General features: G+C 73.5%; 44 protein-coding genes and 2 tRNA genes (1 of these 46 running past the window's edge). 40 read left to right on the plus strand and 6 right to left on the minus strand.

Annotated elements, in window-relative coordinates:
- From IE106_RS17685 to galE, 6 genes are all read left to right on the plus strand, one after another.
- On the plus strand, positions 1-3,518 hold a 3,518-nt coding region (locus IE106_RS17685), incomplete at its 5' end, for an Rne/Rng family ribonuclease (RefSeq protein WP_189535118.1).
- 337 nt (positions 3,519-3,855) lie between these two features.
- Positions 3,856-4,974, plus strand: a complete 1,119-nt coding sequence (locus tag IE106_RS17690) for a DegT/DnrJ/EryC1/StrS family aminotransferase (RefSeq protein WP_189535121.1) — start codon at positions 3,856-3,858, stop codon at positions 4,972-4,974.
- Positions 4,971-5,987 (plus strand): Gfo/Idh/MocA family protein, encoded by a 1,017-nt coding sequence (locus IE106_RS17695; protein WP_189535123.1) that lies wholly within the window; start codon positions 4,971-4,973, stop codon positions 5,985-5,987. The genes IE106_RS17690 and IE106_RS17695 overlap by 4 nt, the downstream gene beginning before the upstream one ends.
- 12 nt (positions 5,988-5,999) lie before the next feature.
- A complete protein-coding gene (locus tag IE106_RS17700; protein ID WP_189535125.1) occupies positions 6,000-7,628 on the plus strand; it encodes a glycosyltransferase family 2 protein in 1,629 nt (542 codons plus the stop codon).
- The gene (locus IE106_RS17705; RefSeq protein ID WP_189535127.1) at positions 7,625-8,908 is read left to right on the plus strand and encodes a nucleotide sugar dehydrogenase; all 1,284 of its coding nucleotides are present in this window, start codon (positions 7,625-7,627) and stop codon (positions 8,906-8,908) included. Before IE106_RS17700 ends, IE106_RS17705 begins: the two co-directional genes overlap by 4 nt.
- 94 nt (positions 8,909-9,002) lie before the next feature.
- Complete coding sequence (gene galE / locus IE106_RS17710; protein WP_189535129.1) at positions 9,003-9,974, plus strand: UDP-glucose 4-epimerase GalE; 972 nt, start codon at positions 9,003-9,005, stop codon at positions 9,972-9,974.
- Between the two features lie 58 nt (positions 9,975-10,032).
- Here the strand turns inward: galE and IE106_RS17715 are convergent, their stop codons facing one another.
- Positions 10,033-11,178 carry a DUF8189 domain-containing protein gene (locus IE106_RS17715; protein WP_189535131.1) on the minus strand — a complete coding sequence of 382 codons (1,146 nt, stop codon included), beginning with the start codon at positions 11,176-11,178 and terminating at the stop codon, positions 10,033-10,035.
- Between the two features lie 188 nt (positions 11,179-11,366).
- Here IE106_RS17715 and wecB point away from each other — a divergent pair, with 188 nt between their 5' ends.
- From wecB to IE106_RS17735, 4 genes are all read left to right on the plus strand, one after another.
- Positions 11,367-12,473, plus strand: a complete 1,107-nt coding sequence (wecB, locus tag IE106_RS17720) for a non-hydrolyzing UDP-N-acetylglucosamine 2-epimerase (protein WP_189535133.1) — start codon at positions 11,367-11,369, stop codon at positions 12,471-12,473.
- Between the two features lie 152 nt (positions 12,474-12,625).
- Positions 12,626-13,831: a glycosyltransferase family 4 protein gene (locus tag IE106_RS17725; protein ID WP_229840567.1), complete on the plus strand. Its 1,206-nt coding sequence runs from the start codon at positions 12,626-12,628 to the stop codon at positions 13,829-13,831.
- 9 nt (positions 13,832-13,840) lie between these two features.
- Positions 13,841-14,419 (plus strand): hypothetical protein, encoded by a 579-nt coding sequence (locus IE106_RS17730; RefSeq protein WP_189535135.1) that lies wholly within the window; start codon positions 13,841-13,843, stop codon positions 14,417-14,419.
- An 18-nt stretch (positions 14,420-14,437) separates the two neighbouring features.
- Complete coding sequence (locus tag IE106_RS17735; protein ID WP_189535137.1) at positions 14,438-15,877, plus strand: glycosyltransferase; 1,440 nt, start codon at positions 14,438-14,440, stop codon at positions 15,875-15,877.
- Between the two features lie 117 nt (positions 15,878-15,994).
- Here the strand turns inward: IE106_RS17735 and IE106_RS17740 are convergent, their stop codons facing one another.
- Both IE106_RS17740 and IE106_RS17745 read right to left on the minus strand, forming a co-directional pair.
- Positions 15,995-18,178, minus strand: a complete 2,184-nt coding sequence (locus tag IE106_RS17740) for a glycosyltransferase family 4 protein (RefSeq protein ID WP_189535139.1) — start codon at positions 18,176-18,178, stop codon at positions 15,995-15,997.
- A gap of 204 nt (positions 18,179-18,382) precedes the next feature.
- Positions 18,383-18,985, minus strand: a complete 603-nt coding sequence (locus tag IE106_RS17745; RefSeq protein ID WP_189535141.1) for an acyltransferase — start codon at positions 18,983-18,985, stop codon at positions 18,383-18,385.
- Between the two features lie 917 nt (positions 18,986-19,902).
- Between IE106_RS17745 and rplU the strand changes: the two genes are divergently transcribed.
- The 11 genes from rplU (at position 19,903) to IE106_RS17800 (ending at position 33,920) form a co-directional block, all read left to right on the plus strand.
- A complete protein-coding gene (gene rplU / locus IE106_RS17750; RefSeq protein WP_189535143.1) occupies positions 19,903-20,223 on the plus strand; it encodes a 50S ribosomal protein L21 in 321 nt (106 codons plus the stop codon).
- A gap of 14 nt (positions 20,224-20,237) precedes the next feature.
- Positions 20,238-20,492, plus strand: coding sequence for a 50S ribosomal protein L27 (gene rpmA, locus IE106_RS17755; RefSeq protein WP_010476314.1), 255 nt, complete (start codon positions 20,238-20,240; stop codon positions 20,490-20,492).
- 134 nt (positions 20,493-20,626) lie between these two features.
- Positions 20,627-22,063: a GTPase ObgE gene (obgE, locus tag IE106_RS17760; protein ID WP_189535145.1), complete on the plus strand. Its 1,437-nt coding sequence runs from the start codon at positions 20,627-20,629 to the stop codon at positions 22,061-22,063.
- A 242-nt stretch (positions 22,064-22,305) separates the two neighbouring features.
- On the plus strand, positions 22,306-24,471 hold the full coding sequence (locus IE106_RS17765; protein WP_189535147.1) for a glycosyltransferase family 4 protein: 2,166 nt from the start codon (positions 22,306-22,308) through the stop codon (positions 24,469-24,471).
- Between the two features lie 278 nt (positions 24,472-24,749).
- Positions 24,750-26,261, plus strand: coding sequence for a bifunctional cytidylyltransferase/SDR family oxidoreductase (locus tag IE106_RS17770; RefSeq protein ID WP_189535149.1), 1,512 nt, complete (start codon positions 24,750-24,752; stop codon positions 26,259-26,261).
- Positions 26,262-26,397: 136 nt separating this feature from the next.
- Positions 26,398-28,545, plus strand: a complete 2,148-nt coding sequence (locus IE106_RS17775) for a hypothetical protein (protein ID WP_189535151.1) — start codon at positions 26,398-26,400, stop codon at positions 28,543-28,545.
- A gap of 200 nt (positions 28,546-28,745) precedes the next feature.
- Positions 28,746-29,861 carry a glutamate 5-kinase gene (proB, locus tag IE106_RS17780; protein WP_189535873.1) on the plus strand — a complete coding sequence of 372 codons (1,116 nt, stop codon included), beginning with the start codon at positions 28,746-28,748 and terminating at the stop codon, positions 29,859-29,861.
- A gap of 122 nt (positions 29,862-29,983) precedes the next feature.
- Positions 29,984-30,499, plus strand: coding sequence for a DUF8830 family protein (locus tag IE106_RS17785; protein WP_189535153.1), 516 nt, complete (start codon positions 29,984-29,986; stop codon positions 30,497-30,499).
- Between the two features lie 167 nt (positions 30,500-30,666).
- Entirely contained in the window at positions 30,667-31,968 is a 1,302-nt protein-coding gene (locus tag IE106_RS17790) for a glutamate-5-semialdehyde dehydrogenase (protein WP_189535155.1), read from the plus strand.
- Between the two features lie 87 nt (positions 31,969-32,055).
- On the plus strand, positions 32,056-32,604 hold the full coding sequence (locus IE106_RS17795) for an SCO2584 family spore wall biosynthesis protein (protein ID WP_189535157.1): 549 nt from the start codon (positions 32,056-32,058) through the stop codon (positions 32,602-32,604).
- 98 nt (positions 32,605-32,702) lie between these two features.
- Positions 32,703-33,920 carry an SCO2583 family membrane protein gene (locus IE106_RS17800; protein WP_189535159.1) on the plus strand — a complete coding sequence of 406 codons (1,218 nt, stop codon included), beginning with the start codon at positions 32,703-32,705 and terminating at the stop codon, positions 33,918-33,920.
- Between the two features lie 178 nt (positions 33,921-34,098).
- Here IE106_RS17800 and IE106_RS17805 read toward each other — a convergent pair whose 3' ends face one another.
- Entirely contained in the window at positions 34,099-35,178 is a 1,080-nt protein-coding gene (locus IE106_RS17805) for a M48 family metallopeptidase (RefSeq protein ID WP_189535162.1), read from the minus strand.
- A 214-nt stretch (positions 35,179-35,392) separates the two neighbouring features.
- On the opposite strand from IE106_RS17805, the gene IE106_RS17810 reads away from it, so the two are divergent.
- The 8 genes from IE106_RS17810 (at position 35,393) to IE106_RS17845 (ending at position 40,040) form a co-directional block, all read left to right on the plus strand.
- Positions 35,393-35,557: a hypothetical protein gene (locus tag IE106_RS17810; protein ID WP_189535164.1), complete on the plus strand. Its 165-nt coding sequence runs from the start codon at positions 35,393-35,395 to the stop codon at positions 35,555-35,557.
- A 53-nt stretch (positions 35,558-35,610) separates the two neighbouring features.
- Positions 35,611-36,231: a nicotinate-nucleotide adenylyltransferase gene (gene nadD, locus IE106_RS17815; protein ID WP_189535165.1), complete on the plus strand. Its 621-nt coding sequence runs from the start codon at positions 35,611-35,613 to the stop codon at positions 36,229-36,231.
- Positions 36,232-36,250: 19 nt separating this feature from the next.
- Positions 36,251-38,107 carry an LCP family protein gene (locus tag IE106_RS17820; protein WP_189535167.1) on the plus strand — a complete coding sequence of 619 codons (1,857 nt, stop codon included), beginning with the start codon at positions 36,251-36,253 and terminating at the stop codon, positions 38,105-38,107.
- 69 nt (positions 38,108-38,176) lie between these two features.
- Positions 38,177-38,644, plus strand: a complete 468-nt coding sequence (rsfS, locus tag IE106_RS17825) for a ribosome silencing factor (protein WP_373295964.1) — start codon at positions 38,177-38,179, stop codon at positions 38,642-38,644.
- On the plus strand, positions 38,641-39,294 hold the full coding sequence (locus IE106_RS17830; protein ID WP_189535875.1) for a histidine phosphatase family protein: 654 nt from the start codon (positions 38,641-38,643) through the stop codon (positions 39,292-39,294). The genes rsfS and IE106_RS17830 overlap by 4 nt, the downstream gene beginning before the upstream one ends.
- A 73-nt stretch (positions 39,295-39,367) precedes the next feature.
- Positions 39,368-39,440 (plus strand) — tRNA-Ala (locus IE106_RS17835).
- Between the two features lie 198 nt (positions 39,441-39,638).
- A complete protein-coding gene (locus IE106_RS17840) occupies positions 39,639-39,803 on the plus strand; it encodes a hypothetical protein (protein ID WP_189535171.1) in 165 nt (54 codons plus the stop codon).
- 3 nt (positions 39,804-39,806) lie between these two features.
- Positions 39,807-40,040, plus strand: coding sequence for a hypothetical protein (locus IE106_RS17845; protein WP_189535173.1), 234 nt, complete (start codon positions 39,807-39,809; stop codon positions 40,038-40,040).
- On the opposite strand, the gene IE106_RS17850 is transcribed toward IE106_RS17845, so the two are convergent.
- Positions 40,019-41,302 carry a glycosyltransferase 87 family protein gene (locus IE106_RS17850; RefSeq protein WP_189535175.1) on the minus strand — a complete coding sequence of 428 codons (1,284 nt, stop codon included), beginning with the start codon at positions 41,300-41,302 and terminating at the stop codon, positions 40,019-40,021. The two genes, IE106_RS17845 and IE106_RS17850, sit on opposite strands and share 22 nt — an antisense overlap.
- Before the next feature lie 143 nt (positions 41,303-41,445).
- Between IE106_RS17850 and IE106_RS17855 the strand changes: the two genes are divergently transcribed.
- The 8 genes from IE106_RS17855 to holA all read left to right on the plus strand — a co-directional run bounded on the left by IE106_RS17855 (position 41,446) and on the right by holA (position 52,169).
- Positions 41,446-41,518: transfer RNA gene (locus tag IE106_RS17855), tRNA-Ala, on the plus strand.
- A gap of 516 nt (positions 41,519-42,034) precedes the next feature.
- Positions 42,035-44,902, plus strand: coding sequence for a leucine--tRNA ligase (gene leuS / locus IE106_RS17860; protein WP_189535177.1), 2,868 nt, complete (start codon positions 42,035-42,037; stop codon positions 44,900-44,902).
- Between the two features lie 132 nt (positions 44,903-45,034).
- Positions 45,035-45,883 carry a hypothetical protein gene (locus IE106_RS17865; RefSeq protein WP_189535179.1) on the plus strand — a complete coding sequence of 283 codons (849 nt, stop codon included), beginning with the start codon at positions 45,035-45,037 and terminating at the stop codon, positions 45,881-45,883.
- Between the two features lie 66 nt (positions 45,884-45,949).
- The gene (locus IE106_RS17870) at positions 45,950-46,795 is read left to right on the plus strand and encodes a DegV family protein (protein WP_189535181.1); all 846 of its coding nucleotides are present in this window, start codon (positions 45,950-45,952) and stop codon (positions 46,793-46,795) included.
- Positions 46,796-46,906: 111 nt separating this feature from the next.
- Positions 46,907-48,058, plus strand: a complete 1,152-nt coding sequence (locus IE106_RS30985; RefSeq protein ID WP_189535183.1) for a ComEA family DNA-binding protein — start codon at positions 46,907-46,909, stop codon at positions 48,056-48,058.
- 47 nt (positions 48,059-48,105) lie between these two features.
- The gene (locus IE106_RS17880) at positions 48,106-50,625 is read left to right on the plus strand and encodes a ComEC/Rec2 family competence protein (protein ID WP_229840572.1); all 2,520 of its coding nucleotides are present in this window, start codon (positions 48,106-48,108) and stop codon (positions 50,623-50,625) included.
- A gap of 74 nt (positions 50,626-50,699) precedes the next feature.
- Positions 50,700-50,972, plus strand: coding sequence for a hypothetical protein (locus tag IE106_RS17885; RefSeq protein ID WP_189535185.1), 273 nt, complete (start codon positions 50,700-50,702; stop codon positions 50,970-50,972).
- Between the two features lie 213 nt (positions 50,973-51,185).
- Complete coding sequence (holA, locus tag IE106_RS17890; protein WP_189535187.1) at positions 51,186-52,169, plus strand: DNA polymerase III subunit delta; 984 nt, start codon at positions 51,186-51,188, stop codon at positions 52,167-52,169.
- Between the two features lie 691 nt (positions 52,170-52,860).
- On the opposite strand, the gene rpsT is transcribed toward holA, so the two are convergent.
- On the minus strand, positions 52,861-53,127 hold the full coding sequence (gene rpsT / locus IE106_RS17895; protein WP_189535189.1) for a 30S ribosomal protein S20: 267 nt from the start codon (positions 53,125-53,127) through the stop codon (positions 52,861-52,863).
- Positions 53,128-53,345: 218 nt separating this feature from the next.
- Between rpsT and lepA the strand changes: the two genes are divergently transcribed.
- From lepA to hemW, 3 genes are all read left to right on the plus strand, one after another.
- Positions 53,346-55,214 (plus strand): translation elongation factor 4, encoded by a 1,869-nt coding sequence (gene lepA / locus IE106_RS17900; RefSeq protein WP_189535191.1) that lies wholly within the window; start codon positions 53,346-53,348, stop codon positions 55,212-55,214.
- Between the two features lie 299 nt (positions 55,215-55,513).
- Positions 55,514-57,403 carry an AMP-dependent synthetase/ligase gene (locus tag IE106_RS17905; protein WP_189535193.1) on the plus strand — a complete coding sequence of 630 codons (1,890 nt, stop codon included), beginning with the start codon at positions 55,514-55,516 and terminating at the stop codon, positions 57,401-57,403.
- Between the two features lie 168 nt (positions 57,404-57,571).
- Positions 57,572-57,671, plus strand: the beginning of a protein-coding gene (gene hemW / locus IE106_RS17910) for a radical SAM family heme chaperone HemW (RefSeq protein WP_189535195.1). 1,133 nt of this gene lie beyond the right edge of the window; only the first 100 of its 1,233 coding nucleotides appear in the window; its start codon is at positions 57,572-57,574; its stop codon lies beyond the right edge, outside the window.

Genomic DNA, 57,671 nt, shown 5'->3' on the forward strand with positions numbered 1-57,671 from the left:
TGGAGGAGCCGGCCGCTCCGGCCCGTACGCGTCGTCGTGCGACCCGGAAGGCGACCGCGCCCGTCGTGGAGGAGCCGCAGGTCGCGGAGGTCGTGGAGAGCGCCGCGGTGTCCGTGGAGCCGCAGGGTGCCGAGGCGCCCGTGGTGGAGGAGCCGGCCGCTCCGGCCCGTACGCGTCGCCGCGCCACCCGCAAGGCCACCGCGCCGGTCACGCGCCCGGAGCCCGAGGCCGCCGAGGAGGCCGAGGGCGAGACGGGCGAGAGCCTGCCCGCCGCCACCGTCGCGCAGATCACCGCCGAGGGGCCCGGCCAGGTCGCCGCCGCCGAGCAGGCCGCCTCCCGGGGCCGTACGCGTCGCCGCGTGACCTCCCCGCAGTTCACCGCCGAGCCCGCGCAGGGCCCCGAGCGCGGCCGTCGCCCGTCGCGTCCCGCCGTGCCGGTGTTCCAGGCCCCGGTCTTCACCGAGCCGATGTTCCAGACCCCGGAGACCGCCGCCGCGGCCGCCGCGGCCGAGGCCGCGGAAGCCTCCGCCGAGGTGGAGGAGGAGACGGCCGAGCCCGTCGTCGAGCCCGTCGTCGAGCGCGCCGAGGCCGGTGGCCGCCGTCGCCGTCGCCGCCGCGGTGAGGCCGCCGAGGCCGCGCGCCCCGCCGAGCCCGCCCCCGTCGCGCCCGCCCCCGTCGAGGAGGCCCCCGTCGAGGAGGCCGAGGTCGAGGAGGAGGCCGAGGAGGTCGAGGAGGAGGTCGAGGAGGCCGCCGCCGAGGGCGAGGAGCAGGACGACTTCGACGAGCGCCCGTCGCGCCGCCGCCGCCGGGGCGGTCGCCGCCGCCGTCGCGGTGAGTCCGCCGACGCGGACGACCACGACGAGACCGCCGAGGGCGACGAGGACGGCGAGGACGGCGAGGAGGGCGAGGACGAGTCCGAGGACGACGCCACCCCGTCCGCCGCCGGTACGAGCAGCTCGCGCCGCCGTCGCCGTCGCCGCCGCCGCAGCGGTGAGCCCGCCGCGGAGGCCGAGGCCGCCGCCGAGGAGGACGGCGTCCGCACGGTCGTCAAGGTCCGTGAGCCGCGTCCCAAGGCCGAGCCGTCCGACGAGGTGCAGTCCATCAAGGGCTCCACGCGCCTGGAGGCGAAGAAGCAGCGCCGCCGCGAAGGCCGTGAGCAGGGCCGCCGCCGCGTCCCGATCATCACCGAGGCCGAGTTCCTCGCCCGTCGCGAGGCCGTCGAGCGCGTCATGGTCGTCCGCCAGAACGGCGACCGCACGCAGATCGGCGTCCTCGAGGACAACGTGCTCGTCGAGCACTACGTCAACAAGGAGCAGGCGACCTCGTACGTCGGCAACGTCTACCTGGGCAAGGTCCAGAACGTGCTGCCGTCCATGGAGGCCGCGTTCGTCGACATCGGCAAGGGCCGCAACGCCGTCCTGTACGCCGGCGAGGTCAACTTCGAGGCGCTCGGCATGGCCAACGGGCCGCGCCGCATCGAGACCGCCCTCAAGTCCGGCCAGTCCGTCCTCGTCCAGGTGACGAAGGACCCCATCGGCCACAAGGGCGCCCGCCTCACCAGCCAGGTCTCCCTGCCCGGCCGGTACCTCGTGTACGTGCCCGAGGGCTCGATGACCGGCATCAGCCGCAAGCTGCCCGACACCGAGCGGGCCCGGCTGAAGACCATCCTCAAGAAGATCGTCCCCGAGGACGCGGGCGTCATCGTGCGCACCGCGGCCGAGGGCGCCAGCGAGGACGAGCTGCGCCGCGACGTCGAGCGGCTCCAGGCGCAGTGGGAGGAGATCCAGCAGAAGGCGAAGGGCGGCAACGCCCCGACCCTCCTGTACGGCGAGCCGGACATGACCGTCCGCGTCGTCCGCGACATCTTCAACGAGGACTTCTCGAAGGTCATCGTCAGCGGCGACGAGGCGTGGGAGACCATCCACGGCTACGTGTCGCACGTCGCGCCCGACCTGGCGGACCGGCTGCAGCGCTGGACCTCCGAGGTCGACGTCTTCGCGACGTACCGGATCGACGAGCAGCTGATGAAGGCGCTCGACCGGAAGGTGTGGCTGCCGTCCGGCGGCTCGCTGGTGATCGACAAGACCGAAGCGATGATCGTGGTCGACGTCAACACCGGCAAGTTCACCGGCCAGGGCGGCAACCTGGAGGAGACCGTCACCAGGAACAACCTGGAGGCGGCCGAGGAGATCGTCCGGCAGCTGCGCCTGCGCGACCTGGGCGGCATCGTCGTCATCGACTTCATCGACATGGTGCTGGAGTCCAACCGGGACCTGGTGCTGCGGCGCCTGCTGGAGTGCCTGGGCCGGGACCGCACGAAGCACCAGGTCGCCGAGGTGACGTCGCTGGGCCTGGTCCAGATGACCCGCAAGCGGGTCGGCCAGGGCCTCCTGGAGTCGTTCTCCGAGACCTGCGTCCACTGCAACGGCCGCGGTGTCATCGTCCACATGGAGCAGCCCGGCACCTCGGGCGGCGGTGGCGGCAAGCGGGCCCGCAAGCGCGGCCGCGGCGCCGAGCAGCCGCACGAGCACGTCGAGTCGGTCGAGGCCGCCGAGGCGCCCGCCGCCGTCGAGGCCCCGGAGGTCGAGGCGCCCGCCCCGGTCGCCGAGCCGGAGCCGGCGTTCGCCCCGGACGAGGAGCTGTACTCCAGCGCCGCCGAGGCCGAGGCCGCCGCGTCCCGTGGCCGTAGCCGCCGCCGGGCGAGCCGCAGGGCGTCCGCCCCGGCCGGTACGCCGCGCGCCGCGGAGACCGCGCCGGTCGTGGAGGCCCCGGTGACCCCGGTCGCCGAGCCCGCGACGGTGACGGAGCCGGAGGCGGCCGCCCCGGTCGCCGAGCCGGAGCCGGTCGCCGCCACGCCGGAGGCCGCCCCCGAGGCGCCCGCCGCCGAGGCCGCGCCCCAGGGCCGTACCCGCCGCCGCGCCACCCGCAAGGCGACCGCGCCGGCCGGTTCCCCGAAGGAGGCCGCCGAGGCCGCCGTCGTCGTGGCGCCCGCCGCCGAGGCGCCGGCCACCCCGGCCGCCGCCGAGGAGCCGGTGGTCGAGACGCCGGTGGCCGAGGAGCCGGCCGTCCGGGAGCCGGTGGCCGAGGAGCCGGCCGCCGAGGCGCCCGCGCCCGTGGCGGCCCCGCCGCGGGCACGCCGCCGGGTGGTCCGCAAGGTCACCGCTCCCGCCGGTTCGCCGTCGGGTGCCGAGGAGGCGGCGATCGTCGTCGTGAGCAGCCCGTCGGCCGCCGGTTCGCCGTCCGCTCCGGCGGAGTCCGCCGAGACGGGCGCCGAGGCGGAGCCGGAGGCCCCGGCCGCCGAGAAGCCCGCCCGGAAGACCGCCAAGAAGGCGACGGCCAAGAAGGCCGCCACCAAGAAGACGGCGGCCAAGAAGACCGCGGCGAAGAAGACGACCGCCAAGAAGGCCACGGCCACCAAGGCGGCGTCGAAGACGGCGAAGACGGCCAAGTCGGCGAAGAAGACCGCCGCCGCCGAGCAGGCGTCCGCGCCTTCCGTGACGGCGGTCACGGAGAGCTGAACGCTCGGTGAAGCATGGCCGAAATGATCTGTGTCCCGCCTCGCATTCCCGCGGGGCGGGGCACGGATTTTGTTTCAGAATCGATGCTTCCGGCCGTTAACGGGCCGGAAATTGGCAGAGACATTCCTGATAATGTGACGCCGGTCGATGCCGTCCGCCGTTCCCCACCGGAGCGTACGGGCGGTGTGCGACTCGGTCCCGGGCCGGACCCGTCCCGGCCGTCATCGGTAGGGCGTCGGCATCGCGCCGGAGGGGTAGACGCGCGCTCTCGACGAGACGTACGCACACCCCGGACCTCTGCCACATAGAGCTCTTGCGGTGTTCAAGGAGGACGTCCATGCCGAGCGTGAACGAGCAGCCCATCCCCGCTGCCCGCCCGGTCATCGGTGAAGAAGAGATCGAAGCCGCCGTACGCGTACTGCGCAGCGGCCGCGTCGTGCAGGGCCCGGAGGTGGCGGCTTTCGAGGAGAGCTTCGCCGACCTGGTCGAGGGCCGCCACTGCGTCGCCGTCAACTCCGGCACCTCGGCGCTGCACCTTCTTCTGATGGCCCTGAACATCGGCCCGGGTGACGAGGTCATCGTGCCGTCGTTCTCCTTCGCCGCGTCCGCCAACGCGATCCGGCTGGTCGGCGCCGACGCCGTCTTCGTCGACATCGACCCGGACACCTTCTGCGTGGACCCGGCCGCCGTCGAGGCCGCCATCACCCCGCGCACGGTCGCGGTCATGCCGGTGCACCTGTACGGCCACCCGGCCGCGATGGACCAGATCACGGCCATCGCCGACAAGCACAAGCTGGCCGTCGTCGAGGACGCCTGCCAGGCGCACGCCGCCGCCCTGAACGGCACCCCGGTCGGCGCGTTCGGCGCCGGCGGCACGTTCAGCTTCTACCCGACCAAGAACATGCACTCCCTCGAGGGCGGCATGATCACGGTCGGCGACGCGGAGATCGCCCGCACCCTGCGCCTGCTGCGCAACCAGGGCATGGAGCAGCGGTACGCCAACGAGATCGTCGGCGCCAACATGCGCATGACCGACGTCGCCGCCGCCGTGGGCCGCGTCCAGCTGGCGAAGCTGAACGGCTGGACCGAGCAGCGCATCGCCAACGCCGCGTACCTCTCCGAGCACATCTCCGCGCCGAACGTGGTGACCCCGGTCGTCGCCGAGGGCGCGCGCCACATCTACCACCAGTACACGGTCCGCGTCCTCGGTGACCGCGACGCCGCCATGGCCAAGCTCACCGAGGCCGGCATCGGCAACGCCGTGTACTACCCGACGCCGATCCACCGCCTGAAGCCGTACTGGGAGCCGGACCAGAAGGCCGGCCGCCACTGGGACCTGCCGGAGACGGAGAAGGCGGCCGCCGAGGTCGTCTCCCTGCCCGTCCACCCGTCGCTGTCCCGCGACGACCTGGAGCGGATCGTCACGGCCGTGAACGCGCTGGGGGAGGGCCTGTGACCGCGTCCACCGCAACGCTCCGGGCCGGCCTCGTCGGCCTCGGCTCCATGGGCCGCCACCACGCCCGCGTCCTCGCGGGCCTGGACGGCGTCCAGCTCGTCGGCGTCGTCGACCCGATGGGCGACAAGAACGGCTGGGCGCAGGGCGCCCCCGTCCTGTCCACCGTCGAGGAGCTGCTCGCCCTCGGCGTGGACTACGCCGTCGTCGCCTGCCCGACCGCCCTCCACGAGGAGGTCGGCCTGAAGCTGGCCGAGGCCGGCGTGTGCGCGCTCGTCGAGAAGCCCGTCGCGGACACCGTCGACGGCGCCCGCCGCCTCGTCGAGGCGTTCGAGTCGCGCGGCCTCGTCGCCGGCGTCGGCCACATCGAGCGGTGCAACCCGGCGCTGCGCTCCCTGCGCACCCGCCTGGAGGCCGGCGAGCTGGGCGACGTCTACCAGGTCGTCACGCGCCGCCAGGGCCCCTTCCCGCACCGCATCGCGGACGTCGGCGTCGTCAAGGACCTGGCGACCCACGACATCGACCTCACCGGCTGGGTCACCGGCCAGACGTACACGTCGATCGCCGCGCACACGGTGTCCAAGTCGGGCCGCCCGCACGAGGACATGGTGTCGGCGGTCGGCCAGCTCTCCGACGGGACGATGGTCAGCCACCTGGTCAACTGGCTGAGCCCGCTCAAGGAGCGCTTCACGTCCGTCACCGGTGAGCGCGGCTGCTTCATCGCCGACACCCTCACCGCCGACCTGACGTTCCACTCCAACGCCGCCGTCGCCACCGAGTGGGAGGCCCTGCGCGCCTTCCGCGGCGTCGCCGAGGGCGACATGATCCGGTACGCGATCCCGAAGCGCGAGCCGCTGCTCGTGGAGCACGAGCTGTTCCGCGACGCGGTCCTCGGCAAGTCCGACGACATCTGCACGCTGCGGCAGGGTCTGCGGACCGTGGAGGTCGCCGCGGCCGTCCTGGAGTCCGCCGCGACCGGCGACACCGTCCGTCTCGACGGCGCCGCAAAGGGGTAGGGGTAATCTCCCTTGACCAGACCTGATGTCACCGTCGTCGTGGCGGTCTACAACACGATGCCGTACCTGACGGAGTGTCTGAACTCGCTCGTCAAGCAGAGCATCGGCAAGGACCGCCTGGAGATCGTGGCCGTCGACGACGGCTCGACCGACGACAGCGGCCGGGAACTCGACCGCTTCGCGGAGCGGTACCCCGGCGTCGTGAAGGTCATCCACCAGGCCAACTCCGGCGGCCCGGCTGCGCCCAGCAACCGGGCCCTGGAGGTGGCCACCGGCCGTTACGTGTACTTCGTGGGCTCCGACGACCACCTCGGCCGGGAGGCCCTGGAGCGCATGGTGAAGTACGCCGACGCGCACGGCTCCGACGTCGTCGTCGGCAAGATGGTCGGCACCAACGGCCGGTACGTCCACCAGGCGCTCTTCCAGCGCAACGCCCCCGACGTCAGCCTGTACGACTCGGCGCTGCCGTTCACGCTGGCCAACACCAAGCTGTTCCGGCGGGACTTCGTCGAGCAGCACAAGCTGCGCTTCCCCGAGGACATGCCGGTCGGCTCCGACCAGCCGTTCACCATCGAGGCGTGCGTCCGCGCGGCGAGGGTCTCCGTCCTCGCCGACTACACCTGCTACTACGCGGTGAAGCGCGGCGACGCGTCCAACATCACCTACCGCGCCGACCACCTCGCCCGGCTGCGCTGCACCGCGCAGATCATGGAGCACGCGGCGGGGCTCATCGAGGCCGGGCCGAAGCGCGACGCGGTCTTCAAGCGCCACTTCACGTGGGAGCTCGCCAAGCTCGTCCAGGACGACTTCCCCTCCCTGGACCGCGCCACCCGGGACGAGGTGTGCGCCGGCATCGCCGAACTGGCCGACGCGTACTTCACCGACGCGCTGCGCGACTCCATGGACGTCAGGCGGCGGGTGCGGATCGCCCTCGCCCAGCGCGGCGCCGTCGACCTGCTGGTCCGCGCCATCGAGGACGAGGCGGAGCACGGCGCCCCGCCGATGCTGCTGGAGGACGGCCGCGCCTACCTGCGCTACCCCGGCTTCCGCGACCCCGCCCTCGGCCTGCCCGACCGGCTCTTCGAGGTGGTCGGCGAGTCCGTGCCCAAGCAGCTCGCGGACGGCACCGGCCTGGTCTCGGCCGCGTGGGAGCAGGACGGCGACGACATGGCCGTCTCCCTCGCCGTCCGCGTCCCCGTCACCGGTGAGACCGGCACCGCGACCGTGCGCCTCGCCGGCAGGGCCATGCCGAAGAGCGCCGACAAGCCCGGCGGCCGCCGCGTCCCCGTCGGCACCGCGCTGCCCGCCCTCGTGGGCGAGACGGGCCAGGAGGCGGCGGCGGACGGCACCGGGACGGTGCTGCTGGCCCGCATCCCGCTCCGGCCGACCCGGGCCAAGCTCGGCGTCCGCGCCTACCTGGATGTGGCAGGCTCGACGTACGAGATCCCCGTCAAGACCCAGGGGGTGCCGCTGCCCCTGGCCCGGCGCTGGCGCGAGAAGGTCCCGTACCGGATCTCCGCCACCGCCAACGCCAAGGGGCGGCTGGTCATCACCACGGCCCCGCTGTGGGAGCCCCCGCCCGGCGCCAGCCTGCGACTGCGCCGCGTCCTGTCCCGTGTGAAGAGGAAACTGACCCGATGAACATCTGTGTAGTCGCGCTCGGCAAGATCGGTCTGCCGCTCGCCGTGCAGTTCGCCGACAAGGGCCACAAGGTCATCGGCGCCGACGTCAACGAGAAGGTCGTGGAGCTGGTCAACGCCGGCACCGAGCCCTTCCCCGGCGAGCACGACCTGGACGTCAAGCTGAAGAAGGCCGTCGACGCCGGCCTGCTCACCGCCACCACGGACACCGCCGCCGCCGTCGCGCAGTCCGAGGCCGTCGTCGTGGTCGTCCCGCTGTTCGTGGACGCCGAGGGCACCCCCGACTTCGGCTGGATGGACTCCGCCACCCGGGCCATCGCCCAGGGCCTCAAGCCGGGCACCCTCGTCTCGTACGAGACGACCCTCCCCGTCGGCACCACCCGCACCCGCTGGGCGCCGATGCTCCAGGAGGGCTCCGGCCTCACCGCCGGCAAGGACTTCCACCTGGTCTTCTCCCCGGAGCGCGTCCTCACCGGCCGCGTCTTCGCCGACCTGCGCCGCTACCCGAAGCTCGTCGGCGGCATCGACGAGGCGTCCACCCGGCGCGGCGTCGAGTTCTACGAGCAGGTCCTCGACTTCGACGAGCGCCCCGACCTCTCCCAGCCGAACGGCGTGTGGGACCTGGGCACCGCCGAGGCGTCCGAGCTGGCCAAGCTCGCCGAGACCACCTACCGCGACGTCAACATCGGCCTGGCGAACCAGTTCGCCCGCTTCGCCGACAAGAACGACATCGACGTCAAGAAGGTCATCGAGGCCTGCAACTCCCAGCCCTACAGCCACATCCACCAGCCCGGCATCGCCGTCGGTGGCCACTGCATCCCGATCTACCCGCGGATGTACCTGTGGAACGACCCGGAGGCGACCGTCGTCCGCTCCGCGCGCGAGGCGAACGCCGCGATGCCGGAGTACGCCGTCGACCTGCTGGCCGCCGCCTACGGCGACCTGAAGGACGTGGGCGTGCTCGTGCTGGGCGCCGCCTACCGCGGCGGCGTCAAGGAGACCGCCTTCTCCGGCGTCTTCGGGGTCGTCGAGGCGCTCACGGCGCGCGGCGCCGTCCCGTACGTCTCCGACCCGATGTACACGGACGAGGAGCTGGCCGCCCACGGCCTCACCCCGCACCGGGGCGAGAAGGTCACCGCGGCGATCCTCCAGGCCGACCACGCCGAGTACCGTGAGCTGGCGGCCTCGGACCTGCCGGACGTGAAGGTCCTCGTCGACGGCCGCCGCACCACCGACCCGGCCCGCTGGGAGGGTGTCCGCCGCGTCGTCATCGGCGGCTGACCCATCCGCTCCGACAGCGCTCCGAGCCGCTGAGATCCAAGGCCCTGTCCCGCCCCTCCCGGCGGGGCAGGGCCGCACTGCTGGAGGTTCCACGATGACCTGGATGATCACCGGAGGCGCCGGCTTCATCGGCTCGCACGTGGTGCGGGCGATGGTCGCGGCGGGCGAGCCCGTCGTCGTCGTCGACGACCTGACGTCGGGACGCACCGACCGGCTGCCCGCCGGGGTCCCGCTGGAGGGCGGCACGGTCCTCGACCGGGACTTCCTCGACCGCGTCCTGCGCGAGCACGCCGTCACCGGCATCGTGCACGTCGCGGCGAAGAAGCAGGTCGCCGAGTCGGTGGCGGACCCGCTCCTCTACTACCGGCAGAACGTGGAGGGCGTGCGCGTCCTCCTCGACGCCGCCGTCGCCGCCGGGGTGGGCCGGTTCCTGTTCTCCTCCTCGGCCGCCGTGTACGGCATGCCCGACGTGGACCTGGTCACCGAGCGGACCCCCTGCGCGCCGATCAACCCGTACGGCGAGACGAAGCTCGTGGGGGAGTGGATGACCGGCGCGGTCGGCCGGTCCCACGGCATGGCGACCGCCGCGCTGCGCTACTTCAACGTGGCCGGCGCGGCCACCCCCGAGCTGGCCGACGACGGCGCGTACAACCTGGTGCCGATGGTCTTCGAACGGCTCGCGGCCGGGCGGGCGCCGCTGGTCTTCGGCGACGACTACGCCACGCCGGACGGGACGTGCGTGCGCGACTACATCCACGTCGAGGACATCGCCTCCGCGCACCTCGCCGCGGCGCGCCGGCTCGTCGAGGACCCGCGGGCGGAGCTGGTGCTCAACGTGGGCCGGGGCGAGGGCGTGTCCGTCAGGGAGATGATCCGCGTCATCCAGGAGGTCACCGGCCTCACCGACGTCGCCCCCGAGGTCGCCCCTCGGCGCCCGGGCGACCCGGCGCGGGTGGTCGCCTCCGCGGACCTGATCCGCGGGGAACTGGGCTGGACGGCCCGCCACGGCATCCGCGAGATGGTCGAGTCGGCCTGGCGCGGCTGGTCCCTGCGCCACCCCGCCTGACCCGCGGCCGGGCACGGGCGTGCGCCCCTCCCCCGGGGGAGGGGCGCACGCGCCGGGTTCAGGAGACGGCCCGCTCCCAGGCGCCCAGGGCCAGGCCCGACTCGGGCTTCTGACGGGCCACCCAGAGCGCGCCGTCCGCACCGACCACGGCCATCACGACCCGCCCGGCCCCGTCCAGCGCCAGCGACGGGGCCCCCGGGGACGGGCTCCCGGTGAGCGTCCAGGTGGCCCCGGCCTTCTCGTCCCCCGTCGGGTACGCGGCGAGCGCCGGCCGCCCCGTCGCCTCGTCCCGGTGCGCCAGCACCGTGCAGTCGTGGCCGTCCACGACGGTGCGCAGCACCGCCACCGGCCCCGTGCCGGTCCCGTCGCCGAGCCCCGCCCCCTCCGGCAGGGACGGTCGCCAGGCCCGTACCGTACGGTCCCCGGCGTCGTGCCAGAAGTGCGTCAGCCCCGCCTCCGGGTCCGTCTCCACGGCGGTCGGGGAGTCGGGCGCCGCCCGCAGCGGCACGTCGTCGGCGCGCTCGAAGCGGACACCGGGCTTCTCCCGCTCCCACCGCAGCAGCCCCTCCGCCGTGGGCGCCAGCACCTCCACGCGGCCGTCGCCGGTGATCGCCGCGGACACCGTGCCCCGCACGCCGCTGCCCTTCAGGTCGGCCCAGGCGTTCCAGGCGCCCGTCTTGGCCTGGCTGCGGGCGCACACGCCGCCGCCCGCGTTGCGGACGAACACGTTGAGGGAGCCGTCGGAGTCCACCACGGCGGACGGAAGCCCGATCTGCCCGGCGAGCGACGGGTCGTTCGGGTAGGGCGTGCCGAGCGGCCGCCAGTCCCGTACGGCGCGGCCCGTCTGGTACTGCAGGGCGTACACGACGTCCGTGCCGGTCTGCCCGTCCGCGAGCCGCTCGCGCCGCAGCCCCACCAGGTGGACGTACCCGTCCTCGCCCTGGGCGACGGCCAGGTACGGCAGCATGCCGGGAGCCGGGATGAGGTCGGGCCCCGTCCAGTCGGGGCCGCCGGGGCGGGTCTCCGTCCAGCGCAGCACGCCGCCGTCGCCGGGGGCGTACGCGGTGAGCCGGCCGTCCTTGCCGCGGACCAGCCAGCCGGTGGTCGCCGGCACCGACGGGTCCAGGACCGGGAGGGGCGCTTCCTCGGCCGGCACGGGCCGGTTGGCCCGGCGTTTGGCTTTCCGCACGAACAAGACCGCCATGGCTGACGTCGACCTTTCCCCTGTACCTGTACCGCGAGCGAGGGATCCTCTTCCGCAGGCGCGCGCGACCCTAGCATCTCGCATCCGCCCGCTCCGGGCCGCCGCCGAGGCCCGGTAACGGAGCACCGGGCGCCCGGGCATACGATGGCGGTGCCCCTCATCGACCTGACCCAGAAGAAGAGTGCGCAGTGAAAGTCATCAGCATCGTCGGCGCCCGTCCCCAACTGGTGAAGCTCGCGCCCATCGCGGCCGCGTTCGCAGAGACGGAGCACGAGCACTTCATTGTGCACACCGGGCAGCACTATGACGCCGACCTCTCCGACGTCTTCTTCCAGGGCCTCGGCATCCCCGACCCGGACGTCCACCTCGGCGTCGGCTCCGGCAGCCACGGCGCGCAGACCGGCTCCGTCCTCTCCGCGCTCGACCCGGTCCTGGAGCGGGAGAAGCCCGACTGGGTCCTCGTCTACGGCGACACCAACTCCACCATCGCCGGCGCCCTGTCCGCGGTGAAGATGCACCTGCCCGTGGCGCACCTGGAGGCGGGCCTGCGCTCCTTCAACCGGCGCATGCCGGAGGAGCACAACCGCGTCCTCACCGACCACTGCGCCGACGTGCTCCTCGCCCCGACCGAGGAGGCCATGCGCCACCTCGCCGACGAGGGCCTGAAGGACCGCGCGGTCCTCGCCGGCGACGTCATGGTCGACATCTGCCTGCGCATCCGCGACGCCGTCCTCGCCGGCGAGCACGCCGCCCCGGCCCTGCCCGAGGGCATCGACCCGGAGCAGCCGTTCCTGCTGGCCACCCTCCACCGGCCGGACAACACCGACGACCCCGAGCGGCTCGCCGCGATCATCGACTCGCTGGCCGCGCTGCCGCTGCCGGTCGCGCTGCTCGCCCACCCGCGCCTGGTCGCCCGCGCCAAGGAGCACGGCATCGAGCTGGCGAAGGGCTCCGTCCACGTCGGCCGCCCCCTGCCGTACGCCGGCCTGGTCGCCGCCGTGCTGGCGTCGTCCGGTGTCGTCACCGACTCCGGCGGCCTGCAGAAGGAGGCGTTCCTGCTGGAGCGCATCACGACCACCATCCGCCCGGAGACGGAGTGGGTCGAGACCGTCGAGACCGGCTGGAACGTCCTCGTCCCCGACCCGCACACGCTGTCCGCCGACGAGTGGGCCGCCACGGTCACCCGCGCCGTGCCCACCGCCGACAAGGGCACCCCGTACGGCGACGGGCGCGCCGCCCGCAACGTCGTCCGCATCCTCGAGGAATGGCAGAGCACCGTCCGCAACGACGGCTGACCGACCGCCCGCCGACCGCTCCCGCACCCCGTCCGTGACCGCTCCCGCACCCCGCCCGTCCGGCCGGGGTGCGGGCCGGTCCGGTCCTCCGGCGGGAACAGGGGCCGGTGATAAAGTGGCGCGTCGCCGTGCAATCTCGTAAGGAAGTCGACATGAAGCAGGCAGCATCCAGGGATGCAGCCGTGGTCACGCCGTGGTATCCGACACGGGAGTTGCCTTTCCGGGGATCCTTCGTCCAGGCCATGGTGGCGGCCACCGCACCCGGCTGCGACAGCTTCACCGTCTACCACTGCGACCCGTGGGTGGCCCCCATGGACGCGGCGGCGACGAAGGCGGTCGAGGAGGCCAACGCCAAGGTGATGGCCCGGGCCGCGCACCGCGTCCCCACGGCCGGCGGCGCCGAGCTGATCTCGTTCCCCGTCACCACCCCGCGCGGCCAGGACTACGGCGCCCAGGCCCGCAACCACGAGCGCCAGCTCCGCAACCTCCTCGGCGGCGAGCCCATCGACGCGGACGTCGTGCACGCCCACGTCGGGTTGCCCAGCGGCTGGGCCGCCCTGAGGAACGCCCGCCCCGGCGCGAAGGTCTTCGTCACCGAGCACGCGTCGTTCCTGGAGCGGGTCTTCCAGGACCCCGAGGCCGTCGAGCTGTACGACGAGCTGATGCACGGCGTCACCGGTTTCCTCGTCGTCGGCGACAAGGTCACCGAGGTGCTGGAGCGCCAATTCCCGCACCACGCCGACAAGATCCTGCGCGTGCCCAACCCGATCTCCTTCGACGAGTCGCGCCCCGAGCCGGTGAAGGACCTGCGCAGCTGGCTGTACCTGGGCAGCGTGACCGAGCTCAAGGGCGTCACGTGGCTCGTCGAGGCGTTCGCCCGGTGCCACGCCGAGGACCCCACCCTCACCCTCACCCTCGTCGGTGAGGGCCCGCTGCGCCGGCCCCTCACCGAACGCGTCGCCGAGCTGGGCCTGAGCGACGCCGTGAAGCTGCCCGGCTCCATCCCGCACGAGCAGGCGCTGGAGCTGATGCGCAGCCACGACCTGCTGGTCCACCCCAGCCGGTACGAGACGTTCGGCATGACCATCGTCGAGGGCATCGCCGCCGGCATGCCGGTGCTGGTGACCCGCTGCGGCGGCCCCGAGAAGACGCTCGCCGGCATCGAGGACGCCGCGGGCGAGCTCATCGAGGTGGAGGAGAACGCGGAGTCGATCAGCGAGGGCTACCGGCGCCTGCGCGCCCGTTTCCTCGGAGGCGGACTGGACCTCGAACGCGCCCAGGCGAAGCTCGCCGCCGACTACGGCTACGAGGCCGTGGCCGAGGCGCACTACCGACTCTGGTTCCCCGACTCCCCGTGATGGAGTGACATGCAGGTACTGTTCCTGGCCCTTGGCGCCTCGCGCAAGCGGGCCGTGGTCGAAGAATCCGCCGCGGTCGCCGCGGCCGGTGGCCGGGCGGTCGTCCTGGTCGGCCAGAAGCAGCCCTGGGCGTCCGAGACGTTCGCGCCCGGCGTGCGGCTGATGACGATCGCCGAGCTGGAGGCCAGGCACCTGCCGCACCGGCTCGAACGGGCGGTGCTCTACCAGGGCCCGCGCCGCGTCGCCGGAGCGGTCGGCCGGGGCCCCCTGAGCGCCAAGACCAAGAAGGCCCTCAAGGCGTACGAGAAGCGGATCGCCGGCCGCGTGCACCGCCGGGTGTTCGCGCCGCTGCACCGCAGGGTGTGGCCGACGGCCACGGCCCGGATGGTCCTGCGCCGCTGCTTCGGCCCGCAGGGCGGACCCGACCTCGTGATCGTCGCCGACGCCCTGTCCACGCGGACCGCCGCCGAGCTGATGGACGCCTGGCAGGCCGAGGGCCTGGGAACCCCGCGCCTGGCCTACAGCGTCGACTCCGTCGTACCGCCGATCGTCGCCCGGACGACCCCGCAGCCCTCAGCCGCTCGCTGAACCAACCGAGGAAGACTGATGAAGAACCGTAGCGAACGGCGCCCCCGTGTGCTCTACCTGGCGTTCTACTTCCCCCCGTCGCGGGCGAGCGGTGTCTACCGCGCCCGGGCGACCGCCAACCACCTGGTGGAGAAGGGCTGGGACGTCACGGTCTGTGCCGCTCCGCTCGACTTCCTCTACAACGTGATCGGCTCGGTCGACGAGGAGCTGTCGAAGACCGTCGACCCGCGCATCCACGTGGAGCGGCCCTCGCTCAACCAGTACACGTGGCAGCAGGACCTGCGCGACTACAGCTGGCTGCGCCGCAGCTTCCCGCTGATGGCCAAGCGCGTCTACCAGTTCAGCCAGACCAAGCTGTTCCCCGAGCGGTACTCGTCCTGGGCGTGGGCGTCCGTCACCCGCGCGCTGAAGCTGCACGCCAAGCAGCGGTTCGACGTGGTCGTCGCCACCGGCAACCCGTTCGCGTCGTTCGGCGCCGCCTGGCTGTTCAACAAGCTCACCGGCGTCCCGTACGTCATGGACTACCGCGACTCGTGGACGCTGGAGATCTTCCACGACGTGCCGGCGTTCCCCGAGGGGCACATCGCCTGGGGCTGGGAGAAGCGCATGATCGGCAAGGCGGCGGCGTCCGTCTTCGTCAACGAGGCCCTGCGCAGCTGGCACGCCGAGCGCTACCCGGAGGTCGCCGACCGCATGATGGTCGTCCCCAACGGGTGGGACGCGGACGTGCTGCCGAAGGCCGTCGAGAAGGCCGCCGCCGAGCAGTCCGCCGACGCGACGCCCGAGACGGCGCCCGACGCGACGCCCGAGAAGACGTCCGAGACGGCCTCCGACGCGGTGGAGCCGGAGCGGCGCGCGCCGCTGAAGTTCACCTACCTGGGCACGCTCACCGCGAAGCAGCCGGTGGAGGAGATGGCCGAGGCGTTCAAGATCGCCCGCCGTCACCCGGACCTGGCCGACGCGGAGCTGCAGATCCACGGCCACCTCGGCTTCTTCAAGAACAGCCCCGGTGCGCTGAAGGCCCGCCTCGGCCTCCAGGACGGGCCGCGCCCCGAGGGCGTCGAGGACACCGGCCTGCGCTACTGCGGGCCCGTCTCCAAGACCGAGGTCGGCAAGGTGTACGAGGAGGCCGACGTCCTGGTCTTCCTCGCGGGCGGCGGCAAGTACGTCACGTCCGGCAAGATCTTCGAGTACATGGCCTTCGGGCACCCGATCGTCTCCGTGCACCAGCCCGGCATCGCCGCGCAGGACGTGCTCGACGGGTACCCGCTGTGGTTCAACGCCAACAGCCTCGACGTCGAGGAGCTGGCCGCGTCGATGGTCGCCGCGGGCAAGGCCGCCCGTGACCTGACGCCGGAGCAGCGCGCGGCGGCGCGGCGGCACGCCGACACGTACACGCGTGAGGCGACGCTCATCCCGTTCGAGCAGCGGCTGCGGGAGATCGTCGGCGACCACTGACGGCCCCGCCGACGTACCCGACGGGTCGTCGGAAGCGGTTGCGCACCGTACGGAAGAGGCCCCCGACCGGATTCCCGGTCGGGGGCCTCTCCTCGTGGCCCGCTCAGCGGGCCGCCGTCACTCGGGGTCGTACGCGGTGCGGTCCAGGCTCGCCGTCACCTTCAGGTGCGGGTGGGACTTGGCCCACTTCCAGCCGGTCACCGTCGCGTTGATGTCGCTGACGAACACGGTGTCCACCAGGTCCAGGCGCAGCTCCGGAAGCACCCGCTGCTTGGCGATGCGGGCGAACAGCTGCGGCCTGACCTCCTTGTAGCCGCGGTTGAAGACCTTCTTGTGGAAGGCGTTGGCGACCTTCGTGTGCGCCCGCTGCACGGTCGCGACGGCCAGCTCCGGGCCGATCGCCTCGCGGTTCTTCGCGGCGAGCCGCCGCGCCCGCCGCAGCACGGCGCGGGGCGCGCGGTAGACGAGGAACCGCTCGGCGCGCGGGATGCGCAGCTTCTTCTCGGCGTCCCCGATGCTGACGACGGGCACGCTCGGGTCGAGGTCCAGGCTCTCCCACAGGGCCGGCGACTGGGCGGTGACGAGGCTGACCTCGACGCCCTTCCCGACGAGGTGGTTGGCGAAGTCGACGATGCGCCGCGGCTTGGCCGGCGTCAGCGCCAGCACCACGGCGCGCCCGACGGGCTCGCCCGGGCGGCGGACCGGCGCCGTCGCGGCGGGCTCCTCCACCACGGCCACCTCGGCCGCACCGCCGGCCTCGGCGGCCCGGTCGTCCGGCTCGTCGACGGGGTCCGGCACGGGCGGCAGGGCGCCTCCGTACACCTCGACGAGCTGCTTGCCGACCGCCTCGCAGCCGACCCGGCCCTCCAGCACCTCGCGGGCCGCCGGCAGGTCCAGGTCGCCGGCGCGGTCGCGCAGCTCCCGGTACGCGTCCACGATGACCTGCGGGTCGTCGCTGACGTCCATGAGCGCCCCGGCCACCGTCTCGATGCCGGCCATCGTCTCGTCGGGGCCGCCGCTGCGGGTGGCGAGCACGGGGAGCCCGGACGCGATCGCCTCGACGACCGTCATCCCGAAGGTCTCCTGCTTGCTGGCGTGTACGAGCAGGTCGTACTCGTGCATCAGCGGGCCCACGGCCTCCGGGGCGACCGGCGGCAGGACGCGGAAGCGGTCGCCCAGGCCGAGCTCGGCGCCGCGGGCGCGCAGCTCCTCCTCCAGGGGGCCGTGCCCGACCATCGTGAGCGTGGCGCGCGGCTCCTCCGCGGCGACCAGCGCGAACGCCTCCAGCAGCTCCTTGACGCCCTTCGGCTGGACGAGCCGGCCGAGGTACAGCCAGCGCAGCAGCTCGGGCGAGCGCTCCGGGCCGGGGGTGAAGCGGTCCAGGGCGATCGCGTTGGGCACGACGCCGATCTTGTCCGCGTACTGCGGGAAGCGCTTCACGACCCGCTCGCGCAGCGCGGCGCTGACGCACAGGAACGCGTCGGCGCGCTCCAGCACCTGCTCGTAGAGGCGCGCGGCGGGGGCCTGCGAGAAGACCCGGTCGAGGAACGAGGAGTGCTCGGTCACCACGACGCGGGCGTCGGGGCGGGCCAGCCGGGTGGCCAGGACACCGCCGTAGATGCCGGTGTGGGCGTGGACGACCGGCGCCTCGATCCGCCCGGTGGGCAGGGCGCTCTCCAGCGCCTTCGCCTGGGCCTCGACCCAGGGGGCGTAGTTCCTGCGGGCGATCAGCGGCACGGGGACGCGGACGACGGTCGCCTCGTCGGTGTCCAGGACGTGGCCGAGGGCGCCGCGCTCCCGCAGGCGGTCGACGGTCACCCGGATCGCGTCGTTGAGCGGGGCGGACGCGCGGCCGGACCAGTCCTCGGTGTGGAACACGGTCACGCGGTCGTAGGTGCCCGCGACGGCGGCGGTCGCCGCCTGCACGAACGACCCGGCGTAGGGGTTGTTCGGCGACGGGTACCAGGGGGTGAGGACGGCCAGGTCGGCGGGCTCCACGACGCGTCCGGCGCCGTGCGGCTCCAGCGTCAGCGTGATGCCCGGCCGGCGGCGCTTCGCGATCCACGCGACGGGCAGCGCCTGGGCGTCACCGGCGACGACGGTGTCCGCCTGGGCGAACGGTCCCGACTTGGCGGCGGCCAGCTTCTTGGCGGAACCCCAGGCGGTGCCGTCCTTGTCCGGGGCGACGCGGACGACCTCGACGCCGTCCAGCCGGCCCAGTTCCTCCAGGGCCTCGCGCCACTCGGGGGCGTCCAGCACGACCAGGGAGACCCGGGACCCCGAGGAGGCGAGCTCCTTCACCTGCTCGCGTGTCGCCCGTACTCGGTATGTGCCAAGCGCGAGATAGAGCACGTGGCTGTTCATCTGGATCCCTTCGCCCTTTCACCTGCACGCCGCGCACCCGTGGGGCGGAAGCGTCCCACGGGGTTCGGTACGGAGATACGGCGCGGCGGCACCACCCTACCGAAGGGGGTGCCCCCTCCCGGCACGCGGCCGGGGCCGTCGTCAGCCCTCGTGCTCGACGAGGACGCCGTCCTTCTCCCGGTGGAGGGCACCGGTCTGCGGGCACTCCCACACGCCCTCCTCGCCGGCCCGCTCGACCAGCCGGACACCGGCCTTGCCGACCCAGCCGATCTGCCGCGCGGGGACACCGACGACCAGCGCGAAGTCCGGTACGTCCCGCGTGACGACGGCACCCGCGGCGACCATCGCCCAGCGGCCGACGCGCACCGGCGCGACACACACGGAACGGGCGCCCAGCGACGCGCCCTCGGCGACCTTGACGCCGACGGCCTCCCAGTCGCCGCCGCGCTTCTGCTTGCCCTCGGGGTCGACGGAGCGCGGGTTGTGGTCGTTGGTGAGCACGACGGCGGGCCCGACGAACACGCCGTCGCCCAGTTCGGCGGGCTCGTAGACGAGCGCGTAGTTCTGCAGCTTGACGTTGTCGCCGATCCTGACGCCCGTGCCGACGTACGCGCCGCGTCCGACCACGCAGCCCTCCCCGAGCCGGGCGTCCTCACGGATCTGCGCGAGCTCCCAGACGCTGCTCCCGGCCCCGATCTCGGCGGTCTCGTGGACCTGGGCGGTGGGCTGGACCCTGTAGTTCACTCTGCTGTCTCTTTCGGGGGACGGCGGAAGTCTTCGCGCCCGAGCATACGCGGGCGGCCCCGCCCCGCCGCGCGCGGCGGGTCAGGGGGAGTGCGGCCAGACGAGCATCAGGTACACGCCGTACGCGGTGGACACGCCGACGGCCGCGCCGAGCAGCGTGTACATGGTCGGGGGCCGCGTCACGGCAGGGAAGGGGACGGACGCACAGGGGCCCGGGAAGCCGGGAGCCGGGAGGCCGGGGTGCGGCATACATAGAGAGCAGTACTCGTCCGCCGTCGCCGCCGGTCCGGGCGGCCCGACGGCCGAGTCGGGCTCCCCCGGGCCCTCCCGCCGGCGGACGGCCGGGCGGGGTGCCGACCGCGGGAAGGGCGCCGGGAGGTGAAGGGGAGGGAAGCGGCCGGCGCGATGGCGGACTCCCGGGGGCGGCGCTGCGTCCTCGGCGGCGGCCCGCCCGCCCCGAGCGGAGCGCTCCTCTCTGTCACCGGTGGCGTCGGGGCGCCCGAGGCGCCCCGCGTACGGGTGGCGCCGTCCGGCCGGAAGGGCGGACGCGCGTCCACGGTGCCGCCGGCCGCCGTGACGGGGGAGGCGTGACGGGGGAGGGCGTGACAGGGGAGCGGGAGCGCGGACACCGTTCCGTGGTCTTCCCGGCGGGCTCGCCGGGCCCTTCCCCGCCACCTCCGCCGCCCCGGTCGGGGGCCCCGCGCCCGCCCCGCCGCCCGCCCCGTCTCGGTTTGACCGGCCCGGCGGGGCGCCCTAGTCTTGACCGTCGGCGTGTTTCCATGCGCGCCAGCTCCTGAGCACCTTCCCTCCCGGCCCAGGTCGGGGGAGGCCGTTCCGACCATCCGGTCCAGTCGCGGGTCCTGCCCGCGCGGGCGGCTGGCGTCAGGGGTTTCCGTATCGAGCGAGGAGAGATCCGCGTGTACGCCATCGTGCGCAGCGGTGGTCGCCAGCACAAGGTTGCTGTCGGCGACATCGTTGAGGTTGACAAGATTTCCACTGCCAAGGTTGGCGACACGGTCGAGCTCTCGACCCTGCTCGTTGTCGACGGCGACTCCGTGACCAGCGACCCGTGGGTCCTGGCCGGGATCAAGGTCCAGGCCGAGATCGTGGACCACCACAAGGGCGCCAAGATCGACATCCTGCGCTACAAGAACAAGACCGGCTACCGCCGTCGTCAGGGCCACCGCCAGCAGTACACGGCGATCAAGGTCACGGCGATCCCGACGGCCGCGAAGTAAGGGACTGAGGAGACATGGCACACAAGAAGGGCGCATCGTCCACCCGGAACGGTCGCGACTCCAACGCTCAGCGGCTCGGCGTGAAGCGCTTCGGCGGTCAGGTCGTCAACGCCGGTGAGATCCTGGTCCGCCAGCGCGGCACCCACTTCCACCCGGGCGCGGGCGTCGGCCGTGGCGGCGACGACACGCTGTTCGCGCTGCAGGCCGGCTCGGTGCAGTTCGGCACCTTCCGCGGTCGCAAGGTCGTGAACATCGTCCCGGTCGCCTGATCGGACGCTTCGCAAGGGCGGGCCTCTCCTCCCGTACGGTGTACGCCGTGCGGGAAGAGGGTCCGCCTTTCGCTTGTTACAGCTGAGACACCTCGTACGTTTTCCTTTTTCCGCACCGCTGGAGGCACCCCACCATGACCACCTTCGTGGACCGCGTCGAGCTGCACGTCGCCGCGGGTAACGGAGGCCACGGCTGTGCCTCCGTCCACCGGGAGAAGTTCAAGCCGCTCGGCGGCCCCGACGGCGGCAACGGCGGACGCGGCGGCGACGTGATCCTCGTCGTCGACCAGTCCGTGACCACGCTGCTGGACTACCACCACTCCCCGCACCGCAAGGCGACCAACGGCAAGCCCGGCGAGGGCGGCAACCGCTCCGGCAAGGACGGCCAGGACCTGGTCCTCCCCGTGCCGGACGGCACGGTCGTCCTCGACCGGAACGGCGAGGTCCTCGCCGACCTGGTCGGCCACGGCACCCGGTACGTGGCGGCGCAGGGCGGCCGCGGCGGCCTCGGCAACGCCGCGCTGGCCTCGGCCCGCCGCAAGGCGCCCGGCTTCGCGCTGCTGGGCGAGCCCGGAGACCTCCAGGACATCGTCCTGGAGCTGAAGACCGTCGCCGACGTGGCGCTGGTCGGCTACCCGAGCGCGGGCAAGTCCTCGCTGATCTCCGTGCTCTCCGCGGCGAAGCCGAAGATCGCGGACTACCCGTTCACCACCCTCGTGCCGAACCTCGGCGTCGTCACCGCCGGCTCCACCGTCTACACGATCGCCGACGTCCCCGGTCTCATCCCCGGCGCCAGCCAGGGCAAGGGCCTCGGCCTGGAGTTCCTGCGCCACGTCGAGCGGTGCAGCGTCCTCGTGCACGTCCTGGACACGGCGACGCTGGAGTCCCAGCGCGACCCGCTGTCCGACCTGGACGTCATCGAGGAGGAGCTGCGCCAGTACGGCGGGCTCGACGACCGGCCCCGCGTCGTCGTCCTCAACAAGACCGACATCCCCGACGGCAAGGACCTCGCCGACATGGTCCGCCCCGACCTGGAGGCCCGCGGCTACCGCGTCTTCGAGGTGTCGGCCGTCGCCCACCAGGGCCTGAAGGAGCTGTCGTACGCGCTCGCGGAGATCGTCGCGCAGGCGCGCGCCGCGAAGCCGAAGGAGGAGGCGACCCGGATCGTCATCCGCCCGAAGGCCGTCGACGACAGCGGCTTCACCGTCACCAGGGAAGAGGACGGGCTGTACCGGGTGCGCGGCGAGAAGCCGGAGCGCTGGGTCCGTCAGACCGACTTCAACAACGACGAGGCCGTCGGCTACCTCGCCGACCGCCTCAACCGCCTCGGGGTCGAGGAGGAGCTGATGAAGGCCGGAGCCCGCGCGGGCGACGGCGTGGCCATCGGCTCCGAGGACAACGCGGTCGTCTTCGACTGGGAGCCCACCATGATGGCGGGCGCCGAGATGCTCGGCCGCCGCGGCGAGGACCACCGCCTGGAGGCCCCGCGGCCCGCCGCCCAGCGCCGCAAGGACCGCCAGGCGGAGCGGGACGAGGCGGAGCGCGAGTACGACGAGTTCGACCCCTTCTGATCCCGCCCCCCTTCCTGACGATGCGTCAGGAGTGGCCGGTTTCGGAGGACTTCGGCGGGGCCGCTGCACGCGCGGCCCCGCCGTCGTGTGCCCGGCCGGCACGTCCCGGCCGGACACGCGGCGACGGCGGGGAACGGCTCCCGCCCACCCGCCCTCGCGTCCGCACAACCTTTCGCGTTCCGTCACCGTCTACTTTTCGGGCGGCCGCGCAGCGCGCCCTCACGCACACACATGGGGCACCGGTGAAGATCTCTTTCCTCATCCACACCGTCTACGGGATCGGCGGCACCATCCGCACGACGCTCAACCTCGCCGAGGAGCTCGCGGACCGGCACGAGGTCGAGATCGTCTCCGTCTTCCGCCACCGTGACGCCCCCCTGTTCACGATCGACCCGCGCATCACCGTCGTTCCCCTGGTCGACACCCGGCCGAAGTCCCCGACCTGCGAGAAGGACCACCCCGACCAGCTGGCGCCGGCCGCGTGCTTCCCCCGTGCCGAGGCGCGCTACAAGGAGTACGGCAGGCTCACCGACGAGCGGGTCCGCGCCCACTACGCGCGCTCCGACGCCGACGTGGTGATCGGCACCCGCCCCGGCCTGGTCGCGTACGTCGCGCAGTTCGCCCCCGAGGGCGCCGTGCTCATCGGCCAGGAGCACATGACGTACCACCACCACAAGCCGGCGCTGCGCGAGGAGATGAGGCCCCACCTGGAGGCCCTCGACGCCTTCGTGACCGTTTCCGAGGGCGACGCGGCGGTGTGGCGGGAGCACATGGACCTGCCCGGCACCCGGGTGCTGTGCATCCCCAACAGCGTCCCCGAACCCGTGGTCGCCCCCTCCGACCGGTCCGGCACGACCGTCGTCGCCGCCGGGCGGCTCTCCGCGGAGAAGCAGTACGACGTGCTGATCAGGGCGTTCGCGAAGGTCGTCGCCGTACGGCCGGAGTGGACGCTGCGCATCTACGGCTGGGGCACCGAGCGGGAGAAGCTGCGGCGGTGCGTCGAGACCCTCGGCCTGCACGACAGCGTCCTCCTCATGGGCCCGCGCTCGCCCATCGAGCCCGAGTGGGTCAAGGGCGCCATCGCCGCGTCCACCTCGCGGCACGAGTCCTTCGGCATGACCCTCGTCGAGTCGATGCGCTGCGGTGTCCCCATGGTCAGCACGGACTGCGACTACGGCCCCCGCGAGATCATCGAGGACGGCGAGGACGGCCTGCTCGTACCGGTCGGGGACGCCGACGCCGTGGCCGCCGCGCTGCTGCGGCTGATCGACGACGAGGGACTGCGCCACCGGATGGGCGAGGCGGCCCTGCGCAACGCGCGCCGCTTCGACCCGTCGGCCGTCGCCGAGCGGTACGCCGACCTCTTCGCGGAGCTGGGCGCCGGGGCCCGCACCCGCGTGGGCGCGGGGGCGCGCGACGGCAGCGCCCGGTCCGGCGGCGCCGTACGCGCACAAGCCGTACGCGCACAAGCCGGGCACGTACGAGCCGCGCACGCCCAAGCCGGGCACGCGCCGCAGGACGTCCCGCCCGGCGGGCGGGACGAGGACGGGTTCGAGCCCGTCGCCGACTGCGTCGCGCGGGAGGACGGCTCGCTCGCCGTCACCCTGCTCTCCCCGCCCGCCGCGGCCCCCGGGTACGAGGGCCTGCGCCTCGTCGCCGTGCTGCAGGGCCGCGAGCCGGTGGAGCGCGCGTACCCCTTCCGGCCCGACGGCACCCTCACCCTCCCCGCCGACGAGGACCTCCCGGAGGGCAACTGGGTGTGCCACGTCGAGCAGTCCGCCACCGGCGTCCGCGTCCCGCTCGCCGCGCGCTCCGTGGACCAGCGCGGCGCGCTGCGCCCCGCCGACCGGCTCGGCCCCGGCGACGGGGTGCGCCACCTCGTCCCGTACCGGCGTCCGCCGCACCACCTGCTGGAGCTGCGCTCCTGGGTGCGGGCCGTGCACGCGGAGGCGGGCGGCATCGGGCTCACCGACGACCACGTCACCGTGACCGGCCGGCTCGTCGGCCCGGTCGACGAGCCGGTGGAGCCGCCCGAGCTCGTCCTGCGCCGCTACGACAGCCACGAGGAGGTCGCCGTCGCCGGCACGTGGCTGCCCGGCCGCCGCTTCCGCGTCACCCTGCCGTGGGAGGAGCTGGCCGGGCGGCGCCGGCGCGAGCAGGACACCTGGGCGCTGTGGCTGCGGTACGCCCCCGACCGGGCGCCGGTGAAGGTCGCCCGGCTGCTCGACGACGTGGTGGCCAAGGCGGACGTCTTCGCCTACCGGACCGTACGGCGGCACAAGCGGCGACCGCTGCTGCCGCTGCGACGGGTGGTGCGTGCGGTGCGCAGGCGGCCGCAGCTGATGGTGGAGCTCACGCTCCGTCACGACGGCCACAACGCCCTCTACGTCCGGGTCACCGGCGCGTGACCCGCCACCCCCGCGGAGCCGGCGGGAAAGGGAGCGGGGGTGGGGACGCGGTGCGCGCACGCCGTGGACGCGTCGGCGGCACGGGATCTTCCGAACCGCCGGATCATGTGCGGTCCGTCACGGCCGCGGTCCCCTCCGACCCCGCCAACAAGGCTGGCCACACGGTGAACCACCGGTGTCCGGCAGGGTTCCGCCCCCTTCGTCCCGCCTTGCGGGACGGTAACGGAGGGTGCGACCATCAGCCCGTTCCCCGAGCCATAGCAAGGTAGGTCGTCCCTGTGTCTGCGCCTCCGTCCGCGCCTCGTGAAGCCAAGACCCGCACCACCGCCGTCGTCCTGGCGGGCGGCACCGGCCAGCGGGTGGGGCTCGCGATCCCGAAGCAGCTGCTGAAGATCGCGGGCAAGGCGGTCATCGAGCACACGCTCACGATCTTCGAGCGGGCCGACTGCGTCGACGACGTGATCGTGCTGATGGCGCCGGGGTTCGTGGCCGACGTCGAGAAGATCGTCGCCAAGGCGGGACTGACCAAGGTCACGCAGGTCATCGAGGGCGGCGCCACGCGCAACGAGACCACCGAGCGCGCCATCCGCGCCCTCGGCGAGGGCCTCGCGGACGGCGAGGACCTCAACGTCCTCTTCCACGACGCGGTCCGCCCGCTGCTGTCACAGCGCGTGATCGAGGACTGCGTGGCCGCCCTTGACCGCTACCAGGCCGTGGACGTCGCCATCCCGTCCGCCGACACGATCATCGTGACCCGCACGCACGGTGAGGACGGCGAGTTCATCACCGACGTGCCGGACCGCTCCCGGCTGCGCCGCGGTCAGACCCCGCAGGCGTTCAAGCTGTCCACGATCCGCAGGGCGTACGAGATCGCGGCCGGCGACCCCCACTTCCAGGCCACCGACGACTGCTCGGTCGTGCTCAGGTACCTGCCGGACGTGCCGATCCACGTCGTGCCCGGCGACGAGTACAACATGAAGGTCACGCAGCCCGTCGACGTCTTCATCGCCGACAAGCTGTTCCAGCTGGCCTCCACCGCCGCCCCCGCGCAGGCCGACGAGGACGCGTACCGCGAGCTCCTCTCCGGCCGGACGCTGGTGGTCTTCGGCGGCTCGTACGGCATCGGCGCCGACATCGCCGGCCTCGCCGAGCGGTACGGCGCCCGCGTCTACGCGCTCGGCCGCTCGACGACCGGCACGCACGTGGAGAACCCGCAGCACGTCGAGGACGCGCTGGCCACCGCGTACGGCGAGACGGGCCGCGTCGACTACGTCATCAACACGGCCGGCGTCCTGCGCATCGGCAAGCTCGCGGAAACCGACAGCGCCACCATTCAGGAAGCACTGAACGTCAATTACCTGGCGCCCGTGCAGATCGCGCGTGCATCATACAAGTACCTGGTGGAGACCAAGGGGCAGCTCCTTCTCTACACCTCCTCCAGCTACACCCGCGGCCGCGCCGAGTACAGCCTCTATTCGTCGACCAAGGCGGCCATGGTGAATCTCACCCAGGCCCTCGCCGACGAATGGGCGGCCGACGGAATCCGCGTGAATTGCGTGAACCCCGAGCGCACCGCGACCCCCATGCGGACCCGGGCGTTCGGCCAGGAGCCCGCCGGGTCGCTGCTCTCCTCCGAGGCCGTCGCCCGCACCTCGCTGGACGTCCTCCTCTCCGAACTGACCGGCCACGTCGTCGACGTACGGCAGCAGGACCCGACCCGCGCGGCGGGCGAGGCGTCCGGCTTCGAGCAGGCCCTGGCGGCCGTCCTGGACCGCCAGGAAGATGTGTAATACTCGCAGGATGTGAATTCCGGGCCCCCGCATCAGCGAGAGATTCGCGAATGCGGGGGCCCGCTCCGTGAAGCCCCACCTTCACCGAGAAAAACCTTGTGAAACAACCGGCATCCCCGTCTGGAGCAGGTTCTACGTGATTTCGACCGTCATTCGACTGGCCCGGGTGGGCAGCGGGTCGGAGCTGGCCGCGGCAGTCCTTCTGGGACTCGGATATCCGTGTGTCGCGCTCGCCGCGCTGATCCCGAACATCTGGCTGTTCGCGGGAGCCGGCGCCGTCACCTACGCCGCCGACTGGTACCTGCACCAGAAGAAGAGCTACCTGGTCAACCGGCTCAACAGCGTCCGCGCCGGACTGCCGATCCGCTTCCTGCTGCGCCAGCTGCTGCTGATCCTGCTCCTCGCCCGCGAGAACCTCGCGGAGCAGCCGGTGTTCTACGCCACGGTCGCCTGCTTCCTCCTCTTCTACGGACTCCAGGCCCCGCACGGCGCGCTCACCACGCTCATCCGGCTCCGCCGCACCATGCCGGTCGTCACCCGCAACGTCGACCTGCACGGCGTGCGCATCCCGGACGCCCCGCCGCGCGCCCTGCTGCGGCGCGCCGGCGAGAAGATGCTGCACCTCGACGTCCCCGCCGTCGTCGGCGTCGTCGCCGCCGTCGTCACCGGCCGGGACGTCCTCGCCTACGCGGGCGTGGCCGCCACCCTGGGCCTCGGCGTGCTCTACGTCCTGCTGCTCCTGCCGTACGTGCGCCGCAAGCGCCGCGTCCCGGGCGCCGGCGCCGTCCTCAAGGCCGTCGACACCTGGCTGCGCGAGTACCAGCCGACCGTCGCGCTGTACTTCTCCGGCTCCTCCGAAGCGGCCTACCAGGTCAACATGTGGCTGGACACCATGGAGCAGGTCGACGGCCGGCCGATCGTCATCATGCGCGAGCCGAACCTCGTCCGGAAGCTGAGCGACACCTCCGTACCCGTCCTGTGCATCCCCGGCGGCCAGCACACGATGGCCCGCGACTGGTCGATGCTCCGCGTCACGCTGTACCCGGCCAACGTCGGCAAGAACATCCACATGCTGCGCGTGCCGACCTCCAAGCACGTCTTCATCGGCCACGGCGACAGCGACAAGCTCGCCAGCGTCAACCCGTTCTCCAAGGTGTACGACGAGGTGTGGACCGCCGGCCAGGCCGGCCGCGACCGGTACGCCCTCGCCGACGTCGGCGTCCGCGACGAGGACATCGTCGAGGTCGGCCGCCCCCAGCTCGCCCCCATCCAGCGCTGGACGGGCACCCCGAAGAACCCGATCCCGACCATCCTGTACGCCCCCACCTGGGAGGGCTGGGACGGCGACCCCGGCAACACCTCGCTGCTCCTCGCCGGCGAGAACATCGTCAGGCGGCTGCTGGACGCGCCGGGCCCGGTCCGCGTCATCTACAAGCCGCACCCCTTCACCGGCCTGGTCAACAAGAAGGCCAAGGCCGTCGACGAGCGGATCCGCGCGATGGTCACCGAGGCCGCCGCGCGGCGCGCGGCCGACCCGCGCTGGGCGCGCGAGGCCGCCGCGGCGCAGGCCGGACAGGCCGCCGCCCGCGCCGAACTGGCCCGGATCGAGGCCCGTCTCGCCGCCCTCGCCGACCCCGGCCGCAAGGGCACCGACGAGGCCGAGACCTCCCGCGTCTCGCTCGCCGACCCGCACCGCCTCGCCGAGACCAAGCGACTGCGCGCCGAGTGGAACGACGCCTACTGGCGTTCGTTCGGCTGGTGGGAGCACCGCGTCGTCACCGGCGCCCGGCCCCACCTGTACGACTGCTTCAACGAGTCGGACGGCATGGTCTCCGACATCTCCAGCGTCGTCTCCGACTTCATCGCCAGCGGCAAGCCGTACGCGGTGACGGACTCCGCCGGGATCGGCGCCGACGAGTTCCGGCGGCAGAACACCGCCGTGCGGGCCGCGGTCGTCCTCTCCAACGACGCCGCCGAGCTCGACGAGCTGCTCGCCGCCGTGGCCGACCCGGCCGCCGACCGGATGGCGCAGGAGCGGCGCGCCCTCAAGCAGTACCTGCTCGGCCCCGACGAGCCCACCTCCATGGAGCGCTTCAACGCCGCGGTGCGGGCGCTGGCCGCCAGGGCGGAGGCGCGCAACGCGGGCGTCGCGCAGCGGCTCGCCGGGCAGTCGATCGGCGAACTGGACCGCGAGGACGGCGCGGCGCCGCTCGGCGCGGCGGACGACGACCCGGAGGCCGTGGCGGAGGAGAGGGACGCGGCCGAGCCCACGGCGGTCGGCTGACCGGCGCGGCGGAAACCACGCGTCCGCCCGGGTCCCGGACGGCCCGTACGAGCCCTGCGAGGAGCCCGTACGGGCCGTCCCGCGTACCGGGCCGGTGACCCCGCGCCGGGTGTCCAGGAACCTGTCCACCGGGTGGAACACGCGCGCGTCGACCCGCCCGGCTGGCATAGATTCACCACGTGACCATGGCAAGGCAGCACGTGACGGAAGCCCGCAGGATCGTCGTCAAGGTCGGCTCGTCCTCCTTGACCACCGCCTCGGGCGGCCTCGACGCGGACCGCGTCGACGCGCTCGTCGACGTGCTCGCCCAGGTCCGCGGCCGCGGCGAGCGGGAGGTCGTCCTCGTGTCGTCCGGCGCCATCGCCGCCGGCCTCGCGCCGCTCGGCCTCGACCGGCGCCCCAAGGACCTCGCCCGGCAGCAGGCCGCCGCCAGCGTCGGCCAGGGCCTCCTCGTGGCCCGCTACACCGCGTCCTTCGCCCGCCACGGCGTACGCGTCGGCCAGATCCTGCTCACCGGCGACGACATGAGCCGCCGCGCCCACTACCGCAACGCGTACCGGACGCTGGAGCAGCTCCTCACGATGGGCGCCCTGCCGATCGTCAACGAGAACGACACGGTCGCCACCGACGAGATCCGGTTCGGCGACAACGACCGGCTCGCCGCGCTCGTCGCCCACCTCGTCCGCGCCGACCTGCTGGTGCTGCTGTCGGACGTCGACGGCCTGTACGACGGCGACCCGAGCCGGCCCGGCACGTCCCGGATCGAGGAGGTCCGCGGACCGGAGGACCTGGCGGGCGTCGAGATCGGCTCCGCGGGGAAGGCCGGCGTCGGCACGGGCGGCATGGTCACCAAGGTCGAGGCGGCCCGGATCGCGGCGGCCGCGGGCATCCCCGTCGTCCTCACGTCGGCCAGCAGCGCCGCCCACGCCCTCGCCGGGCGGGACACCGGCACGTACTTCCACCGCACCGGGCGCCGCTCCGCCGGGCGGCTGCTGTGGCTCGCGCACGCCTCCGCCCCGCAGGGCTCCCTGACCCTCGACGAGGGCGCCGTACGGGCCGTCGTGCACGGGAGGAAGTCGCTGCTGCCCGCCGGGATCGCCGCCGTGGAGGGCGAGTTCGGCGCCGGCGACCCGGTCGAGCTGCGCGACCCGCAGGGCCGGCCGGTCGCGCGCGGCCTCGTCAACTTCGACGCCAAGGAGATCCCCCAGCTCCTGGGACGCTCCACCAAGGAACTGGCGAAGGAGCTCGGACCGGCGTACGAGCGGGAAGTCGTACACAGGGACGATCTGGTCGTCCTGCACCCCTGGAACGGCTGAAAGTCGGGTCAACCACCGGGGACCTTCACCAAAACCGCCCCATGTTCCGCTCGGGACTGGTCAACTTTGTCTGGGGGGCAAGTGGGGTGACAGCACGACAACGCATCAACAGGAGGCCGCCGGTGAGACGAGCGCGCCCAGGGGCCGTGCCCCGCGGGACGACCGAACGTGCCTTGACCAGTGTCGAGGCCGGGGCCGATTTCGACGACGCCGCGCTCCGGTCCGGGACCGGTGAGGGCGCCATCGCCAGGACGGGTGCGGGCACGGGGGCGGCCGACCGCACCTCGGACCGCCCGGTGTCCAAGCTGTGGCACATCACGCTCAGCGTGTCGGGCCGGGAAGCCCCGCTGCAGGAGGTCCGGCGGGCGCTCGAGCAGCTCGCCCACGACCATCCGTTCCTGCTGACCAGCAGATACGCCAACGACCACGCCGAGATCCGGTACTGGGAGGAGGCCCGCGACCTGCACGACGCGGCCGCCGTCGCCCTGCGCCTGTGGGGCGAGCACCGGCAGAGCGCCAAGCTGCCGCCGTGGGAGATCGTCGGCCTGGAGGTCATCGACCGCGAGACGTACCACCAGCGCATCGCCGAGGGGTACGGGCCGCCGCCCGCCGCTCCCGTCGGCGTGCACCCGTACTGATCCGGCCACACTCGCCCCGGGGCGCCCCCGGCCGGGGCGGCCCGGGGCGCGAGCCCGCGGGTCGCCTCCGCCCGAGCACCCCGGTGGGACCCGGCGGGGTGTCTCGTAGAGCGGGACGGAGCGGGACATATGAGGGATGCCCGCGGGGAGCGCATTACCCTGCGGGCATGACCTCGCAATCCGCCTCTCCCTCCCTGAACCCGTACGACGGCATGTCGCCGGTGGCGCAGGCCGCCTACCGGGCCCGTGCGGCCGCCGCCGACATCGCGCCACTGCCGCGCGCGGCGAAGGACGACGCGCTGCTGGCCATGGCCGACGCCCTCGAAGTCCGCACGGCCGAGATCGTCCGGGCGAACGCCGAGGACGTGGCCCGGGCCCGGGAGGCCGGCACCAGCGAGTCCGTCGTCGACCGGCTGACCCTCACCCCCGAGCGGGTACGGGCCATCGCCGCCGACGTCCGGCACGTCGCCGCGCTCCCCGACCCGGTCGGCGAGGTCGTGCGCGGCTCCACCCTGCCCAACGGCCTGGACCTGCGGCAGGTCCGCGTCCCGCTCGGCGTGGTCGGCATCATCTACGAGGCCCGGCCCAACGTCACCGTCGACGCCGCCGCCCTCTGCCTGAAGGCCGGCAACGCCGTCCTGCTGCGCGGCTCGTCCTCGGCGTACTCCTCCAACACCGCCCTGGTCCGGGTCCTGCGCGACGCCGTCGGCGGCGCCGGTCTCCCGGCGGACGCCGTGCAGCTCGTGCCGGGCGAGTCGCGGGACTCGGTGCGCGAGCTGATGAGGGCGCGCGGCCTCGTCGACGTCCTCATCCCGCGCGGCGGCGCGTCGCTGATCCGCACGGTCGTCGAGGAGTCCACCGTCCCCGTCATCGAGACCGGCACCGGCAACTGCCACGTGTACGTCGACGCCCGGGCGGACCTCGACATGGCCGTCGACATCCTGATCAACTCCAAGGCGCAGCGCGTCAGCGTGTGCAACGCCGCCGAGACCCTCCTCGTCCACCAGGACATCGCCCCGGAGTTCCTGCCGCGCGCCCTGGACGCCCTCGCCGAGGCGGGCGTCACCGTCCACGGCGACGAGCGGGTCCTGCCGTACGCGGAGGGCTCCAAGGCCACCGTCGTCCCGGCCACGCCGGAGGACTGGGAGACCGAGTACCTGTCGTACGACATCGCCGTGGCCGTCGTCGACTCGCTGGACGCCGCCGTCGGCCACATCCGCCTGTGGACCTCCGGGCATACCGAGGCGATCGTCACCACCTCGCAGGCGGCCGCCCGCCGCTTCACCCAGTTGGTGGACTCCACGACGGTGGCCGTGAACGCCTCGACGCGGTTCACCGACGGCGGCCAGTTCGGCTTCGGCGCCGAGATCGGCATCTCCACCCAGAAGCTCCACGCCCGCGGCCCGATGGGTCTGCCGGAGCTCACGTCGACGAAGTACATCGTCACCGGCGACGGTCACATCCGGTAACCACCGCCGTGCGGGCCCCGTGCCGAGGCAGGGGGAGGTTGCGCACTCTCCCTGCCGAACGGCGCCGTCCCGGTCTACTCTGAGCACGTGCCGGACGACGTGGGGGGCAAGCCGTTCCCGGACGGCTGGGAGCCCGACGACGACCGCGGAGGCGCCGACGAGGACTTCGCCTCCGTGGTGTTCGACGAGGCCTTCGTACGAGCCGCCGAGATCCACGAGCCGACCGCCGTCGAGCGGCTGCTCGCCGCGGCCCAGGCCCGCGCCGACGCGGACGCGGCCAGGGCGCGCGGCGGCCGGCCGCCCGACGGCGACCCGTACGGCCCCGACGCGCGCAGCGGCCACGACGACCGCGACGACGATCCGTACGAGTCCTACGACCCCTACGGGCCCTATGGCGGCGCCCTCCGCCCGTACCGCCCCCACACGCGCTGGTACCGTCCCGTCGCCTGGCTCGTCGCCCTCCTGATGGGTCTCGGCATGGTCGCCCTCGCCTTCACCGCCGTGTACCGCAGCTCCTCCGGCGACCGTGACGAGCAGGTCCCCACCCCGGCCAGCAGCGACGTCGGCCCGGACAGCGCCCCCTCCGGCGCCGGCCGATCCGCCCCACCGGTCCCGGCGGCACCCGCCGCCCCCTGACCCCCCCGGGCCCCACCGCCCCCGGCTCGTGGACGGCGCTTTCGACCCGGCGTCCGGCAGGGCGTTTACCCGGCCCCCCGCCGACCCACCCTGAAGGTATGGCAGGGAGTGTCGACCCGCCTGACGGGACGCCCGACGGCACACCGGAGGGGTTCCCCGGCAGGGGCGAGGACGAGTACCGGCCCGTCGTCTTCGACGAGTCCTTCGTCCGTGCTGCCCGCCTCCAGGAACGGTCCGCCCGGGAGCGCATGGACGACGACGCCCCTGCCGTCCGCAGCCGACCCGACGCCGACCACGACGGCCTCGACCCGGCTCTCGACCGCGACGCGGAGTACGAGTACGCCTACGACCTCGACCGCCGCCACCACTGGCGCACCACCCGCCGGCGCGTCCGCGGGCGGCGCCGTGGCCACGGGCACACGGCGGGGACACGCGTGGGCGCCCTCATCCTCGTGCTGCTCGTCGCGACGGTCTTCGCCGCCGCCATCCACCTCGGATCCCGCTACCCGTACCAGCCCTCTCCCGACCCGTCCGCCGAACCCCTGCGCACCACCCTCGTCGCCCTGACCCCCACCGGCCCCGTGCCGGGCGGCCGCCCCGGCGACCTGTACGCGCGCAGCCCCGCCGCGCAGTACCGCCCCGGCGCCGCCGGCGTCGCCCTGCCGCCCGCGCGGCGCACCGCGCACTTCTCGGAGGGGCAGGTCATGACCGCCCTCACCACGGCCAAGGACTTCCTCGTCCGCTCCTCCCTCGACCCCGACGTCCTCGCCGGCACCACCGCCCGTCCCGTGCGGCTGCTGCTCGACCCGGACCAGCACCCCCAGTTCGACCGGAGCGTCGATTCCCCGGCCGCCGACGGGAGCCACGCCACCGGCGGCTGGCTCGTCCGGTTCGACCCTGCCCGCGTGGCCCTCGCCGACCCCGGCGTCCGCGTCCGCGGCACCCTCCGGGTGACCGAGGCGTCCGTCGACACCCTGGAGATCACCTCCGACCACACCTTCGCCTACGCGCTGCGCCCTGCGGACCCGGGCACCGGACCCGACGGCGCCTCCCTGTTCACCGTCCGCCGCGAACTGCGCTTCCGCTTCGACCGCGACGACCTGCGCATGCACCGCGCCGAGCTGGTCACGAGCCATCTCCAGGCCGGCCCCATGGACTGCTCCGCCGACCTGTCCGGCGCCCTGCGGCCGCTCCTCGCCGGCCGGCGCCCCACGACGGCGGTCCCGCCGGCCACCGACCCCTACGCCCCCACGCCGGTCGCGGCCACCCGCCTGTGCGCCGCCCTGTCACCCGACAGTCAGCCCTCCCCGCCCTGAGCCCGGTGCCGGGGGACGGTCCCGGGTGGCTCGTCGCGCGCCACACCCGCCCCGGTGCCCACCCGCCGCACCGCCGGGACGGGCGCGGCGCACGGCAGGGCGGGGCGATGCCGGCCCGTGAGGCGGACGGGCCCCCGAACCGGCGACCCGGCCCGGGGGTCCCGCCGCGCGGACCGGATCAGGCCGTGTCCGGGCCCTTGCCCTTGCCGTCGTCGCCGGTGCCGGGGCGGTCCCCCGAGGCGCCGGTGAACTTCCCGAAGAGCTTGCCGCCCAGGTCACCGGCGCCGCCGGCTATGTCGCCGACCAGCTTCATCAGCGGGTCCCTGCTCCCGCGCACCGTGTCCGCGTAGTGGTTCGCGGACTCGCGGAAGGAGTCCGTGACCGACGTGTCCCCGTCCTCCGACCGCCGCGGGTAGTGGCCGTCCATGATCCGCTGGTAGTCGCGGCTCTCCGACCACTTCTTCAGCTCGGCCGCCCGCACGGTCGTGAACGGGTGGGAACGCGGCAGTACGTTCAGGATCTTCAGCACCGAGTCGCGCAGGTCGCCGCCCGCTTCGTACTCCTCCGCCTGCGCGAGGAACGCGTCCACGTTCATCTCGTGCAGGTGGTGCCCGCCCGCCAGCTTCATCAGGCCGCGCATCGACGCCCGCAGGTCCTGGCCGACCAGCAGGCCGGCCCGGTCCGCCGACAGCTCCGACTTGCGGAACCACTCCCGCAGCGCCGTGACGATCGCCATGACCGCCACGTTGCCCAGCGGGATCCACGCCACCTTCAGCGCCAGGCCGGTGAGGAACAGCAGCACCGTCCGGTACACGGAGTGGCCCGAGAGGGCGTGGCCCACCTCGTGGCCGACGACGGCGCGCATCTCCTCCTCGTCCAGCAGGTCCACCAGGCCCGTGGTGACCACGATGATCGGCTCGTCCAGGCCGATGCACATCGCGTTGGGCCTGGGGTCCTGCGTGACGTACATCGGCGGGACCTTCTCCAGGTCGAGGATGTAGCAGGCGTCCCGCAGCATGTCGTGGAGGTGGGCGAACTGCGCGTCGCCCACCCGCACGGAGTCCGAGAGGTACAGCAGCCTCAGGCTGCGCTCGGGCAGCAGGCCGCTCAGTGCCTTGAACGCGGTGTCGAAACCGCTGAGCTTGCGCAGGGCGACGAGCGCGGAACGATCCGCGGGGTGCTCGTAGGCGCGGGAGGAGATGCCGGGAAAGCGCCGGCGCGTACGGCTCGGCACGTTCTCATGGCCGTTCTCTGACATGGTTGCCCCCATTTTCGTACGAGATCCGACTCGTCCCCCTGACAGACCTCAGCGTAGGCGGTGCTCCGGAAGACCGCCGAGGCTGTGGATAACGGCCTGTGGACAACGGCCCGTGCCGAGAGAACGCCTGAGTCGGCGTGAGGGTGCCCGCACCGCCCGCATACGATGTGCGCGAAGTCTCCGCTCCGACTCCGATGGATTGGTCCCGCAGAAGATGAGCAGCCTCCACACCACCGCCGCCCACCTGGTCACGCTTGCCGAGGGCTCCGGGCACGGCGGCAACCACGAAAGCCTCAACCCCTACCTCACCGGCGGCGGCGCCCTCCTCGCGCTGCTGCTCCTGCTCTGGGTCACCACCCGCTTCAACCGCGACCGCTGAGCCGGCGTCCGCCGGGACCGGGCCGCACCGCCGTGCCGTTAGGCTCTGCACGCATGGGAGAGCAGGAAGTGCCGAGAAGTCCCGGCAAGCGACGCCTGGGCGTGATGGGTGGGACGTTCGACCCGATCCACCACGGACACCTGGTGGCCGCCAGCGAGGTGGCCGCCCTGTTCCACCTCGACGAGGTGGTGTTCGTGCCGACCGGGCAGCCGTGGCAGAAGAGCCACAAGACGGTGTCCCCGGCCGAGGACCGCTACCTCATGACGGTCATCGCCACGGCGTCGAACCCGCAGTTCTCGGTCAGCCGCATCGACATCGACCGGGCGGGCCCCACGTACACCATCGACACCCTGCGGGACCTGCGCTCCCTCAACCCGGACACGGATCTGTTCTTCATCACCGGCGCCGACGCGCTGTCACAGATCATGCCGGGCTGGCGCAACGCCGAGGAGCTCTTCTCCCTCGCGCACTTCATCGGGGTCACCCGCCCCGGCCACGACCTGTCGGACGACGGCCTGCCCAAGGGCGGCGTCTCCCTCGTCGAGGTGCCCGCGCTCGCCATCTCGTCGTCGGACTGCCGGGAGAGGGTCGAGCAGGGCGATCCCGTCTGGTACCTGGTGCCGGACGGTGTGGTGCGCTATATCGACAAGCGCCAGTTGTACCGGGGCCAGTGAGCCACGGAGAGGGGCACCGGTGAACGACCAGAACAGCCACTACGACCCGTACTATCCGCCGCAGCCGCAGATCGTCGGCTACGACGAGTACGGGCAGCCGGTGTACCAGCAGGCCCAGCAGCCTTCCCAGCCCCAGCACACCCAGCAGCAGGGCTACGGATACGGCTACGACCCGTACACGCAGGCCCCCCAGGCGTACCCCGACTCCCAGGCGTACCCCCAGAACCAGCAGGACCAGCAGGACCAGCAGTACCAGGGGTACGAGGAGCAGGGACAGCCGGGCCACGGCGGCTACGACCCGTACGGCACCCAGCAGTGGCAGGCCCCCCAGGCCCCGCAGGCCCCCACCCCCCAGACCCCGGCCCCCCGGCCCCCTGCTGCCCGGCCGCCGGCACGGCCCGGCCGGGCGGCCGGGCCCGAGGGCGTGCCCGGACAGCGCCGCCCCGCCGCCGGCCCCCAGGACCCCGCCGCCCCCGAGCCGTCCGCCGAGCGCCCGGCCGGCGGCGGTCCGCGCGCCGACCGGGACACCCGCGAGCCCCAGGGCCGACGCGAACCCCAGGGCCGCCGCGACGGCCGTGACGCCCGGGAGCAGCGGGACGCCGGTGACGGCGGGGACTACCGGACCGAGCAGTTCGCCTTCGTCGACGAGTCCGACGAGGAGTCCGAGGACGCCATCGACTGGCTCAAGTTCACCGAGAGCCGCTCAGAGCGCCGCGAGGAGGCCAAGCGGCGCGGCCGCAACCGGGTCGTCGCGCTCTGCGTCGTCCTGGCCCTGGCCCTCGTCGGCGGCGTCGGCTACCTCTGGTACGCGGGGATGCTCCCGGGCCTGTCCACGCAGGACGCCCAGCAGGGCGGCGCCACCGCGACCGGCCCGCAGAAGCGCGACGTGATCGTCCTCCACCTGCACAACACGAAGGACGAGGCCACCTCGACGGCCCTCCTGGTCAACAACGCCACCACCAAGCAGGGCACCACCGTCCTGCTGCCGAACGCCCTCGCCGTCACCAACGACGACGGGACGACCACCACCCTCGGCAAGTCCGTCGAGGACGACGGCTCCTCCGGCACCCGCGAGGCCATCGGCTCCCTCCTCGGCACCAGGATCACCGGTACGTGGCGGCTGGACACGCCCTACCTGGAGAACCTCGTCGAACTCGTCGGCGGCATCGACCTCACCACCGACACGGAGGTGCCCGCCGCCAAGGAGGGCGAGGCGCCGATCGTGCGGAAGGGCGAGAACCAGACGCTCGACGGGCGCACGGCCGTCGTCTACGCCACGTACCGCGGCCCGGGCGAGTCCGAGACGGCGCAGCTCCAGCGGTTCGGCCAGGTCGTGCAGGGGGTGCTCCGCAAGATGTCGGACGACCCCGAGAGCGCCACCATGACGATCCAGTCCCTGGCGCAGATCCTGGACCCCTCGCTCCCCGACAAGGACCTGGGCGCGTCGCTGGCCAAACTCGCCGAGCACGCCAAGACGGGCGCCTACAAGACCGCGCTGCTGCCCGTGCAGGGCGACGGGCGGCTCACCGAGGAGGCCACCCGCAGCGTGGTCGAGGACGTCCTCGGGGGATCCGTCACCGCCCCCGGGCAGGACTCCGTGATCCGGGTCGGCGTCCGCAACGCCAGCGGCAACGCCGACGCCACCGAGGCCGCGCGGATCGCCCTGGTCAACGGCGGCTACGCGGTCATCGACGGCGGCGCGGCGGACGGTACGGAGGGCACCACGGAGGTCGTCTACCGCGACGCCTCGCGGAAGGACGAGGCGGACGAGGTCGCCAAGACGCTGGGGCTTCCCGCCCGCGCCGTCCGCAAGGGCGAGGCGCCCGCGAACGCCGACGTCACCGTCGTCCTCGGCAAGGACTACGGGGCCGAATGACGGTTTGCCGGGCTGTCGGCGGCACGTGAGACCCTTGAGGTGTCCTTGACCGCCGACGAAAGCCTGCTTGTGACCGCCACCGACCGATCCATCGCGCTCGTCAACGCCGCCGCCCAGGCGGCCGCCGACCGACTCGCGCACGACATCATCGCGTACGACGTCAGCGACGTGCTGTCGATCACCGATGCCTTCCTGCTCGCCTCCGCTCCCAACGACCGCCAGGTCAAGTCGATCGTCGACGAGATCGAGGAGCGGCTGAACAAGGAGCTGGGCGCCAAGCCGGTGCGCCGCGAGGGCGACCGCGAGGCCCGCTGGGTCCTCCTCGACTACGTCGACATCGTCGTCCACGTCCAGCACAGCGAGGAGCGGGTCTTCTACGCCCTGGAGCGGCTCTGGAAGGACTGCCCCGAGCTGCCGCTGCCCGAGGACGCCGTGAAGACCCGGGGCAAGGCGGCCGAGCACGCCCGGCTCAGCGGCGCCGACGGCTCCGGCCCCGACGGCCTCCCCGGTGACGCGACGGACGGTGAGCTGCGCTGAGCGCCACCAAGGGCGGCAGGGGCCGCCGCATCGTGCTCTGGCGCCACGGCCAGACCTCCTGGAACCTGGAGCGCCGCTTCCAGGGCAGCACCGACATCGAGCTGACCGAGGCGGGCCTCGCCCAGGCGCGGCGGGCCGCCCGGCTGCTCGCCGCGCTCAAGCCGGACGCGATCATCGCGTCCGACCTCAAGCGGGCCGCGGACACGGCCGCCGAGCTCGCCGCGATCACGGGGCACCCGGTCGACCACGACGCCGCGCTCCGCGAGACGTACGCCGGCGTCTGGCAGGGACTGACCCACGAGGAGATCCTCACCCGCCACGGCGACGAGTACCGCGCGTGGAAGCGCGGCGAGCCCGTGCGGCGCGGCGGCGGGGAACTGGAGACCGAGGTCGCCGACCGGGCCGCCCCCGTCGTGCTGGAGCACGTCGGGAAGCTGCCCGAGGACGGCACCCTCGTCGTGGTCAGCCACGGCGGCACGATCCGCACCACGATCGGCCGGCTCCTGGACCTCCCCTCGCACCACTGGGAGAGCCTCGGCGGTCTGTCCAACTGCTGCTGGTCCGTCCTGGGGGAGGGCGCGCGGGGCTGGCGGCTGCTGGAGCACAACGCCGGCACCCTCCCCGAGCCGGTCCTCGGCGACGACGACTGACCCGGATTTCACTTTCGGGCAGGTGACAGGCTAAAGTTCTTCTTGTTCGCAGCGCGGAGCGCGAAGAACACGAGGGGCTATAGCTCAGTTGGTAGAGCGCTTGCATGGCATGCAAGAGGTCAGGAGTTCAATTCTCCTTAGCTCCACAGTCAAGGATCCCGTCCCCGTCAGGGGGCGGGATTTCTGCATGAGGGCCCTTGTCACCCGCCCTCCCGGGCCGTTCCCGGGCCCCGTTCCGGAATATGCCAGGACCGGTCGCCGGAGGTCCCTCCCGCCCCGCCGGGGCCATGGCAGAATCGGACGGCCGGAGGGGGCTACGGACCGGACGGGAGGGAGTGCGCGCGATGGCCGCCAGCAGATTCGAGGAACCCGCTGCCCGGCTCGTCACCCCACAGGCGCGCACCGACCTCATCTGCCCCGCCTGCGGTTCCCCGAGCGTCGCCCAGGTGCTCGGTGACAACGGCGGCGTGACCTACGTCTGCACGTCCTGCGGCCACAGCTGGAGCTGATCGATGGGTGCACACAGGCGGAAGTGCGACTGGTGCGGCAGTGGCACGCCGATCGTCCGCGACATGGATCCGGTCAACCCGGACTACCAGTACTGGTGCGAGGAGTGCGCACGGGCGCTGATCATAAAAGGCGACCCCATCGAGACGTACCGCGAACTCGAAGGGGAGCCGATCTACGGGCGCCTGCTTGACGAGCACTGCACCCTCAAGCGCTTCTACTCGTTCGCGAAGGCCTGAGCCCGCCCGGCGCCGAACCGCCCGCCCCCGGCCCGCGCCACCCACACGGCGAAGACGCCCAACAGCGCCAGCCCCAGCAGCGTGTAGAGGCCGGACAGCAGCATCTGCCAGCCGTTCTGGTGCAGTTCGAGCCGTACCGGCGCGGGGGCGTGCGGCACCCACCACAGCGCGAACGACCCGAACACCAGGGCCGTCCCCGCCGTCCACACCGGGCGTACGCGCGTGGCGAGGAGGATGAGCGCCGGCACGCACCACACCCAGTGGTGCGACCACGAGATCGGGCTCACCAGCAGCGCCGTCACGGCACACGCCACCACCGCCACCGGCCGGTCCCCGTGCAGCGCCGCGAGCACCGCCACGGCCAGTCCGGCGAGGCCCACCAGGGCCGCCGCGGCCATCCACCACACACCCGGGTCGGTCGTGTGCAGCAACCGCGCCAGCACCCCGCTCAGCGACTGGTTGGCGGTCTCCTCGGTACGGCCGACCCGGCCCGTCTCGAAGATCATCTCGGTCCAGAAGCGGCGCGAGTCGTACGGCAGGACCAGCGCCGACACGACCGTCACCACCAGGAACGCCGCCGTCGCCCGCACCGCGCGCCGCAGCCACTCGTTCCGCCACGGCGCCCAGCCGTCGCTCCGCGCGCGGGCCACCCCCACGACGAGCAGCAGCACCACGAAGAGGCCCGGTGTGAGCTTCACCGCGGTGGCGAGCCCGATGCCCACCCCCGCCCAGCGGCTGTCCGCCCGGCGCGTCAGGTCCCACAGCACCGCGACCGCCATCAGCAGGTTGATCTGGCCGTACCGGAACGTCTGCCACACCGGCTCGCACCACACCAGGACCGCCGCCAGCCACAGGGCCGCCCCCGGCCGCGTCCAGAACGCCCCGCCCCGGCGGAGCGCGGCCGGCCCGCCCGAGGCCACCAGCCGCAGCGACAGGTGCACCAGCGCCACCAGCAGCAGCAGGTTCCCGAGCGTGGCCAGCGTCCGCATCTCCGGTACGCCGACCAGGGTCAGCGGCGTGAACAGCAGCGCGGCGAACGGCGGGTAGGTCATCGGCAGGTTCGCCGACGTGGCCCGCATCGCGTACAGGTCCCCGCCCGCCAGGGCGGTCGCCCCCTCGGCCCGGTAGACCGACAGGTCGAGCATCGTCACGTGGGCGGCGCGCTGCGCGACCCAGAAGGCCGCGAAGGACAGCAGGCAGGTCCCCAGCGCGGCGAGCGGCAGGCTGTGGAGGCGGGTTCGGGCGGTCACGGTCGCGGTCACATGCGCCGACGCTACCCGCCCCGGCGGCTCCCGGCCGGGGCGGGGACGGACGATTTGGCGATCCACCGGGGGAACCGTGTAATGTTCTCTGTGTCGCCGCGAGGGAAACCCGAGAGGGAAACGAGCGGGGCGGCACACCGCAAGGGGCTATAGCTCAGTTGGTAGAGCGCTTGCATGGCATGCAAGAGGTCAGGAGTTCAATTCTCCTTAGCTCCACAGCCCGAGAAGGCGGGTCATCCGGTCGGATGACCCGCCTTCTCCCTGTCCGGCCCCAACCCCGGCCGCCGCCCGGCGCCTTGCGGTTCGACGGCGGCAGGACGAGGCGTTCCTCAGGCGCCTCCGCCTGCTCCGGGCGCAGCGCCTCCAGCGCCGCAGGGCCGCCCCGGCCGGTCCGCTCCACCGAGACGGCCGGTCGGCGAACGACCCGGGAACGCGCCGGTACGCGGGTGGCAGGTGCACGCGCGTAGCGCGACGGTCACGCCACCGCCCGTGTCCGAGGGGCGGGACGGCGCGATGCGGTCCGTGGGGGCGCTGCTGTACCCTGACGCCATGCGTGCCGTACGCCTTCTGCTTAGCGAGCCGCGCTGATCAGTACCGGCGGGTGAGAAATCCGCTCGGAATCGGCGCGGCGTCCCCTCCTGTGCGAGGGGCTTTTTCATTTCGCCGCACCTACGGAACCGGGGCGCGGCGGCGGCAGCGGGGCAGAGACGATCGATGGAGCTTCAGAGGATCATGACCGAGACGAATTCGGCTGCCGAGACGGCGGCCCCGCATCGTTATACGGCGGCCATGGCGGCCGACATCGAGGCACGCTGGCAGGACTTCTGGGACGCCGAGGGGACCTACGCGGCACCGAACCCGAGCGGCGACCTGGCGGGCGCCCCGGAGGCGGCCGCCCGGCCCAAGAAGTTCATCATGGACATGTTCCCGTACCCGTCCGGCGCCGGCCTGCACGTCGGCCACCCGCTGGGGTACATCGCCACCGACGTGTACGCCCGGTACCAGCGCATGACCGGCCACAACGTCCTGCACACGCTGGGCTTCGACGCCTTCGGCCTGCCCGCCGAGCAGTACGCCGTGCAGACCGGCACGCACCCGCGCGTGTCGACCGAGGCGAACATCGACAACATGAAGGCCCAGCTGCGCCGGCTGGGCCTGGGCCACGACAAGCGCCGGTCGTTCGCCACGATCGACCCGGACTACTACAAGTGGACCCAGTGGATCTTCCTGCAGATCTTCAACTCCTGGTACGACGAGGAGGCGGGGAAGGCCCGTCCGATCGCCGACCTGGTCGCCCTGTTCGAGAGCGGTGAGCGCGCCGTACCGGGCACCGCGCGCACGTGGGGCGAGCTGACCGCCGCCGAACGCGCCGACGTGCTGAGCGGCTACCGCCTGGCGTACGCCTCCGACGCGCCGGTCAACTGGTGCCCCGGCCTGGGCACCGTCCTGGCCAACGAGGAGGTCACCGCCGACGGCCGCTCCGAGCGCGGCAACTTCCCCGTCTTCAAGGCGAAGCTGCGCCAGTGGAACATGCGCATCACCGCCTACGCGGACCGCCTGCTGGACGACCTGGACGCGCTGGACTGGCCCGAGGCCATCAAGCTGCAGCAGCGCAACTGGATCGGCCGCTCCGAGGGCGCCCGCGTCGACTTCCCCGTCGACGGCGACGCGATCACCGTCTTCACCACGCGCCCGGACACGCTGTTCGGCGCCACCTACATGGTGCTGGCCCCCGAGCACGACCTGGTCGACCGGATCGTCCCGGACGCCTGGCCGGCCGGCACGCCCGCGCTGTGGACGGGCGGGCACGCCACCCCGGCGCTGGCCGTCGACGCGTACCGCAAGCAGGCCGCGGCCAAGTCCGACGTGGAGCGGCAGGCCGAGGCGAAGGAGAAGACCGGCGTCTTCACCGGCGCCCACGCCGTCAACCCGGCCAGCGGCGAGCGGGTCCCGGTCTTCATCGCCGACTACGTGCTGATGGGCTACGGCACGGGCGCCATCATGGCCGTCCCGGCGCACGACGGCCGCGACTTCGCCTTCGCGCGCGCCTTCGACCTGCCCGTGCGCTGCGTCGTCGAGCCGACCGACGGCCGCGGCACGGACCCGGCCGCCTGGGACGACGCCTTCGACTCGTACGACGCGAAGATCATCGCGTCGGCCAACGACGAGGTCTCCCTGGACGGCCTGGGCGTCGTCGAGGCCAAGGCGGAGATCACGCGCTGGCTGGAGTCCCGCGGCATCGGCGAGGGCACCGTCAACTACCGGCTGCGGGACTGGCTGTTCAGCCGCCAGCGGTACTGGGGCGAGCCCTTCCCGATCGTCTACGACGAGGACGGCGTCGCCCACGCGCTGCCCGAGTCGATGCTGCCCCTGGAACTGCCCGAGGTCGACGACTACGCGCCGCGCACCTTCGACCCGGACGACGCCGACACGCAGCCCGAGACCCCGCTGTCCCGCAACGAGGACTGGGTCTACGTCACCCTGGACCTGGGCGACGGCCCCAAGCGGTACCGCCGCGAGACCAACACGATGCCCAACTGGGCCGGTTCGTGCTGGTACGAGCTGCGCTACCTGGACCCGCACAACGCGGACCGGCTGGTCGACCCGGACATCGAGCGGTACTGGATGGGCCCGCGCGACGGCATGCCGCACGGCGGCGTCGACCTGTACGTGGGCGGCGCCGAACACGCCGTGCTGCACCTGCTGTACGCCCGGTTCTGGTCGAAGGTCCTGTACGACCTGGGCCACGTCTCGTCCGCCGAGCCGTTCCACCGGCTGTTCAACCAGGGCATGATCCAGGCGTACGTGTACCGCGACGCGCGCGGGATCGCCGTCCCGGCCGCCGAGGTCGAGGAGCGCGACGGCGCGTTCTGGTACCAGGGCGAGAAGGTCGGCCGCGTCCTGGGCAAGATGGGCAAGTCCCTGAAGAACGCGGTCACCCCGGACGAGATCTGCGCCGAGTACGGCGCCGACACGCTGCGCCTGTACGAGATGGCCATGGGCCCCCTGGACGTCTCCCGCCCCTGGGACACGCGTGCGGTGGTCGGCCAGTACCGGCTGCTGCAACGGCTGTGGCGCAACATCGTCGACGAGTCGACCGGCGAGGTCACCGTCGTCGACGCCGAGCCCGACGAGGACACGCTGCGGGCCCTGCACAAGGCCATCGACGGCGTCTCCCAGGACATGGCCGCGATGCGCTTCAACACGGCCATCGCCAAGATCACCGAGCTGAACAACCACCTGACCAAGGCGGGCGGCGCGGTGTCCCGGTCGGTCGCCGAGCGGCTGGTCCTGCTGGTCGCGCCGCTGGCCCCGCACATCGCCGAGGAGCTGTGGCGCAGGCTGGGCCACACCGGCTCCGTCGTCCACGAGGACTTCCCGGTCGCCGACCCGGCTTACGTCGTCGACGAGACCGTGACCTGCGTCGTGCAGATCAAGGGCAAGGTCAAGGCGCGGCTGGAGGTCTCCCCGTCCATCACGGACGCGGAGCTGGAGGCCCTGGCCCTGGCCGACCCGGCGGTCGTGGCCGCCCTGGGCGGCGCGGACATCCGCAAGGTCATCGCCCGCGCGCCGAAGCTGGTCAACATCGTCCCGGCGTGACCGGCCACCGGGTCCCGGCGTGTGACGTCGGCCCGGATACGGCTCCTGGGGGCGGGTTCGGGGGTTTCCGGAACCCTCGACCCGCCCCTCGGCGTTTACCGTGGAGGGAACACACGACGACGAGGGGACTCCATGACAGCCGCGATCGTGATCCTGGCGCTGCTTTTCGTCGCCTTCGTCGCGCTCGGCGTGTACGCGGGCGTGAAGGCGGTCAAGGCCGCCAAGCGCGGCGTCGACCGCACCCTCACACAGGCCCGGCGCACGGTCGAGGACACCACCCTCCGCGCCAAGAGCTACGGACAGGGCGGCGTCCCGGGGGAGCTGGCGCAGCTGCGGCTGTCCCTGCGCACCTCCATGCGGGCCACGCAGGAGGCCCTGGAGGCCGGCGCCCCGGAGGACGCCTCGCTCCAGGAGTCGCTGGCGCTGTTCCGGCGGCTCAGCGCCCACGGGCACGAGTTGGACGAGGAGCTCAGGCGGCTGGAGCGCGACCCGGACAGGGCCAAGGTCGCCGAGCGGCTGGAGGGGCTGCGGGAGCGCACGCGGCGGATCACGGACTCCGCCGACTCCCTGCGCTGGGCGGCCAGGGACCGGGCGCAGAGGTTCGCCCAGGACGACCTGGACCTGCTCAGCACGCAGATCGACGTGGAGGCCGGCGCGCTGCGCCACTGGACGGACCCGGAGACCCCCGACCCGGCGGACCGCGGTGAGCCGAAGGCGGCGCCCGGGCAGGGACGAGGTGCGGCGGACACCGCCGCACCGCGGCACGACCGCACCCGGGTGGCGTGGCCGGAGCCGGTGGACGCCCCCACCCCCGCCCAGACCTGGCCCGCCGAGGCGGGCGCGGACGGGGAGGCGGACGCCCGTCGGGATGCCGGGGGCGGCCCGGCCGACGGGTCCCGGCCGGCCATCACCGCGCGGGACCCGCGCCTCGGCACCGGCTACCCCTGGCAGAAGTCGGCGCGTCCCGAGACCACCAACTGACCGCACCGGCCGAGGCGGACGGGCCCGGGCTGCCCTCCGCCGCCGCCTGCGGGTAACCTCCCGGTCATGTCCCGCCATGTCGCGATCGTCACCGATTCCACGGCCTACCTGCCGCCGCAGACGATGGGGCGGCACGGTATCACCGCGGTACCGCTGACCGTCGTCCTGGGCGACAGGGCCCTGGAGGAGGGCACCGAGATCTCGGCCCGCTCCCTCGCCCAGGCCCTGCAGAAGCGACGCTCCGTCACCACCTCCCGGCCCAGCCCGGAGATGTTCGCCGCCCACTACCGCGAGGTCGCCGCGGAAGGCGCCACCGGGATCGTCTCGCTGCACCTGTCGGCCGAACTGTCCGGCACGTACGAGGCGGCGCTGCTCGCGGCGCGGGAGGCGCCGGTGCCGGTGCGGGTCGTCGACACCGGCATGATCGCCATGGCGCTGGGCTTCTGCGCCGTCGCGGCCGCCGAGGCCGCGCAGGCGGACTGCGGTCTGGACGAGGTCGTGGCGGCCGCGGAGAAGCGTGCCTCCGGCACCTCCGCGTACTTCTACGTCGACACCCTCGACTACCTCCGGCGCGGCGGGCGCATCGGGGCCGCCCGGGCCCTGCTCGGCTCGGCGCTGGCCGTGAAACCCCTGCTGGAACTGAGCGGCGGGCGCATCGAACCGAGGGAGAAGGTGCGCACCGCGTCGAGGGCCATCGCCCGGCTCGAGGAGATCGCCGTCGAACGGGCGGGCCGCGCCCCCGTCGACATCGCCGTGCACCACCTCGCCGCCGCCGAGCGGGCCGACACGCTCGCCGGGCACCTGCGCGACCGCGTACCGGGCCTGGCCGACCTCCATGTCAGCGAGGTCGGCGCGGTGATCGGCGCGCACACCGGGCCGGGGCTCCTGGGCGTGGTCGTCTCCCAGCGGTGACCCCGCCCGCCTCACCCTTCCGGGTGGCCGTGTTTTCCACAACTGCCGGGTTGTCCACGGAAATCGGCACGCCACAGCGGAATCGCACGGATGTGTCTACCGTGCTGTGACATGACGACGCGAACACGCTCCGTGATCAGGCGTGCGGGGGTCTCCCCCCGCGCCTCCCTCTCCACCCGCCCCTCCGCGACGAGCGGGCCGGGCCGGGCCCGCGGCTCCGACGGCCGGGCGCGCGGTCACACGGCCGGAAGGGGCCGGGGCCGGCACCGCGCCGGAGACCCCAAGCCCCCCGCCGCCGCGCCACCCGCGTCGGCCGTCAGGGACAGGGCGGACGCACTGATGGCGGGCACCGACCCGCCGCGCCCGCCCGCCGGGTCCCTGGCGCCTCCCGGGGCACTGACACCTCCCGGCACTCCGGCGCCCGCCGGGGCACCGACGCCCCCTGGGGCTTCGGCGTCCCCGCACGCGCCGTCCGCGGCCCCTCCGGCCGGGGCGCCGTCCACGGCCTCCCCGGCCGGGGCGAGGGAGCGGTGGGGGATCGCGCTGCGTGAGCGGTTACCCGTGTGGGTGCAGGTGAGGTGTGGGCTCGAACGCCGCACGCTGGGCGCCCTGGCCGTCGTCCTGGTCGCGGGGGCGGTGCTCGCCGGGCACTTCTTCTGGACCGGCCGCCCCGAGACGGTGCACGCCCCCGAGGTGGTCGGGCGCGCGGCGACCGCGGTGACCGCGCCGGCGGACCCACCCGCGCCGGCGGGCCTCCCGCAGGACACCCCTGCCACCGCGCCCCCCGGCTCGCCGCCGACGGCGGGACCACCCCCGTCCGTGGTCGTCGTCGACGTGGGCGGCAGGGTACGGCGGCCCGGCGTGCTGCGGCTCCCGATGGGCGCCCGCGTCGTCGACGCGCTCCGCGCCGCCGGCGGCGTCCCGCCGGGCACGGACACGACCGGGCTCAACAGGGCGCGCGTCCTGGTGGACGGCGAACACGTCCTGGTCGGTGTCCCGGCAGCCGCCGGCCCGCCCGGAGCCCCACCGGTGACGGCCCCGCAGGGAGCCACCGGAGCGGGTACGGCGGAAGGCCCGGTCAGCCTCAACACCGCCACCGTCGAACAACTCGACACCCTGCCCGGTGTGGGACCGGTCCTCGCCCGCCACATCATCGAGCACCGCGCCCGGCACGGCGGCTTCCGCTCGGTCGAGGAACTGCGCCAGGTCCACGGCATCGGCGCCCGCCGCTTCGCCGACCTCCGCCCCCGCGTACGGCTGTGACGCCCGGTCAGGCACCGCCGACGGTGCTCGGCACGACGGGCGGCCCCGTGACCGGATCCGGTGGCGGGCCTCCTCCGGCACCCCGCGCCGCGGTCCACAGCGCGTCGGGCAACCGGCTGGGGGCCGCCGACCCCCGGCAGGAAGGACCGGCCGACCTGCGGCTGGTGGCGCCCGCCCTGGCGGCATGGGCCGCGGCGGCGCTCGCCCTGGGACTCCCCGGCCGGTGGACGGCGACCGGCGTCGCCCTGTGCGGCGCCGTGGCGGCAGCCCTCCTCCTGGGCAGGCGGCCGGGGCACGCGCCGGGGCCCGGCCGGCGGCGGGGGAACGCCACCGCGTGCGCCGCCGTGCTGCTGTGCGCCGCCGCCGGCGCGACCTCGGCCGGGCTGCACGGGGCGGACCTGCGACGCGGACCGGTCCCCGCGCTGGCGGGGGAGCACGCGACGGTCACCGCCGAGGTGACGGTCCGCTCCGACGCGCGGCCCGTCGTCCCGCGGGTGCGCGGCGACCGGCAGATGCCCCCCTCCGTCGTCCTGAACGCGGAGGTGACGCGGGTGACGGCGCCGGACGGGACGGCCACACGGGTCCGCACGCCGGTCCTCGTGATGGCACGCCCCGGGAAAGGGGGACGGGACGGCCGTGCCTGGCTGCGGCTGCTGCCGTCCACCACCCTGCACGTGACCGGACGGCTCGCACCGCCGCGCCGCTCCGGCGACCCCTTCGCCGCCGTGCTGTACGCCGACACGGGGCCGCCCCGGGTCACCGGACCGCCGAGCGCCCTGCACCGCACGGCCGGGCGACTGCGCGCCGGGCTGCGCGAAGCGACCGACGGACTGCCGCCGGACGCACGCGCGTTGCTGCCCGGCCTGGTCGTCGGCGACACCTCACGGATCCCCGAGGACCTGCACCGGGCGTTCGAGGCGACGGACCTGACCCACCTGCTGGCGGTCTCCGGCAGCAACCTGACCATCGTGCTGCTGCTGCTCATCGGGCCCGCCGGTACGGCGTCGAGCGCCGAGCGGGGCGGAATCGCGCCCCGCCTGGGCGTCTCGCTGCGGGGGACGGCACTGCTGGGCGGGGCCCTGACACTGGCGTTCGTGGTGGTGTGCCGGCCCGAGCCGAGCGTGCTGCGCGCCGCCGCGTGCGGGTTGATCACCCTGCTCGCCATCGGCACCGGGCGACGCCGGTCACTGCTCCCCGCCCTCGCCGGGGCCGTCCTGCTGCTGGTGCTGTACGAGCCGTGGCTGGCCCGCAGCTACGGGTTCCTGCTGTCCGTCCTGGCGACCGGCGCGCTCCTCACGATCGCCCCGCGCTGGAGCACCGCCCTCCGGGCGCGCGGAGTCCCGCCGCGCGTCGCGGAGGCCCTGGCCGCCGTGGCGGCCGCACAGGCGGTGTGCGCGCCGGTGGTGGCCGTCTTCGCGGCCCGGGTGAGCCTGGTGGCGATTCCCTGCAACCTGTTCGCCGAACTGGCGGTCGCACCGGCCACGGTGCTCGGGTTCGCCGCGCTGGGGAGCGCCCCCCTGGCCATGCCGGTGGCCCGGCTGCTCGCCGAGTGCGCGGCCTGGCCCGCCGGATGGGTGGCGTCCGTCGCGCGGACCGGGGCCTCCCTGCCCGGGGCGCAGGCGGACTGGCCGGGCGGCTGGCGGGGCGGGCTGCTGCTGGCCGCCGTGACCGCGGTGCTGCTGCTCGCGGTGCGCCGGCTGCCGTACCGGCCGTGGGTGGCCGCCGGCTGCGTCGGGGCGCTGCTGCTCGCCGTGGTGCGGCCCGTGCCGCTCGTCCGGGTCGTCACCGGATGGCCGCCGCCCGGCTGGGTGTTCGCGATGTGCGACGTGGGCCAGGGCGACGCCACGGCCCTGGCGGCCGGGGACGGCACGGCCGTCGTGGTCGACGCGGGACCCGACCCCGAGCCGGTGGACCGGTGCCTGCGGGACCTGGGCGTCAGCCGCGTGCCGCTCGTGCTGCTCACCCACTTCCACGCCGACCACGTGGCCGGGCTGCCGGGCGTGCTGCGCGGCCGGACCGTGGGGGCGATCCAGACGACCGGGCTCCTCGACCCGCCCGGTCAGGCCGCGTTCGTCCACCGGACGGCCGCCGCGGCGCACGTCCCCGTGATCCACGCGGCGCCCGGGGAGCGGCGCCGGACCGGGCCGCTCGACTGGCAGGTGCTGTGGCCCGTGCCCGTCGCCGGGTTCGCCCCGGAGGGGCCCAACGACGCCAGCGTCACCCTGCTCGTCCGCACCCGCGGGGTGACCCTGCTGCTCCTCGGCGATCTGGAGCCACCGTCCCAGCGGGGCCTCTCGCGGGCCCACCCCGCGCTGCCCAGGGTCGACGTCCTCAAGGTCGCGCACCACGGCTCGGCGCACCAGGACCCCGAACTGCTCGGCAGGGCGCGGCCCCGGCTCGCCCTGGTGTCGGCCGGGCGGGACAACCCGTACGGGCACCCGTCGCCCCGTACGCTCGACGCCCTCCGGGAGGCGGGCGCGGCCGTGCTGCGCACCGACCGGGACGGCGCCATCGCGGTGACCGGCTCCGGCCGGGACCTGCGGGCGGTCGCCCGCCACCCGCCGTAGGCGCCGGGCGGGCGCCGGTGCACTGGGCCGTACCTGGAGGTCCACCGTGGAGGAGGGGGTTGAACAATGGTGCCGTGAACGCAGTGAACGAAGAGAACCGCACCGACGACGTCAGGCACGTACTGGTCCTGCCCGACCGGGACACGGCCGAGGAGGCCGCGGAGGCGCTCGCCGACCGCTACGAGCTGGACGAGGAGCCCCAGCTGGTACGGGACGCCCTCGCCGGGGAGGACGACGCCGAGGACGCCCAGTGGCTCCTGGTGATCGAGGACCCGGACGGCCGGCTGTCCGCGGTGGAGATGGACGACTTCGCCGCCGAGTGGGACGGCTGGCGCGAGGAGCCGTAGGCGGACCGGCGGCGCGGGACGCGGCCGGACCGGCGCGTTCGTCCGGAGGGGCGGGGACGTGTTCCGGGCGGCGCGCGGCCGGGCCGACGGCCCGACCGGTACGGGTGGTGACGGTCCGACCGGTACGGGCGGTGGCGGACGGCGCGGGTGGACGGCGGCGGAGGGTGCGGTGGGCGGGACGGGGTGTCGGTGGGCCGTGGGATGCTGGGCGTGATGGCTGCCAAGAAATCGACCGACGACCCGCTCGCCTCCGTCACCCTCGCCGTGGGCCAGGAGGACCTGCTGCTGGACCGCGCCGTCCAGCAGGTGGTGGCGGCCGCACGGGCCGCCGACGCCGACACGGACGTGCGCGACCTGACCGCCGACCAGCTCCAGCCCGGCGGTCTGGCCGAGCTGACGAGCCCGTCGCTGTTCGCCGAGCGCAAGGTCCTGATCGTGCGCAACGCGCAGGACCTGTCAGCGGACACGGTCAAGGACGTCAAGGCGTACATCGCCGCGCCCGTGGAGGAGATCAGCCTCGTCCTCCTCCACCCGGGCGGCGCCAAGGGCAAGGGCCTGCTGGACGCGGCCCGCAAGGCGGGCGCGCGTGAGGTGGCGTGCCCCAAGACCACCAAGCCGGCGGAGCGCCTGACCTTCGTGCGGCAGGAGTTCCGGACGCTGGGGCGGTCGGCCACGCCGGAGGCGTGCCAGGCGCTCGTCGACGCGATCGGCAGTGACCTGCGGGAGCTCGCCAGCGCGGTCTCCCAGCTCACGGCGGACGTCGAGGGCACGATCGACGAGTCCGTCGTCGGCCGCTACTACACGGGCCGGGCCGAGGCGTCCAGCTTCAACGTCGCCGACCGCGCCGTGGAGGGGCGGACGGCCGAGGCCCTGGAGGCGCTGCGCTGGTCCCTCTCGACCGGGGTGGCGCCCGTACTGATCACCAGCGCCCTGGCGCAGGGCGTGCGGGCCATCGGCAAGCTCTCCTCCGCGCGGGGCGGGCGGCCCGCCGACCTCGCCCGCGAGCTGGGCATGCCGCCGTGGAAGATCGACCGCGTACGGCAGCAGATGCGCGGCTGGACGCCCGACGGCGTGGCCGTGGCCCTGCGGGCCGTCGCCGAGGCCGACGCGGGCGTCAAGGGCGGCGGTGACGACCCCGAGTACGCCCTGGAGAAGGCGGTGGTCGCCATCGCCCGGGCCGCCCGCTCCCGCCGCTGACCCGGCGTCCGACGAGCCCGCTCCGGGCCCCGTGGCGGTGTCCTCGCGTGGACGCCGCCCGTGGCGCCGTCCGCACCGCGGTCCCGGCACCCTACCCGGGACGGGCCGCCGGCTCCCACCCGCCCGGCTCCGACTCCGGCCCCGGGGACCGGCCGCACGCCTCGTCCGCGAGCGCCGACCACCAGCGTCGGCCGCGAGCCTCGCTCTCAAGCACCGGCCACGGACCCCGGCCCCGGGCATCGGCCGCGAACCCCGCCCATCCGGCTCGACCCCGGCCCCGGGGACCGGCCGCCCAAGCGCCGACCACGGACCCCGGCCACGGACCCCGGCCACAGCAGAACCCAGCCACGGACCCCGGCACGGCCGCAGGCCCCCCGTCCGCCGGGCCGAACCTCCGTCCGAGCGCCACGGCGCACGCCACCCCCGGCCGGACCTGCCCCCGGCACGCCGAAGGCCCCGGCCGCCGTCTGGGAAAGAACGGGGGCCGAGGCCTTCGGGATGTTCCGGTTGAGCCCGTACCCGCGTGGCGAACGCAGGCCGCGTACGGGCTCGGGGGTGCCGGTCGGGAGCGTGGTTGAGAGGGCCCGCTGGGTCCCTTCCGGCGATCAAGTCGTCCGGTCCGTCACCCCGGGGCACAAGCCCGTGGGGGTCCGGCCGGTTCCGGGGACGACGTCCCCGGGACTACAGGAGCTCAGCCCTGCAGGGCGGCAAGCTTCGACGTCAGCGCCGACTTCTTGTTGGCGGCGGCGTTCTTGTGGATGACACCCTTGGAGACGGCCTTGTCCAGCTTGCGGGACGCCTCGCGAGTGGCCGCGGTGGCCTTCTCGACGTCGCCGGAGGCGGCGGCCTCACGGGCCTTGCGGATCGCGGTCTTGAGCGACGACTTGACGGCCTTGTTGCGCAGGCGCGCCTTCTCGTTCGTCTTGTTCCGCTTGATCTGGGACTTGATGTTCGCCACGAAAGAGCCTTTTCAGGTTCGTAAGGATTCCTCGATGTGTGCCACGCTGCTGAGAGGGCCACGAGACACAGCTGCCCAGGCTACCAGCAGCGCTTCGAGCGGCCCAAACCGAGCGCACGTCCCCGTCCGTGGGACGATGGAACCTACGTATCGATCCGACGTCGACCCGAGCAGAGACACCGGCGTACGCCCGGGCGTCTCGAGAATCAGGACCCTGCGTGCCCGCGACCCCTACCCACGTGCCCGAGCCGAGCCGTACCGACCCGGCACTGATCCGCAACTTCTGCATCATCGCGCACATCGACCACGGCAAGTCGACCCTTGCCGACCGGATGCTCCAGCTGACCGGTGTGGTCGAGCAGCGGCAGATGCGCGCTCAGTATCTCGACCGCATGGACATCGAGCGCGAGCGCGGCATCACCATCAAGTCCCAGGCGGTTCGTCTGCCCTGGGCGCCCACCGAGGGGGAGCTGCAGGGCAGGACCCACATCCTCAACATGATCGACACCCCGGGCCACGTGGACTTCACGTACGAGGTGTCGCGCTCCCTCGCCGCCTGCGAGGGCACCATCCTCCTCGTCGACGCGGCCCAGGGCATCGAGGCGCAGACCCTCGCCAACCTGTACCTGGCGATGGAGAACGACCTCGCCATCGTCCCGGTCCTCAACAAGATCGACCTCCCGGCCGCCCAGCCGGAGAAGTTCGCCGAGGAGCTGGCGAACCTGGTCGGCTGCGAGCCCGACGACGTGATGCGGGTCTCGGCGAAGACGGGCCTGGGCGTCGAGGCGCTCCTCGACCGCGTCGTCAGGGACGTCCCGGCCCCGGTCGGTGTCGCCGACGCCCCCGCCCGCGCGATGATCTTCGACTCGGTCTACGACTCGTACCGCGGTGTCGTCACCTACGTCCGTGTCGTCGACGGCCAGCTCAACAAGCGCGAGCGCATCCGCATGATGTCGACCGGCGCCACCCACGAGCTGCTGGAGATCGGCACCAACTCGCCGGAGATGCTCGCCGCCGACGGCCTCGGCGTGGGCGAGGTGGGCTACCTGATCACCGGCGTGAAGGACGTCCGCCAGTCCAAGGTGGGTGACACGATCACCAGCCAGGCCAAGGGCGCCCAGGAGGCCCTCGGCGGCTACAAGGACCCCAAGCCGATGGTGTTCTCCGGCCTCTACCCGCTGGACGGCTCGGACTACCCGGAGCTGCGCGACGCCCTCGACAAGCTCCAGCTCAACGACGCCGCCCTGGTGTACGAGCCGGAGACCTCCGCGGCCCTCGGCTTCGGCTTCCGCGTGGGCTTCCTCGGCCTGCTCCACCTCGACGTGATCCGCGAGCGCCTGGAGCGCGAGTTCGGCCTCGACCTGATCGCCACGGCGCCGAACGTGGTCTACCGGGTCGTCATGGAGGACGGCAGCGAGCACACCGTCACCAACCCGAGCGAGTTCCCCGAGGGCAAGATCAGCGAGGTGTACGAGCCGGTCGTGCGCGCCACGATCCTCGCGCCGTCCGAGTTCATCGGCTCCATCATGGAGCTGTGCCAGACCCGCCGCGGCACCCTCCTCGGCATGGACTACCTCTCCGAGGACCGCGTCGAGATCCGCTACACGCTCCCCCTCGCGGAGATCGTCTTCGACTTCTTCGACCAGCTGAAGTCCAAGACCCGCGGCTACGCCTCGCTCGACTACGAGCCCACCGGCGAGCAGAGCAGCTCCCTGGTCAAGGTGGACATCCTGCTCCACGGCGACAAGGTGGACGCCTTCTCGGCGATCACCCACAAGGACGCGGCGTACGCGTACGGCGTGCGGCTCGTCGCCAAGCTGCGCGAGCTCATCCCGCGGCAGGCGTTCGAGGTGCCCATCCAGGCCGCCATCGGCTCCCGGGTCATCGCCCGCGAGACGATCCGCGCCATCCGCAAGGACGTCCTCGCCAAGTGCTACGGCGGTGACATCTCCCGCAAGCGGAAGCTGCTGGAGAAGCAGAAGGAAGGCAAGAAGCGGATGAAGATGGTCGGCTCCGTGGAGGTCCCGCAGGAGGCCTTCATCGCGGTGCTGTCCAGCGACGAGTCCGGGGGCAAGGGCAAGAAGTAGGTCCCGACGCCCCAGCCGCTCTCCCGGGTCGCCCACCTCGGTGATCCGCTGCACGGAGGCGCCCGTTCGGATGACGGACGGGCGCCTCCGCCTTTTCACGAAGGGCCCACAGTCGTTATGAAGCGGGTATGAAGCACGCGTCCACAGCCCCTTACGCAGCGGACGACGGCGCTTTACCCTGATCCCGCTCGGTGGTTACTCGCGAGTTAAACAACCAGCCGTTGACCCGCTTTTCCCGCAGCAGTGAAGTGCCCGCGCGCCGCGCGTGCGGCATCTGCCAGGCCCGCCGGAGGACGCCCGTGAGCGACACACAGACCCAGATCGAGAACCGCCCGCCCTCCGTGGCGAGCCTCTTCCTCGAGCGGGTGGCGAAGACCCCGGACGCGGAGGCGTACCGCTACCCGGTGCCGTCCCCGGCCGGCCAGGGGCCCGACGACTGGAAGTCGCTCAGCTGGGCCCAGGCCGCGGAGCGCGTGTACGCGATCGCCGCCGGGCTCGTCGACCTCGGCGTCCGGCCCGAGGAGCGCGTCGCCCTCGCCTCCGCCACGCGCGTCGAGTGGATCCTGTGCGACCTGGGCGTCATGTGCGCCGGGGCCGCCACGACCACCGTCTACCCGCAGACCAACGCCGAGGAGTCCGCGTACATCCTCGCCGACTCCGAGAGCCGCGTCCTGATCGCCGAGGACGCCGCCCAGCTCGCGAAGGCCCGGGAGCGCCGTGCCGACCTGCCGGAACTCCGCCACGTCGTGGTGATCGACGCCGCCTCGGCGGTGCCCGCCGACGGCGACCCGGACGGCTGGGTGCTGTCCCTCGCGGACCTGGAGGAGCGCGGCAGGGCGTACCTGGAGAAGCACCCCGACGCGGTCCGGGAGCGGATCGAGGTGATCACCGCCGACCAGCTCGCCACCCTCATCTACACCTCCGGCACCACGGGCCGCCCCAAGGGCGTGCGCCTCCCGCACGACAACTGGTCGTACATGGCGAAGGCCATCGGCGCGACCGGCCTGATCCGCGACGACGACGTGCAGTACCTGTGGCTGCCGCTCGCCCACGTCTTCGGCAAGGTGCTGACCTCCGGGCAGATCGAGGTCGGCCACGTCACCGCCGTCGACGGCCGCATCGACAAGATCATCGAGAACCTGCCGGTCGTCCAGCCGACGTACATGGCGGCCGTGCCCCGCATCTTCGAGAAGGTCTACAACGGCGTCGCCGCGAAGGCCCGCGCCGGCGGCCCCGCCAAGTACCGGATCTTCCAGTGGGCGGCCGGCGTCGCCCGCGACCACGCCAAGGCCACCCAGGACAGCTTCCGCCGCACCGGCCGGGCGAAGGCGCCCCTGGGCCTCGCCGCGAAGCACCGGGTCGCGGACGCGCTCGTGTACTCCAAGCTGCGCGCGGCGTTCGGCGGGCGGCTGCGCGCCGCCGTGTCCGGCTCCGTCGCACTCGCCCCGGAGATCGGCTACTTCTTCTCCGGCGCCGGCATCCACATCCTGGAGGGGTACGGCCTGACGGAGTCGTCCGCCGCCTCCTTCGTGAACCCGGGCGAGGCGTACCGCACCGGCACGGTCGGCAAGCCGCTGCCCGGCTGCGAGGTGCGCATCGCGGAGGACGGCGAGATCCTGCTGCGCGGCCCCGGCATCATGGAGGGCTACCACAAGCTGCCCGAGAAGACCGCCGAGGTGCTGGAGCCGGACGGCTGGTTCCACACCGGGGACATCGGCGAACTGTCCGCCGACGGCTACCTGAGGATCACCGACCGGAAGAAGGACCTGTTCAAGACGTCCGGCGGCAAGTACGTCGCGCCGACTGAGGTCGAGGGCCACTTCAAGGCGCTGTGCCCGTTCGTCTCCAACATCGTCGTCCTCGGCGCCGACCGGAACTACTGCAGCGCGCTCATCGCGCTCGACGAGGCGGCGCTGCAGGGCTGGGCGCAGGAGCGGGGCCTCGGCGGCCGGCCGTACGCCGAGCTGGTCGCGACGCGGCAGGTCGAGGACATGGTCCAGGGGTACGTGGACCGGCTCAACGCGGGACTGCAGCGCTGGCAGACGATCAAGAAGTTCCGGCTGCTGCCGCGCGACCTCGACGTGGAGCACGGCGAGCTGACCCCGAGCCTCAAGCTGAAGCGGCCCGTGGTGGAGCGCGAGTACAAGGGCCTCATCGAGGAGATGTACGAGGGCGCCCGCGAGGCCTGACCGCCGCGGGCACCGCACCGGCCGCCCGTACGGCGCCCGCACCGACCGGCCCGTACGGCGCCCGCACCACCGGCCGGCACACCCGCCCGCACACCGGCCGGCCGCCGTCCGTCCGCCCGTCCGTCACCGCCGCGCCGCACACCGCGGCGGTGACGGACAATGGACCCCATGCCTTCCGTACTGCCCGATGGTGAGCCCGTGCCCGAGGACGGGTCCCTGCCCCCGTCCGCCCTCGACGGGCGCGCGGAGCGGCCGCTCGGGTTCTACC

Origin of the sequence: Streptomyces roseolilacinus, assembly GCF_014649335.1 — a bacterium.
In the GTDB taxonomy this organism is placed as follows: Bacteria; Actinomycetota; Actinomycetes; order Streptomycetales; family Streptomycetaceae; genus Streptomyces; species Streptomyces roseolilacinus.

Bases quoted from the DNA above. Each gene is read 5' to 3' on its own strand.
- IE106_RS17690 (WP_189535121.1), top strand. From the start codon at position 3,856: ATGCCGAGCGTGAACGAGCAGCCCATCCCCGCTGCCCGCCCGGTCATC.
- IE106_RS17705 (WP_189535127.1), top strand. From the start codon at position 7,625: ATGAACATCTGTGTAGTCGCGCTCGGCAAGATCGGTCTGCCGCTCGCC.
- galE (WP_189535129.1), top strand. From the start codon at position 9,003: ATGACCTGGATGATCACCGGAGGCGCCGGCTTCATCGGCTCGCACGTG.
- IE106_RS17715 (WP_189535131.1), bottom strand. From the start codon at position 11,178: ATGGCGGTCTTGTTCGTGCGGAAAGCCAAACGCCGGGCCAACCGGCCC.
- IE106_RS17725 (WP_229840567.1), top strand. From the start codon at position 12,626: ATGAAGCAGGCAGCATCCAGGGATGCAGCCGTGGTCACGCCGTGGTAT.
- IE106_RS17730 (WP_189535135.1), top strand. From the start codon at position 13,841: ATGCAGGTACTGTTCCTGGCCCTTGGCGCCTCGCGCAAGCGGGCCGTG.
- IE106_RS17735 (WP_189535137.1), top strand. From the start codon at position 14,438: ATGAAGAACCGTAGCGAACGGCGCCCCCGTGTGCTCTACCTGGCGTTC.
- rpmA (WP_010476314.1), top strand. From the start codon at position 20,238: ATGGCACACAAGAAGGGCGCATCGTCCACCCGGAACGGTCGCGACTCC.
- obgE (WP_189535145.1), top strand. From the start codon at position 20,627: ATGACCACCTTCGTGGACCGCGTCGAGCTGCACGTCGCCGCGGGTAAC.
- IE106_RS17790 (WP_189535155.1), top strand. From the start codon at position 30,667: ATGACCTCGCAATCCGCCTCTCCCTCCCTGAACCCGTACGACGGCATG.
- IE106_RS17800 (WP_189535159.1), top strand. From the start codon at position 32,703: ATGGCAGGGAGTGTCGACCCGCCTGACGGGACGCCCGACGGCACACCG.
- IE106_RS17805 (WP_189535162.1), bottom strand. From the start codon at position 35,178: ATGTCAGAGAACGGCCATGAGAACGTGCCGAGCCGTACGCGCCGGCGC.
- IE106_RS17810 (WP_189535164.1), top strand. From the start codon at position 35,393: ATGAGCAGCCTCCACACCACCGCCGCCCACCTGGTCACGCTTGCCGAG.
- nadD (WP_189535165.1), top strand. From the start codon at position 35,611: ATGGGAGAGCAGGAAGTGCCGAGAAGTCCCGGCAAGCGACGCCTGGGC.
- IE106_RS17840 (WP_189535171.1), top strand. From the start codon at position 39,639: ATGGCCGCCAGCAGATTCGAGGAACCCGCTGCCCGGCTCGTCACCCCA.
- IE106_RS17845 (WP_189535173.1), top strand. From the start codon at position 39,807: ATGGGTGCACACAGGCGGAAGTGCGACTGGTGCGGCAGTGGCACGCCG.
- leuS (WP_189535177.1), top strand. From the start codon at position 42,035: ATGACCGAGACGAATTCGGCTGCCGAGACGGCGGCCCCGCATCGTTAT.
- IE106_RS17865 (WP_189535179.1), top strand. From the start codon at position 45,035: ATGACAGCCGCGATCGTGATCCTGGCGCTGCTTTTCGTCGCCTTCGTC.
- IE106_RS17870 (WP_189535181.1), top strand. From the start codon at position 45,950: ATGTCCCGCCATGTCGCGATCGTCACCGATTCCACGGCCTACCTGCCG.
- IE106_RS30985 (WP_189535183.1), top strand. From the start codon at position 46,907: ATGACGACGCGAACACGCTCCGTGATCAGGCGTGCGGGGGTCTCCCCC.
- holA (WP_189535187.1), top strand. From the start codon at position 51,186: ATGGCTGCCAAGAAATCGACCGACGACCCGCTCGCCTCCGTCACCCTC.